This window comes from Micromonospora xinjiangensis (assembly GCF_056150165.1).
The window spans coordinates 690,720-748,390 of record NZ_JAXCFO010000004.1 but is presented as its reverse complement, the minus strand read 5'-3'; the positions used below and the strand labels follow the sequence as shown (position 1 = coordinate 748,390).

The 57,671-nt window shown below is 74.9% G+C and carries 51 protein-coding genes and 1 pseudogene (2 of these 52 cut by a window edge); 27 read left to right on the top strand and 25 right to left on the bottom strand.

All coding sequences use genetic code 11. The features are described 5' to 3' along the window. The 3 genes from SM573_RS18720 to SM573_RS18710 form a co-directional block, all read left to right on the top strand. Positions 1-502, top strand: partial view of a pentapeptide repeat-containing protein gene (locus SM573_RS18720; protein WP_474616697.1) — the 3' portion only. It extends 398 nt beyond the left edge of the window; only the last 502 of its 900 coding nucleotides appear in the window; its start codon lies off the left edge, out of view; it ends in the stop codon at positions 500-502. Positions 503-640: 138 nt separating this feature from the next. Then, the gene (locus tag SM573_RS18715) at positions 641-877 is read left to right on the top strand and encodes a preprotein translocase YidC (RefSeq protein ID WP_474609681.1); all 237 of its coding nucleotides are present in this window, start codon (positions 641-643) and stop codon (positions 875-877) included. 43 nt (positions 878-920) lie between these two features. Beyond that, complete coding sequence (locus tag SM573_RS18710) at positions 921-1,139, top strand: hypothetical protein (RefSeq protein ID WP_474609682.1); 219 nt, start codon at positions 921-923, stop codon at positions 1,137-1,139. A 23-nt stretch (positions 1,140-1,162) separates the two neighbouring features. On the opposite strand, the gene rnhA is transcribed toward SM573_RS18710, so the two are convergent. From rnhA to SM573_RS18695, 3 genes are all read right to left on the bottom strand, one after another. Beyond that, positions 1,163-1,630 (bottom strand): ribonuclease HI, encoded by a 468-nt coding sequence (rnhA, locus tag SM573_RS18705; RefSeq protein ID WP_474609683.1) that lies wholly within the window; start codon positions 1,628-1,630, stop codon positions 1,163-1,165. Between the two features lie 183 nt (positions 1,631-1,813). Next, positions 1,814-3,073, bottom strand: coding sequence for a lycopene cyclase family protein (locus SM573_RS18700; protein WP_474616696.1), 1,260 nt, complete (start codon positions 3,071-3,073; stop codon positions 1,814-1,816). A gap of 45 nt (positions 3,074-3,118) precedes the next feature. Beyond that, positions 3,119-4,402: an MFS transporter gene (locus SM573_RS18695; RefSeq protein WP_474609685.1), complete on the bottom strand. Its 1,284-nt coding sequence runs from the start codon at positions 4,400-4,402 to the stop codon at positions 3,119-3,121. Positions 4,403-4,545: 143 nt separating this feature from the next. On the opposite strand from SM573_RS18695, the gene SM573_RS18690 reads away from it, so the two are divergent. The 7 genes from SM573_RS18690 (at position 4,546) to SM573_RS18660 (ending at position 9,936) form a co-directional block, all read left to right on the top strand. Beyond that, on the top strand, positions 4,546-5,370 hold the full coding sequence (locus SM573_RS18690; protein ID WP_474609686.1) for an ArsR/SmtB family transcription factor: 825 nt from the start codon (positions 4,546-4,548) through the stop codon (positions 5,368-5,370). A gap of 258 nt (positions 5,371-5,628) precedes the next feature. Beyond that, positions 5,629-6,114, top strand: a complete 486-nt coding sequence (locus SM573_RS18685; protein WP_474609687.1) for a hypothetical protein — start codon at positions 5,629-5,631, stop codon at positions 6,112-6,114. A gap of 188 nt (positions 6,115-6,302) precedes the next feature. Beyond that, complete coding sequence (locus tag SM573_RS18680; protein ID WP_474610253.1) at positions 6,303-6,890, top strand: class F sortase; 588 nt, start codon at positions 6,303-6,305, stop codon at positions 6,888-6,890. A gap of 75 nt (positions 6,891-6,965) precedes the next feature. Beyond that, complete coding sequence (locus tag SM573_RS18675; protein ID WP_474616695.1) at positions 6,966-8,084, top strand: magnesium and cobalt transport protein CorA; 1,119 nt, start codon at positions 6,966-6,968, stop codon at positions 8,082-8,084. Positions 8,085-8,172: 88 nt separating this feature from the next. Beyond that, positions 8,173-8,592 (top strand): YchJ family protein, encoded by a 420-nt coding sequence (locus SM573_RS18670; RefSeq protein ID WP_474609689.1) that lies wholly within the window; start codon positions 8,173-8,175, stop codon positions 8,590-8,592. A 211-nt stretch (positions 8,593-8,803) separates the two neighbouring features. Then, a complete protein-coding gene (locus SM573_RS18665) occupies positions 8,804-9,550 on the top strand; it encodes a DUF4287 domain-containing protein (protein WP_474609690.1) in 747 nt (248 codons plus the stop codon). Next, positions 9,547-9,936: a VOC family protein gene (locus tag SM573_RS18660; RefSeq protein ID WP_474609691.1), complete on the top strand. Its 390-nt coding sequence runs from the start codon at positions 9,547-9,549 to the stop codon at positions 9,934-9,936. The genes SM573_RS18665 and SM573_RS18660 overlap by 4 nt, the downstream gene beginning before the upstream one ends. Positions 9,937-9,955: 19 nt before the next feature. Here the strand turns inward: SM573_RS18660 and SM573_RS18655 are convergent, their stop codons facing one another. The 3 genes from SM573_RS18655 to SM573_RS18645 all read right to left on the bottom strand — a co-directional run bounded on the left by SM573_RS18655 (position 9,956) and on the right by SM573_RS18645 (position 13,197). Next, positions 9,956-10,426, bottom strand: a complete 471-nt coding sequence (locus tag SM573_RS18655; protein WP_474616694.1) for a maleylpyruvate isomerase N-terminal domain-containing protein — start codon at positions 10,424-10,426, stop codon at positions 9,956-9,958. A gap of 235 nt (positions 10,427-10,661) precedes the next feature. Continuing rightward, complete coding sequence (locus tag SM573_RS18650) at positions 10,662-12,044, bottom strand: MFS transporter (protein WP_474609693.1); 1,383 nt, start codon at positions 12,042-12,044, stop codon at positions 10,662-10,664. Positions 12,045-12,258: 214 nt separating this feature from the next. Next, entirely contained in the window at positions 12,259-13,197 is a 939-nt protein-coding gene (locus SM573_RS18645; RefSeq protein ID WP_474616693.1) for a membrane protein, read from the bottom strand. Positions 13,198-13,551: 354 nt separating this feature from the next. Between SM573_RS18645 and SM573_RS18640 the strand changes: the two genes are divergently transcribed. The 12 genes from SM573_RS18640 (at position 13,552) to SM573_RS18585 (ending at position 29,032) form a co-directional block, all read left to right on the top strand. After that, entirely contained in the window at positions 13,552-14,244 is a 693-nt protein-coding gene (locus SM573_RS18640) for an RraA family protein (RefSeq protein ID WP_474616692.1), read from the top strand. 117 nt (positions 14,245-14,361) lie between these two features. After that, a complete protein-coding gene (locus tag SM573_RS18635; protein WP_474616691.1) occupies positions 14,362-15,495 on the top strand; it encodes a peptidoglycan recognition protein family protein in 1,134 nt (377 codons plus the stop codon). A gap of 170 nt (positions 15,496-15,665) precedes the next feature. Further along, positions 15,666-16,079, top strand: coding sequence for a VOC family protein (locus SM573_RS18630; RefSeq protein ID WP_474609697.1), 414 nt, complete (start codon positions 15,666-15,668; stop codon positions 16,077-16,079). A 47-nt stretch (positions 16,080-16,126) separates the two neighbouring features. Further along, positions 16,127-17,701, top strand: a complete 1,575-nt coding sequence (locus SM573_RS18625; protein ID WP_474616690.1) for a glutamate synthase-related protein — start codon at positions 16,127-16,129, stop codon at positions 17,699-17,701. Positions 17,702-17,763: 62 nt separating this feature from the next. Next, positions 17,764-18,291, top strand: a complete 528-nt coding sequence (locus SM573_RS18620; RefSeq protein WP_474609699.1) for a GNAT family N-acetyltransferase — start codon at positions 17,764-17,766, stop codon at positions 18,289-18,291. 253 nt (positions 18,292-18,544) lie between these two features. Further along, positions 18,545-19,060 carry a (2Fe-2S)-binding protein gene (locus tag SM573_RS18615; protein WP_474609700.1) on the top strand — a complete coding sequence of 172 codons (516 nt, stop codon included), beginning with the start codon at positions 18,545-18,547 and terminating at the stop codon, positions 19,058-19,060. Then, positions 19,057-20,058, top strand: coding sequence for an FAD binding domain-containing protein (locus tag SM573_RS18610; protein WP_474609701.1), 1,002 nt, complete (start codon positions 19,057-19,059; stop codon positions 20,056-20,058). The genes SM573_RS18615 and SM573_RS18610 overlap by 4 nt, the downstream gene beginning before the upstream one ends. Continuing rightward, positions 20,055-22,265 (top strand): xanthine dehydrogenase family protein molybdopterin-binding subunit, encoded by a 2,211-nt coding sequence (locus SM573_RS18605; RefSeq protein WP_474616689.1) that lies wholly within the window; start codon positions 20,055-20,057, stop codon positions 22,263-22,265. Before SM573_RS18610 ends, SM573_RS18605 begins: the two co-directional genes overlap by 4 nt. A 126-nt stretch (positions 22,266-22,391) precedes the next feature. Continuing rightward, complete coding sequence (gene dinB / locus SM573_RS18600) at positions 22,392-23,579, top strand: DNA polymerase IV (protein WP_474616688.1); 1,188 nt, start codon at positions 22,392-22,394, stop codon at positions 23,577-23,579. Positions 23,580-23,771: 192 nt separating this feature from the next. Then, positions 23,772-25,628 carry a GH39 family glycosyl hydrolase gene (locus tag SM573_RS18595; RefSeq protein ID WP_474616687.1) on the top strand — a complete coding sequence of 619 codons (1,857 nt, stop codon included), beginning with the start codon at positions 23,772-23,774 and terminating at the stop codon, positions 25,626-25,628. Between the two features lie 6 nt (positions 25,629-25,634). Further along, positions 25,635-27,503, top strand: coding sequence for a GH39 family glycosyl hydrolase (locus SM573_RS18590; protein WP_474616686.1), 1,869 nt, complete (start codon positions 25,635-25,637; stop codon positions 27,501-27,503). Then, positions 27,500-29,032: an alpha-amylase family glycosyl hydrolase gene (locus tag SM573_RS18585; protein WP_474616685.1), complete on the top strand. Its 1,533-nt coding sequence runs from the start codon at positions 27,500-27,502 to the stop codon at positions 29,030-29,032. Before SM573_RS18590 ends, SM573_RS18585 begins: the two co-directional genes overlap by 4 nt. 129 nt (positions 29,033-29,161) lie before the next feature. Here the strand turns inward: SM573_RS18585 and SM573_RS18580 are convergent, their stop codons facing one another. The 5 genes from SM573_RS18580 to SM573_RS18560 form a co-directional block, all read right to left on the bottom strand. After that, complete coding sequence (locus SM573_RS18580; protein ID WP_474616684.1) at positions 29,162-31,042, bottom strand: ABC transporter ATP-binding protein; 1,881 nt, start codon at positions 31,040-31,042, stop codon at positions 29,162-29,164. Position 31,043: 1 nt separating this feature from the next. Next, a complete protein-coding gene (locus SM573_RS18575; RefSeq protein ID WP_474609708.1) occupies positions 31,044-31,973 on the bottom strand; it encodes an ABC transporter permease in 930 nt (309 codons plus the stop codon). A gap of 31 nt (positions 31,974-32,004) precedes the next feature. Next, positions 32,005-33,000 carry an ABC transporter permease gene (locus tag SM573_RS18570; RefSeq protein WP_474609709.1) on the bottom strand — a complete coding sequence of 332 codons (996 nt, stop codon included), beginning with the start codon at positions 32,998-33,000 and terminating at the stop codon, positions 32,005-32,007. Between the two features lie 62 nt (positions 33,001-33,062). Continuing rightward, positions 33,063-34,736 (bottom strand): ABC transporter substrate-binding protein, encoded by a 1,674-nt coding sequence (locus SM573_RS18565; RefSeq protein ID WP_474616683.1) that lies wholly within the window; start codon positions 34,734-34,736, stop codon positions 33,063-33,065. Further along, positions 34,733-35,764 (bottom strand): LacI family DNA-binding transcriptional regulator, encoded by a 1,032-nt coding sequence (locus SM573_RS18560; protein WP_474609711.1) that lies wholly within the window; start codon positions 35,762-35,764, stop codon positions 34,733-34,735. Before SM573_RS18560 ends, SM573_RS18565 begins: the two co-directional genes overlap by 4 nt. A gap of 118 nt (positions 35,765-35,882) precedes the next feature. On the opposite strand from SM573_RS18560, the gene SM573_RS18555 reads away from it, so the two are divergent. Next, complete coding sequence (locus tag SM573_RS18555; RefSeq protein WP_474616682.1) at positions 35,883-38,291, top strand: beta-galactosidase; 2,409 nt, start codon at positions 35,883-35,885, stop codon at positions 38,289-38,291. Between the two features lie 58 nt (positions 38,292-38,349). On the opposite strand, the gene SM573_RS18550 is transcribed toward SM573_RS18555, so the two are convergent. After that, positions 38,350-39,123: a nucleotidyltransferase domain-containing protein gene (locus tag SM573_RS18550; RefSeq protein WP_474616681.1), complete on the bottom strand. Its 774-nt coding sequence runs from the start codon at positions 39,121-39,123 to the stop codon at positions 38,350-38,352. A gap of 11 nt (positions 39,124-39,134) precedes the next feature. Beyond that, positions 39,135-39,437: a GNAT family N-acetyltransferase gene (locus SM573_RS18545; RefSeq protein ID WP_474616680.1), complete on the bottom strand. Its 303-nt coding sequence runs from the start codon at positions 39,435-39,437 to the stop codon at positions 39,135-39,137. Between the two features lie 152 nt (positions 39,438-39,589). On the opposite strand from SM573_RS18545, the gene SM573_RS18540 reads away from it, so the two are divergent. Further along, a complete protein-coding gene (locus SM573_RS18540; protein ID WP_474616679.1) occupies positions 39,590-40,918 on the top strand; it encodes a glycosyl hydrolase family 18 protein in 1,329 nt (442 codons plus the stop codon). Here the strand turns inward: SM573_RS18540 and SM573_RS18535 are convergent. After that, on the bottom strand, positions 40,906-41,430 hold the full coding sequence (locus tag SM573_RS18535) for a molybdenum cofactor biosysynthesis protein (RefSeq protein ID WP_474609716.1): 525 nt from the start codon (positions 41,428-41,430) through the stop codon (positions 40,906-40,908). The two genes, SM573_RS18540 and SM573_RS18535, sit on opposite strands and share 13 nt — an antisense overlap. Positions 41,431-41,703: 273 nt before the next feature. Between SM573_RS18535 and SM573_RS18530 the strand changes: the two genes are divergently transcribed. Further along, complete coding sequence (locus tag SM573_RS18530) at positions 41,704-42,408, top strand: carbonic anhydrase (RefSeq protein ID WP_474609717.1); 705 nt, start codon at positions 41,704-41,706, stop codon at positions 42,406-42,408. Between the two features lie 56 nt (positions 42,409-42,464). Here SM573_RS18530 and SM573_RS18525 read toward each other — a convergent pair whose 3' ends face one another. Next, positions 42,465-43,313, bottom strand: coding sequence for a DMT family transporter (locus SM573_RS18525; RefSeq protein ID WP_474609718.1), 849 nt, complete (start codon positions 43,311-43,313; stop codon positions 42,465-42,467). Between the two features lie 349 nt (positions 43,314-43,662). Beyond that, positions 43,663-44,532, bottom strand: a complete 870-nt coding sequence (locus tag SM573_RS18520; RefSeq protein ID WP_474609719.1) for a hypothetical protein — start codon at positions 44,530-44,532, stop codon at positions 43,663-43,665. 101 nt (positions 44,533-44,633) lie between these two features. On the opposite strand from SM573_RS18520, the gene SM573_RS18515 reads away from it, so the two are divergent. Together SM573_RS18515 and SM573_RS18510 are read left to right on the top strand one after the other, a co-directional pair. After that, positions 44,634-47,339, top strand: a complete 2,706-nt coding sequence (locus SM573_RS18515; RefSeq protein ID WP_474609720.1) for a wax ester/triacylglycerol synthase domain-containing protein — start codon at positions 44,634-44,636, stop codon at positions 47,337-47,339. Then, on the top strand, positions 47,330-48,079 hold the full coding sequence (locus SM573_RS18510; protein WP_474609721.1) for an SDR family NAD(P)-dependent oxidoreductase: 750 nt from the start codon (positions 47,330-47,332) through the stop codon (positions 48,077-48,079). The genes SM573_RS18515 and SM573_RS18510 overlap by 10 nt, the downstream gene beginning before the upstream one ends. Before the next feature lie 70 nt (positions 48,080-48,149). On the opposite strand, the gene hpnH is transcribed toward SM573_RS18510, so the two are convergent. The 9 genes and pseudogenes from hpnH to SM573_RS18465 all read right to left on the bottom strand — a co-directional run. Beyond that, on the bottom strand, positions 48,150-49,154 hold the full coding sequence (gene hpnH / locus SM573_RS18505) for an adenosyl-hopene transferase HpnH (protein ID WP_474610254.1): 1,005 nt from the start codon (positions 49,152-49,154) through the stop codon (positions 48,150-48,152). Between the two features lie 2 nt (positions 49,155-49,156). Further along, positions 49,157-50,128, bottom strand: coding sequence for a 4-hydroxy-3-methylbut-2-enyl diphosphate reductase (gene ispH, locus SM573_RS18500; RefSeq protein WP_474610255.1), 972 nt, complete (start codon positions 50,126-50,128; stop codon positions 49,157-49,159). A gap of 54 nt (positions 50,129-50,182) precedes the next feature. Then, a pseudogene (locus SM573_RS18495) lies at positions 50,183-50,668 on the bottom strand (phosphorylase family protein); the annotation flags it as partial. A gap of 47 nt (positions 50,669-50,715) precedes the next feature. Further along, the gene (shc, locus tag SM573_RS18490) at positions 50,716-52,665 is read right to left on the bottom strand and encodes a squalene--hopene cyclase (RefSeq protein ID WP_474616678.1); all 1,950 of its coding nucleotides are present in this window, start codon (positions 52,663-52,665) and stop codon (positions 50,716-50,718) included. Continuing rightward, entirely contained in the window at positions 52,665-53,672 is a 1,008-nt protein-coding gene (locus tag SM573_RS18485; RefSeq protein ID WP_474609723.1) for a polyprenyl synthetase family protein, read from the bottom strand. The genes shc and SM573_RS18485 overlap by 1 nt, the downstream gene beginning before the upstream one ends. Beyond that, entirely contained in the window at positions 53,669-55,045 is a 1,377-nt protein-coding gene (hpnE, locus tag SM573_RS18480; RefSeq protein ID WP_474609724.1) for a hydroxysqualene dehydroxylase HpnE, read from the bottom strand. Before hpnE ends, SM573_RS18485 begins: the two co-directional genes overlap by 4 nt. Further along, positions 55,042-55,914 carry a presqualene diphosphate synthase HpnD gene (gene hpnD, locus SM573_RS18475; RefSeq protein ID WP_474609725.1) on the bottom strand — a complete coding sequence of 291 codons (873 nt, stop codon included), beginning with the start codon at positions 55,912-55,914 and terminating at the stop codon, positions 55,042-55,044. The genes hpnE and hpnD overlap by 4 nt, the downstream gene beginning before the upstream one ends. Beyond that, the gene (hpnC, locus tag SM573_RS18470; protein WP_474609726.1) at positions 55,911-56,768 is read right to left on the bottom strand and encodes a squalene synthase HpnC; all 858 of its coding nucleotides are present in this window, start codon (positions 56,766-56,768) and stop codon (positions 55,911-55,913) included. The genes hpnD and hpnC overlap by 4 nt, the downstream gene beginning before the upstream one ends. 43 nt (positions 56,769-56,811) lie before the next feature. After that, on the bottom strand, positions 56,812-57,671 hold the end of the coding sequence (locus SM573_RS18465) for a 1-deoxy-D-xylulose-5-phosphate synthase (protein ID WP_474609727.1). It continues 958 nt past the right edge of the window; only the last 860 of its 1,818 coding nucleotides appear in the window; its start codon lies off the right edge, out of view; the stop codon is at positions 56,812-56,814.

The window sequence follows — 57,671 nt, the reverse complement described above, 5'->3', positions numbered from 1 at the left end:
CGAGGAGCTGGAGCGGGCCCACGCGGAGATCGCGCGGCGCACCGGCGGCACGGCGCAGGAGTTGCTGGCGCTGGATGTCGACGCCCACCGCGACCGCGTCAACCCGCTGCTGTCCCGGGCCGCCGAGGCCGCGCGCTCACGCGGCGGACGGCCGGGCGCGGACCGGCGCGGCGCCCACCTGTTCGGGGCGGACCTGCGCGGCGCCGACCTGCGCCGCGCCAACCTGCGGGGCGCGCTGCTGATCGGCGCCGACCTGCGCGGGGCGGACCTGCGCCTGGCCGACCTGACCGGCGCCGACCTGCGCGGCGCGGACCTGCGCGGGGCCGACCTCTCGGAGAGCCTCTTCGTGCACCAGTCGCAGCTCGACGCCGCCCGGGGCGACGCCCGCACCCGGCTGCCGGCGGGGCGGCACCGGCCCGCGCACTGGACGTCACTGCCGCTGACCCCCGTGCCCCGCACCGCCGGGCGCCCGGCGCCCGCGCGGCGCGGACGCCGCCGCTGACGCCGGGCGCCCGGCGCCGACCCCCGGCGCCACGGCGCCAGACCGGTCAACGCGAGCAGGCCGGTGGCCTGACGTTTCGCCGGTTTGTCGGCCGGGTAGCCACGGCCGATCCGAGACGGCAGCGACGGGGAGGCGACCGTGGGCTTCAGAACGCGTCAGGGCGAGCAGCCGGTCGATCCGGAGCACGCCGAGGACGAGGCCGGCCAGGCCCGGCTGGTCCAGGTGGAGGCGGACACGGAGGTGCCGGCGCCGGACGACACCGACGTGCGACCGGACGTGGTGACCGAGGACGACGGCTCGGGCGTCGCGGGTGGCTCGTCCGGGGGCAGCGGTGGAGGCTCCGGCATGCCGGGGCACCCGGACGCGGCCCGCTGAGCGCCGGGGGTTTGCCCTGCGCGCGACGGGGCAGGAGTCGGGCATGACCGAGGAGCGCTACGACCGGGCCGACACCGACGAGCCGGACGGCACCACCGCCTTGCAGGCGTCGCTGCGCCGGCCGGGCGAGTCCCTGCCCGACGCCGCCACCGGCGACGACTTCGCCGACCTGCCGGCCGAGGACCGACGGTCGGCGCGGGAGGTCAGCCGCGCCGGGTACGACGTGGACGACGTCTCGGGGGCCGTCGACCCCAACCCGTGACGAGCAAACCCTGACGACGGCGCTCAGCGGGCAGCGACGGCCGCCCGAGCCTCGGTCATGCCCCGGTTCGCCAACGCGTCAGCCCGCTCGTTCTCCGGGTGGCCGTTGTGCCCCTTCACCCACCGCCAGGTGATCTGGTGCCGCGCGCAGGCGGCCTCCAACCGCTGCCACAGGTCGGCGTTCTTGACCGGCTGCTTGGCCGCCGTCTGCCAGCCGTTGCGCTTCCACGACGCCAGCCAGCTGGTGATGCCGTTGCGCACGTACGTGCTGTCGGTGTGCAGTTCGACGGCGACCGGACGGGTGAGGCTCTCCAGCGCCCGGATGGCGGCCATCAGCTCCATTCGGTTGTTGGTGGTCGGGCTCGCCTCGCCGCCGCACAGCTCCCGCTCGTGCCCGCCGTAGCGCAGCACGGCGCCCCAGCCGCCCGGCCCGGGGTTGCCGCTGCACGCGCCGTCGGTCCAGATCTGCACCACTCGTCCGGCCTCCACCATGCCGGCAACCTACCCCGAGCGGCGCCCGCCGGGCCCCGCCGGGGCCCAGGACGGCACCGGGTGTCGCGCCGGGTCACCGGGCGGTCGCGGCGGAGTCGACGGTAGGCACAGCCGGTGCGGGACGCCGTGGGGGCACACCGGGAGCTCGGCTGACCGGTGTGCGGGCCGCGCCGGGTGACCGGGTCACCCGGCGCCGGCGGCCGGGGTGAGCCCGTCGCGCACCGGGGGCGGAACGGGCGGCGCCGGGTGTGGCGCGCGGAGCCGGTCGCGCAGCCGGTGCAGAGCGTCCCCGGTGGTGGCGGCGATCATCGGTCCCGGTCGGGTGGAGCTCATGACGGCCAGCTCCTCGGCGGGCGTGGTGGTGCCGTCGAGGAACCGCAGAACCCGCTCGGGCGGGTTGCGCTCGAAGAGCCGGTCGAAGAAGTCCACGCCGCCGACCGTGCCCCGGTCCAGCGCGCGCAGCGCGACCGCGTCCATCCACCGGTGCCGTCGGGGGTACGCGGGGCGCGGCACCGGGGGCCGGCCGGCGGCGAGGGCGCGGGCGATCTGGTCGGCCTGGCGGCGCATGGCGGAGAACGTGAACCCGGTGGAGGGTCGGGTGGCGCCGCCCGCGGTGCCGAGGCGGACCACCCGGGGCGAGGGACGCGCGACGAACGGCGCGTCGGTCATCGGGATCACGCCGTTCTCCACCTCGCGCACCCGCACGCCGGCCGGGAGGCCGAGCAGGTCCCGGTAGCGGGCCAGCGCGGCGTCGTAGCCGGCGCCGGTGAGCAGGCCGGGTGAGAACTCGGTGTACTCGACCAGCGCGTACCGGTCGCTGACCGGCAGCACGTAGCCGAAGGAGACACCCCGGGCGGGCTGCGGGGTGCGGAAGTCCATGAGCACCGCCCGGGCCGGTTCGAAGGCGGGGGTGTCGGACTCCAGCCACCAGCCGCGGAAGTGCTGCAGCCAGGTCGTACGGCCGGCGCGGGCGGGCGGGCATGGCCGGGAGTCGAGCACCCAGCCGGCCCGCACGGCGGGCCCGTCACCGGCGGTGCGCACCAGCACCCGCTCGCCGTCGTCGTCCACGGCCTCGACCGGGGCGGTCACGCGGGTCACCCCGAGGCGCCGCTCGGCCGCGGCCGCCCGCTCGTAGACCGGCCCGGAGCGGAGCATGGCGTACCGCAGCGGCGCGAGGTCGAGGACGCGGCGCGCGTGGGGCGTCACCACCTCGACCAGCCGCCAGCTCGCGCTGAGCAGCGGGTCGAGGTCGTCGCCCGGGTGGTGCCAGAAGGCCCACGTCCGGTCCTGGCCGCGCCGGTGCACGGGGTCGACGACGGCCACCCGTAGTCCCCGCACGCCGTGACGGTCGAGGGCGGCGAGGAACAGCGAGGCCGCACCGCCGCCCCCGACCAGGGCGAGGTCCACGTCGACCGAGGTGTGCATCCGTCCACGCTGCCACATCGCGGCGGCCGCCGGTCGGGCGGACCCGACGGTGCGCCCCGCCGGTCACGGCACAGGGGTGGCGTGCCCCTCGTCCTCGGCCGGGGCCGGGTCGGCGTACGCGCGGGCCACGGTGGCCCGGTCGAAGACGCGCCAGGTGGCGGCGGAGACCGCGACGGCCACCACGAAACCCACCCAGTACGGCGCGGTCAGCCCGAACCTGGCCGCGACCGCCCCGCCGAGCAGCGCACCGAGGCAGTTCCCTCCGGCGGCCACGAAGAGCGTGGTGCTGGCGACCCGCCCCTGCAGCGGTTCCGGGGTCAGCCGCTGACGCAGCGAGTTGGCCACGATGTTCCACAGTGCGCTGTGCACGCCGAAGCTGAGCAGCGCGAAGCCGATCAGCGTGGCGCTGCGCGAGGCGGCGAGCGCCAGGTGCAGGCCGGCCTCGACCAGCAGCCCGAGCCGGACGGTCCAGGTGGCACCGACCCGGGCGATGAGCCGGTCGCCGACCAGGGCGCCGAGCACCCCGCCGACCGCCATGCAGGTGAAGAGCGCCCCGTAACCGACCGAGCCGAGGCCCAGCCGTTCGGTGGCGAGCAGCACCAGCACCGCGACCGCCGCGGTGAGGGTCACGTTCAGCAGCCCGATGAGGACGGCCATGGTCCGCAGCAGCCGCTGCCCGGCCAGCCAGCGGAACCCCTCGGCGATCTCCGCCCACACCGAGCCGCTGCGCGGAGCACCGGCCGGGCCACTCCGGCCGGCCGCGCGGTAGCTGCCGCCGACGAGCGCGATCAGCACCGCGCTCAGCGCGTACGTGGCGGCGTTGACCAGGAACGGGCTGCTCGCCGCGAGCGCGAACAGGAAGCCGCCGAGTGGGCCGGCCAGCATGCCGTGCATGAGCGTGCTGCCGCCGTTGAGCCATCCGTTGGCGCGTTCCAGCCGGGCCCTCGGCACCACGGCCGGGAGTAGCGCCTGGCTGGCCGCCCGGAAAACGATCTCGCCGGTGTTGACCACGAACAGCACGGCGTAGAGCAGCGCCACGCCGGCCCGACCGGTCATGATCGCGGCGGCGAGCACAGCCAGCGCCGCGACCCGTACCCAGTCGATGACCACCATCAGCCGGCGCCGGTCGACCCGGTCGACGAGCACGCCGCCGGGCAGGGCGAAGACCAGCCAGGGCAGCCACGCCACGGCGGAGGCGGCGGCCACCACGAGCGGGTCGTCGGTGCGCGACGCGACGAAGAGCGGGGCGGCCACGGTGGCCAGGCCGCTGCCGAGCGCCGAGAGGGTGCTCGCCGACCAGAGCTTCGCGAACGTCGGCCCGAGCCGCTCCCCCGTCTGCGCTCCCACGGCGGGTGAACCTACCAGCGACCACGGACACCGGGCCGCCGGATTTCCGCGGGACGGACGCCATGGGCGGCGCCCCTTGACAGGCAACCGTTTGGCTGCCTAACTTGAAATGCAGCCAAACGGTTGCCGATCAGGGGGGTGGCGTGGACGCGGTGTTCCGGGCGCTGGCCGACGTGAGTCGGCGCCGGCTGCTCGACCGCCTCAACGAGCGCAACGGGCAGACCCTTCGTGACCTGTGCGCGGGGCTCGACATGACCCGGCAGTCGGTGAGCAAGCACCTCGCGGTGCTGGAGTCCGCCGGCCTGGTCACCACCGTTCGCCGCGGCCGGGAGAAGCTCCACTACCTCGACGCGGCACCGATCACGGCGATCGCCGACCGGTGGATCAGCCGATACGACCGTCAGCGGGCCGAGGCGCTCGCCGACCTGCGCGCAGCATTGGAGGGTGCGCCCGTGGAGACACCCACGTTCGTCTACACCACCTACATCGACACCACCCCGGAGCGGCTCTGGGCGGCGCTGACCGAGCCCGCCTTCACCCGGCGTTACTGGGGCGGCGTCGCGCTGGAGTCCGACTGGCAGGTCGGCTCACCCGTGCTGTGGCAGGACGCGCCCGACGGGGAGTTCCGCGACCTCGGCCAGCGGGTGCTGGTGTCCGAGCCGCCCCGGCGGCTCTCCTACAGCTGGCACGGCTTCCAACCCGAGCACGCCGCGCACTTCGGGTGGTCCGAGGAGGAGCTGGCGGCCCGCCTCGGCGAGCGCCGCTCCAGGGTCACGTTCGAGATCGAGCCGTACGGTGACGCCGTGCGACTGACCGTCATCCATGACGGCTTCTCGCCCGACAGCGAGATGCACCGGGCGGTCAGCGGGCAGCTCGACGGCAGCGGTGGCTGGCCCGAGCTGCTGGCCAGCCTCAAGACGCTGCTCGAGACGGGCCGTCCGCTGCCCGAGCCCACGGCGGCGAGCTGAGCGTCCCGAGCCGGTCGATACCTCCGCCTCCGGCACGGGTGGCACGACCCGGCCGGAGGTGCGCCGACGGGTCAGGGTGCGCGTTCTCGCAGGTCCCTCGCCTCTCGGGTGGACACGTGACGGCAACGAGGATTTCTCATTTTCACCGGATCGTGGGTCCAACCACCCTAGTGTTGGTCACACCGGTGCTAGTCGCGGAGTTGGCCACCCGAACGACGTCCCACGTGCTCAGCGGACGAAGAGTGAGGGAAGACGCGTATGAAACCGAAGACAGTCCTCGTGTCGGCGGCGGTCGGAGTGGGTCTCGGCGTGCTGCTGGCGCCGAGTGCAGCGCTCGCCGACACCGTCGTGTCGCCGGCCAGCACCCCGGTGGGCGGCACCGTGGTGCTCACCGCGACGACCTGCAACCCGAAGTCAGGTGACGCGATCTTCCGCGTCACCGGCCCCAACCGCGACCAGAACGTCCGCTCCACCACAGCGGCCCCCGGCGGCGGGCTGAGCGCGGAGCTGTTCACCGCCGGGTTCACCCTCGGCACGTACACGGTGACCGCCACCTGCGGCGACGGGAGCGCCGCCGGCACGGCGACGTTCACGGTCACGCCGATCGGTGGCGCCGCGGCCGGATCGGGCGGCCGCGGCGACGGCACCGGCGCCCTCGCCGCGGGCGGCACGCTGCTCGGCGCGGCCGCGGCCGGCACCGTCCTGCTGCTGCGGCGTCGCCGCTCCGCGGCCACCCTCTCCTGACCTGACCGCACCATCCCTGTCGGGGGCGCCCGCACCGGCGAACGCGCCGGGGCGGGCACCCCCATTGAACGGGTACGGAGGTGAGCTACGTGGGGCTCACGGACACGACCGGACCGACGGCCGCCGCCGGGGCGGGCGGCAGGCCCCCGACTCGTGGGGGGTCCGGCCTCGCGACCGCGTGCGTCGTCGTGGTCGTGGCGCTGCTCGGCGCCGCCGGCCTCGCGCTGGTGCACACCGGGCTCACGGCCGACCCACCCCGTCCACCGCGCCCCGACACCGCCGCGCCCGGCGTCACCCGATCCGCGCCACACCTGCCCGCGCTGCCGCACGCCGCGCCGACACTGGTGCGGATCCCCTCGATCGGCGTACGGGCCGAGGTCGTGCCGGTCGGCGCGGACGCCGCCGGGGTCCTGGAGGTGCCGCCCCTGGACCGGCCCGGCCTCGCCGGCTGGTACCGGCACGGGGTGACCCCCGGCGAGGAGGGCAACGCGGTCCTCGTCGGGCACGTCGACTCCCCCACCGGGCCGGCGGTCTTCTTCCACCTGGGCCGGCTCCGGCCCGGCCAGACCGTCCACGTCACCCGCGCCGACTCCCGCGTGGCGACGTTCACCGTGGACAGCGTCCACGCGTACCCGAAGGACGAATTCCCCAGCGACCTGGTCTACGGCCCGTCCACGACCGCCGGCCTGCGCCTCGTCACCTGCGGTGGCCGGTTCGACGCCGACGCCGGCGCGTACGTGGACAACGTCGTCGTCCTCGCCACCCGCACCGGATGACGCCGAGCCGGACGTGTCCCGGGATCGGGTTCCGCGTACGGTAGGCCGGCAGTCCCGGCGGCGCGGAGGTGAACGGTGGATCGGCGACCGGTGCGGATCCCACCCGGTCCGGCGCTGTCGGTGCTCCTGCGCCACCTGCTGCGCCGGCAACCCGCGGAGACCGCGGCGGCCGCGGCGGCCGCACCGCGGTCCAATCCCGACGCGGTGGTCGACTGCGCGGTCTACGTGAACGGCCGCCGGGAGCCGGGCAGCCCGCACTACGCCGACGCGTACGCCCGCAGCCGCCGCCGTCGCGACGCGTTCGTCTGGCTGGGGCTGCACGACCCGGGAGCGGCCGTCATGGCCGCCGTCGGTCGCACCTTCGGCCTCGACGAGCTGACCGTCGCGCAGGCGCTCGCCGACGGGCACCGCCCCACGGTCCAGCGGCACGGCGACGTGACCCTGCTCGTGCTGCGCACCGCCGGTTACGTGGAGCACGACGAGCTGACCGAGGACTCCGAGGTGATCGACACCGGGGACGTGATGGTCTTCCTCGGCGACCGGTTCGTCCTCACCGTCCGCCACGGCGCCTCCGGTGCGCTGACCGCGGTGCGCGCGGAGATCGAACAGCGCCCGACGTTGCTGGCCGAGGGCCCGTGGGCGGTGGCGTACGCGGTCTGCGCCCGCATGGTGGACCTCTACCTGGAGGTGGCCGGGCACGTCGAGCGGGACCTGGAACGCGCCGAGGAGAGCGTCTTCGCCCGCGACCGCGCCGCCGACATCCAACACCTCTACCAGCTCAAACGGGAGGTGGTGGAGTTCAAGAGGGCGGTGCTGCCGTTGCAGGCGCCGCTGCGGACCCTGCTCGACCAGCACCCCGCCAACCCGCCGCGCGCCCTGCACCGCTGGTTCGTCGACGTGGACGGCCGGCTGGCCCGGGCGGTGGACCGGGTCGCCGCGTACGACGATCTGCTCACCTCGATCGTGCAGTCCCGGCTGGCCCAGCTCGCCGTCGAACAGAACAACGACTTGCGCAAGATCGCCGCGTGGGCGGCCATCGCCGCGGTCCAGACCGGCATCGCCGGGATCTACGGCATGAACTTCGCCCACATGCCGGAGCTGGGCTGGCGCTACGGGTACGGGTACGCCCTCGGCCTGATGGCGCTCGCCGCGCTCACCCTGCACCGCCTCTTCCGCCGCTCCGGCTGGCTCTGAGCCGCCCCGGCCGGCGCGAAGCCGCCACCCACCGGTCGGAGCCACCCACCGCCCGCGCCCGCTGCCGGCCGTACGGCAGGATGGGGGCGTGGCGAAGCGTGGCGGCCGCCGGGGCGCGGCGGGTGACCGGCCGGAGCACTGCCCCTGCGGGTCCGGTCGCGGGTACGCGCAGTGCTGCGGCCCCGCGCACCGGGGCGAGGCCGACGCCGCGACCGCCGAGGCGCTGATGCGCTCCCGGTTCAGCGCCTTCGCCCGCGGCGACACCGCCTACCTCCTGCGCAGCTGGCACGAGAGCACCCGGCCGGGTCGGCTTGACCTCGACCCGGGCCACCGGTGGACCCGGTTGGAGATCGTCGACACCGCCGGGGGCGGCCTCTTCGACAGCACCGGGATGGTCGAGTTCCGCGCCCACTACCGCGCCGGCGGGCGGAGCGGAACGCTCGCCGAGCGGAGCCGCTTCGTCCGCGCGGACGGCCGCTGGGTCTATCTCGACGCCGAGCGGGACTGACCCGCGCGTCGCGACGCCGGCCGAACCGGACGCACGCTATGCTGAGCGCGGCGTAGTCCCGCGCCTCACCTCCCTCCCGGTGCTCACGCCACCGGCCTCGCGGAGGCAGAGGGGGCCCCGAGCCCTCGGGACGATGTGCGACATGCCCCACTCCGGCGGGGCCGACGGGAGCGTGAGTCCCTGCGGCCGCGCCGTCGACAGGGAGCATGTGATGACCAGTCAGAAGTCGTTCAAGTCGCGGGTACGTGCCCGCATGGGCAAGACCGGTGAGAGCTACACGACCGCCCGCCGGCAGCTGCTCGCCCGAGCCGCGGACCCCGTCTACGCCCCGGCCCCACCCACCGCCGACCGCGCCGCCGAGCCGACCGTGGCGGCCCCGGCGTCGTCCGTCGCCACGGCGCAGACGGAGCGGATCGCCGACACCCTCCTGCGCGAACGCACCGGCCGCGGTTGGACGGAGTGGTTCGACCTGCTCGACGACTGGGGCGCCGCCGCGCGTACGCACACCGAGATCGCGCGCTGGCTGGTCACCGAGCACGAGGTGCCCGGCTGGTGGGCGCAGGCGGTCACCGTCGGCTACGAGCAGGTCCGCGGGCTGCGGGCACCCGGCCAGCGGCGCGACGGCGGGTTCTCGGCGTCCGCCAGCCGGACGGTCGCCGTACCGGTGGACCAGCTCTTCGCGGCCTTCGCCGAGGCGGAGCGGCGCGCCCGCTGGCTGCCCGACGTCGAGGTACGGGTCCGCACCGCCACGACGCCGAAGACGTTCCGCGCGGACTGGGCCGGTGGCCCGACCCGGATCGTGGTCGGTTTCGCCTCGATCGGCGAGACCCGGTCACGGGTGGCGGTGCAACACGAGAAGCTGATCGGTGCGGAGCAGGCGGCCGAGCTGAAAGGCTGGTGGCGGGAGCGGCTGGCCGTCCTCAAGCAGCTCCTCGAGGCGGACGGAGGCCCGCGGTGAGCATCACGACCTTCATCAACCTGCCGGTACGCGACCTGGGCACGGCCGCCGAGTTCTTCCGGTCCATCGGGTTCACCGGCGAACAACCCTCCCCGAACGGCACCAGCCTCATGCTGACGCTCAACGAGACCACCCAGCTGATGCTGCACGTCGCCTCGGCCTTCGCCGAGTACACCGGGGTCGCGGTCACCGACACGGCCACCAGCCGGGAGGTGATCATCGGGCTCGCCGCCGAGACCCGGGCGCACGTCGACGAGATGGTCGACCGGGCGGTCGCGGCCGGCGGCACGGGTCTCGGCCCCGGCCAGGACGTCGGCCAGCTCTACATGCGCGGCTTCCGGGACCTCGACGGCCACCAGTGGTCGTTCCTGCACCTCGCCGGGTGACCGGCGGGGCTGGCGCGGGTCAGCCGAAACTGACCCGCGCCAGCCAGAACTCCAGCAGGTCCCGGTCCCCGCGCACCCGCACGGTGCCCTCGCCCGGCGCGCGCCGGCCGTAGACCGCTCCCGCCACCAGCCAGGGACCGAGCACCGCCGGGTCCCCCTCGGTGTGCCGGGCCAGGTCCCGCAGCTCGGTGTCGGGCAACGGCCCCGCCGACCGGGTGCGCACCGTCTCCTCCGCCCACCGGTGGCCGGCACCGACGTGCCGCACCAGCTGGACGACCGTCCAGCCCGGACACGACGGTACGGCGCGGCGCGGGTCCGCGCCGACCAGATGGGCGGCCATCAGCTCGGCCTGGGTGACGAGCTGCGCGCACCAGGCGTCGAAGCCCGTGCCGGCCGCACCGCCGCCGGCGCGCCCCGACGCCCCGGCGGGGCACCCCGCCCGGTCGCCGTCGGCGAGGGCACCCGCGCCCGTCCCGGTCACCTTCGTCATGTCGTCGTTCCTCCGTCCGCTCACGGCGGTCCACCCGACCGGGTGCCCGCTCACGGACCGGTCGGAGCCGGCGACGGCGAACCGACACCCCGGGGCCGGAAACCTCCCTCCCGGCCCCCGGGCGGGCGGGGCCGTCGGCGCACCGGGCCGCACCACGACCTGGCGACTCGGGAGCCGCGAACGGCGCTGCGGGCGACGCCTGCCGTCCGTACCCGTCAGCGGCACGCCCGTCCGGCTAGCGTCCCACGGTCGGCGAACCGGTGGCCGAGTCGGCCCGGACCATCCGCTCGGCGACCGGCCGGGGACCGCCACGGCGACGGATACGTCGGGCGCGGGCGGTCACGAGCAGCAGCGCCACCGCCAGGTACGGCACGGCGGCCACGGCGAAGGCGACGCCGTTGCCGGCCGACGTGGCGACCAGGCCGTAGGCGGCGTACACCGCGATGATCGTGACATCGGTGGCCATGCCGGCGAGCGAGGTGACGGTGGCCCGGCTCGGGCCGGAGATCCGTTCCTGTAGCCGGGCGTCGGCCAGCACGGTGGCGAGTTGGCAGGCGCCGAACGCTGCGGCGACGAGCACGAAACCGCCCGGGTGGCCGGTCAGCGCGCCGCCCGCCAGGGCCAGCGCGGCGAGGCCGAGCAGGGCCGCGTACCCGTGGGTGGTGAGCCGCTCCCCGATCGGTGCCAGCAGCCCGCCGACGGTGACCCCGCACCAGGTGAGCAGGAGCAGCAGCGGCACCGTCGACGCCGCCACGCCGGTCTCCCGGGCCAGCAGCGGCGTGTACTCGTCGAGGGCGCCCCACACCGCGGCCACCGCGGCCACCAGCAGCACCGCGGCGCGGACCGGGGGCACGGCGCGAGCCTCCGCCAGCCCGGCGCGCAGGCTCGCCACCCAGCCGAGATCGTCCCCCGGCGACCCCGCCTCGGGCCGGTCACTCCCTCCGTCACCCGCACCGGCCGGCGCCCGCCGCCGGTCACCCGGCTCCGGTGTGTCGGCGGCGGTGCTCGACGCGAGCGTCCGGGCCGCCGGGCGTCGGTGCTCCGGGAAGCGGGTGGCCACGGCGGCGGCGAGCAGGCAGGCGAGGATACTGGCCGCGCCGACCGCCGGGTAGTCGCCGGCGGCGAGCACCGGGCCGGCGAGCAGGCTGGAGACGAGGGCGCCGAGCACCCCGGCGGTCTTCGACCGGCCCATCATCCGGGCGTACCGGCCGGCCGCGCCCCGCCGGTCGAGTTCGGTGAATACCAGCGCCTCCAGCGCGCCGGAGGCGAGCGCCGCACCGGCTCCCCACAGCAGGAAGCCGAGCGCGAACGCCGGGTACGACGGCAGTGTCACCCACAGCGCGTAGCCCACGGCGGTGACCAGCGGGGCGAGGCAGAGCAGCAGGCGCCGCGAGAACGCGTCGGCCCAGGCGCCCGAGGGCACCTCCAGCACGATGGCGCTGGCCGACCAGAGGACGAAGAGCGAGGAGATCTGCCCGACCGACAGCCCGGTGTCGGCGAAGAGCAACGCGTAGAGCGGGTAGAGCAGGACGAGGTCGCTGAGGAACGCGTACCCGTAGAGGGTCGCCGCCAGACGGCGGACGGCGGGGTCGGGCACGCGCGTGGAGGTGACGGTCATGAGGCCTTCCCGTGGGATCGGAACGGACGCCGGAGGTGCGGCGTCCGTGGCGGCCCACGGCTGCGGCCGTCAGCGGTGCATCAATGTCGCCACGTCATGCCGGCGATGGTAGTCGCCGGGCGACGGGGCCCGCCAGCGTTCACGGGAGCCGATCGTGCCGGGCGGACGGCGTCGGGGTGGGACCGGACGTCCCGCCCCGACGGCTCGACGACGGTCAGCGCCCGTCCGCGCCCCGCTCCACGGGTGGGATGACCATGGTGGCCTCGCTGTCGTCCGCGCCACGCTGACCGGGCGCCGGCGGGTGGGCCGCGCCGGGCCGGGACACCACCTGGGTGGCGTCCGGGTCGTCCGGCCGCGCGACGACCTGGGTCGCCTCCGGGTCCGCGGGCGTGGTCACCTGGGTCGCGTCCGGGTCGTCCGGGGCCGGCCGGGCCAGCTTCGCCTCGGCGGCGCGGCGGTCGGCCTGGTAGGCGCGGGCGTGCGTGGCGATCAGCCGCGACTCGTGCTCGGCCCGGGCCAGCCACGTCTCCCAGCGGCTCTGCATCGGGCGGACGAGACCCCCGCCCACACCGACGACGAGGATGCCCCCGGCCGTCGCCAGCACGGCGATCAGCACCGGCGTGGTGACGGCGGTGGCGACACCGATCTGGTCGAGCGCGGCGATGACACCCAGACCGAGAAGGAAGACGTAGGCGACGGTGGCCAGCGCCCGCCCGTACGACAGACCGCCGAGGGCGCCACCGACGATGTCCTTGACGGCGTTCGCGATCGCCGCGGCGACCACCACGATGACGATCGCCACGAACGCGCGGGGCAGCCAGGCGACGACGCCCGCGATCAGATCCGAGATCGGGTTCGGACCCCAGATGCCGAACGCGAGCTGGAGGGTGACCAGCAGCAGACCGTAGTGGACGAGCTTGGCGACGACGTCGCTGGCGTCGTACCGGGAGCGGCTCAGCGCCCGGCGGATGCCGCCGCGCTCGACGGCACGGTCGAAGCCCACCCGCTCCAGGATCCGGCCGACGACCTTCAGCGCGGCCTTGGCGACCAGCCACCCGACCACCAGGATCGCCACGAAGGCGAGGGCCTTGGGCACGAAGAGCATCACCGACCGGAGGGCGTCGCCCACCGCGTCGCCGACGTTGTCTCTCATTCGAGGTCCTCCACGAGGGTTGGGGCGAAGTGTCCACTCCCCTACCCGACGCCCGCCGGACCCCAAACGCACGCCACCCGCGACCGAACCGGACCTCGGTGCACTCCCGGTGTGGGTGGGAGGCCGGTTGCGGAGTGAACGGGAGTCGGTCGCCTACGAGCGGGCGCGCACGCTGTGGCTGCGCCGGCGTCCAGGGTGGCCCGCTCCTGCGCTGGCGGCGGAACCCTCCGGGTGCGGTCGCGACGGTCGGACCGCTCCGAGCCCTCGGGCCAGCGCCGGGCGATTGGATCTGGCCGCCCACCGGGCCGCCGTCCGTACGATTGCCGCCCGATCGTAGCGACGCTGGAGGACCCCATGCTGGAGCGCTTCGCCGACCTGTCCACGCCGCTGCTGGCCGACGCCTGTGTGCGCCTGGGCCTGCCGGTGCGGGTCGCGCCGCCCGGCGTCCGGCCGGTGGTGGCGGGCCAGCGGGTCGCGGGCCGCGTGTTGCCGGCCCGGCACTACGGCAGCGTGGACGTCTTCCTGGAGGCGTACGGCCACGCGGCGGCGGGCGACGTGCTGGTGGTCGACAACGGCGGCCGGTCGGACGAGGCCTGCGTCGGCGACCTGGCGGTGCTGGAGGCCGCCGCGGCGGGCGTGGCGGGCCTCGTGGTGTGGGGGCTGCACCGGGACACGGCCGAGTTGGTCGAGATCGTAGTGCCGGTCTTCAGCTACGGCAGCCTGCCGGCCGGACCGCTGCGGGTCGACGAGCGGGAGGCGGAGGCGCTGACCGTGGCGCGGGTCGGCGGGCACGAGGTGGGCCGGGAGGACGTGGTCTTCGGCGACGACGACGGGGTGCTCTTCGTGGCCGGTGACCGCGTCGAGGCGGTGCTGGCCACGGCGGCGGGGATCCGTGAGGTCGAGCGGGAGCAGGCGGAGCGGATCCGGGCGGGCGAGACGCTGCGCCGGCAGACCGCGTTCGACGACTACCTGGCGCGCCGGGCGGCGGATCCGGCGTACACGTTCCGCCGACACCTGCGCGGCGTCGGCGGCGCCATCGAGGAATGACCGCACCGGCCGGGATCGACCCCTAGCGCGGCGGCGAGCACTGGCAATATCCTCCACATCACGCGCGGCCTCTGGAGCTACTTTTCACAACCCCCGCCCGGCCGCAGAGGAGATGTCATGCACCTCGACCATTCCGAACTGGACCGCCGCACCCTGCTGCGGGCCGGCCTCGGCGCCGCCACGGTCGCGGTCGTCGGGAGCGAGCTCGCGTTCCCGGCCGCCGCGCAGGCGGCGCCGGGCGCGGACCTGGACTGGATCATCAGCTGCGACGAGTGGGGCGCGCGCCCGCCGGCCGACCCGCTGTCGGTCAGCGCCACCGCCACCAACAAGATCATCGTGCACCACATGGCGTTCCCGAACGTCACCGACTACTCCGAGGCGCAGGCGATCAAGCTGGCCCGGGACTGCCAGGACCTGCACATGGACGGCAACGGCTGGTCCGACACCGGCCAGCACTTCACGGTGAGCCGGGGCGGCTACGTGCTGGAGGGCCGGCGGGGCAGCCTGGAGCGCCTGGTCGCCGGTGACCGGCAGATGATCGCGGCGCACTGCCCGGGCGAGAACGGGCGGGCCATCGGCATCGAGAACGAGGGCACGTACGTCACCGAGACCCCGCCGGAGGCCCTGCTCGACTCGCTCGTCGAGCTCTGCGTGGCGATCTGCCGGCAGTACGGCCTGCACGCCCACGACATCTTCGGCCACTGGGACTTCCGCAACACGCAGTGCCCGGGCGCCGCGTTCTACCGGCAGTTCCCCGCCCTGCGCCGCCGGGTGTTCAGGAAGCTCGGCACCCGGCTCGGTGACGTGCCGGCCCGCCGCTGGCCGGACCTGTGGCGGTTCGTCAGCTCCCCGGCCGTGCAGGTGGCGCAGTACCTGCTCGCCCACCGCGGCTACACCGTCCCGGTGACCAGCGTCTTCGACGCGGCGACCGTCGCGGCGGTGCAGGACTGGCAGTACCGCAACGGCATCCCGGTGGACGTCGACGCCACCCTCACCCCGCAGACGTGGGAGACCCTCGTCCCCGAGCTGGACCAGCACGCGAGCGGGCTGCCGGTCAGCGCCGTGCAGTTCATCCTGAACCTCAAGGGGTACGCCGAGGTCACCGTCACCGGCGAGTACGACCACGCGACCCGCAAGGCGGTGCGGGACCTCCAGGCCGTGCACGGACTGCCGCGCAACGGCAAGGTCAACGTCAGCACCTGGTGCGCGATCGTCGGCGGCGTCGTCCGCCAGTCCTTCACGCACCGCTGATGCCGGCGCGGGCGGTGGAGGGCGGACGACCGTCCCGGCCGCTCCCCCACCGCCCCGCCGCGGCCGACCCTCCGACCTTCGGTCACCGTGCGTCGACACGCGGTCGCGCGTCGTTGTCCGCGCCACCCTCGCCTGCGACGATGACGCGGGTCACGACCAAGGAGGGTGCTGTGGCATCTCGACTCAACCCGTACCTCAACTTCCCCGGCGACGCCCGCGCGGCCATGGAGTTCTACCGCCAGGTGTTCGGCGGTTCCCTGCGGATGAACACCTTCGGCGAGTTCGGCGGCGCGGATCCGGGCACGGCCGACCAGATCATGCACGCCATGCTGGAGACCGACAGCGGCTTCACGCTGATGGCCTCCGACCTCCCGCCGGGCATGGAACACAAGCCGGGCAACAACATCAGCATCAGCGTGAGCGGCGACGACGCCGACGAGCTGCGCGGCTACTGGGAGCGGCTCAGCGAGGGCGGCGTCGTCACGATGCCGCTGGAGAAGCAGATGTGGGGCGACGAGTTCGGCATGTGCGTCGACCGCTTCGGCGTCCAGTGGATGGTGGACATCACCTCGCCGCAGGGCTGATCCACCGCCCGGGTTTGCCGGCTGGTCATCCCGGAAAGAGTGCCGCCATGACCTGGGCACGCCGAGTCGTACCCGCCGCGGCGGCCGCCGTCGCGGCGCTCGCCGCGCGGGACCTGATCCAGCGCGACCACGCGCTGCTGCGCAACTTCCCGTTGCTGGGGCGGGCCCGCTACCTGCTCGAGGCGATCGGGCCGGAGCTGCGCCAGTACATCGTGGCCGGCAACAACGAGGAGCGGCCGTTCACCCGGGACCAGCGCCGGTGGGTGTACGCCTCGGCGAAGCAGCAGAACAACTACTTCGGCTTCGGCACGGACAACGACATCGAGTTCACCCCCGGCTATCCGATCATCAAACACCGCACGTTCGGCCGGGCCGTCCCGCCCTCGGCCCCGGGGGCGGGCCAGGACGTCCGGTTGCCCTGCGCCAAGGTGCTCGGGGCGGCCCGCGGCCGGGCGCTGGCCTTCCGGCCGGAGTCGGTGGTCAACATCTCCGGGATGAGCTTCGGTTCGCTCTCCGGCAACGCCGTCGAGGCGTTGAACCGGGGCGCGGCGCTGGCAGGCTGCCTGCAGAACACCGGCGAGGGTGGACTGTCGCCGTACCACCGCAACGGCGGTGACCTGGTCTTCCAGATCGGCACCGCGTACTTCGGCTGCCGGGACGAGCGGGGGCGCTTCAGCCTGGCCCGGCTCAAGGAGCTGGTCTCGGGCGCGCCCGTCCGGGCGCTGGAGATCAAGCTGAGCCAGGGCGCCAAGCCCAGCCTCGGCGGGCTGCTGCCGGCGCCCAAGGTCTCCGCCGAGATCGCCGCGACGCGGGGTGTCCCGGAGGGGCGCGACTGCGTGAGCCCGTCCCGGCACGCCGAGTTCTCCGACTGCGACAGTCTGCTGGACTGGGTCGAGCTGCTGGCGGCCGAGACCGGGCTGCCCGTGGGCATCAAGTCCGCGGTCGGCGACCTGGGCTTCTGGCGGGAGCTGACCGACCTCATGCGCGACACCGGCCGTGGGGTCGACTTCGTGACCGTCGACGGCGGCGAGGGCGGCACGGGCGCCGCTCCCCTGATCTTCACCGACTCCGTGTCGCTACCGTTCCAGCAGGGCTTCTCCCGCGTCTACCGGCTCTTCGCCGAGCGGGACCTACACGAGCGGGTGGTGTTCGTCGGCGGTGGCAAGCTCGGCCTGCCCGACAACGCCGTGGTCGCGTTCGCACTCGGCTGCGACATGGTGAACGTCGGCCGCGAGGCGATGCTGGCGATCGGCTGCATCCAGGCGCAGAAGTGCCACACCGACACCTGCCCGACGGGCGTCGCGACGCAGAACGCCTGGCTGGCCCGGGGCCTGGACCCGGCCCGCAAGTCGGTGCGGGCGGCCAACTACATCCGGACGTTGCGCCGCGACCTGATGAAGGTGGCCGAGGCGTGCGGGGTCGAGCATCCCGCGCTCGTCGACACCGACGCCGTGGAGATCCTGGACGGGCGGACCGGCTCCACGCCGCTGCACGAGGTGTACGGCTACCGGCCCGAGTGGGGACTGCCGTCCGTCGAGGACCGGGCCCAGATCGTCCGGCTGATGGCGGGCGAGGCGCCGCAGGGCGGCAGCGCCCCACCATCACCGACCGCGGTGAGCTGACACCCGGCCGTGCCGGGCGGAAATCGACGGCGGCCCGCCCCCGCTGTCCGTATCGTGGCCCGATGCTGATCAGACGTGAGACCCCCGCCGATGTCGACGCGGTCCGCGCGGTGCACACCGCCGCCTTCGCCAAGCCGGACGCGCCGGACGTCGTACCGGTCGAGGCGACCCTGGTCGACGCGCTGCGCGCCGACGAGGCGTGGCTACCACCCCTGTCGCTCGTGGCGACCGACCCGCAGGGGCGGGTGGTGGGGCACGTGGTGTGCACCCGCGGGTGGGTCGCCGGGCGGCCGGTGGCGCTGGGGCTCGGGCCGCTCGGGGTGCTGCCACGGTGGCAGCGCCGCGGGGTGGGGTCGGCGCTGATGCACGCGGTGCTCGGAGCGGCCGACGCGCGCGACGAGGCGCTGGTGGTGCTCCTCGGCCACCCGGGCTACTACCCGCGCTTCGGCTTCGGGCCCGCCGTCGAGCACGGTGTGACCCCGCCGGTGCCCGAGTGGGGTCCGCGCTACTTCATGGCGCGCCCGCTCAGCGGCTGGGACCCGGCGATCCGGGGCGAGTTCGCGTACGCGAAGCCGTTCCACGACCTCTGACCCTGTCACCGCGGTCCGGGAAGGGTCCCGACCGCCGCCGACCGCCGCCCCCCGTGCCGGCGCCGCGGGTCGCCTGACCGTGGCCGGCACGACCGGACCCGCACCCGGCGGGTCGTACCACGCCGCCGCACGGTGGCGCCGGTCGTACGGCGGCTGCCGCAACGGAGTTGGTGGATCTCTCCCCAGCCACGCCCGAGACCGGGAGAAAATACCTGAAACAGGACGACGGCGGAGACCCGGGAGCGGAGGGCACATGAGCCAGGACCCTCGGAACGACCAGCCCGGCGCGGCCGGCGCCACCACCGTCCGGCTGGCCCTCACGGTGAACGGCGCGGAGCGGGAACTGCAGCTCGACAGCCGCGTGACCCTGCTCGACGCCCTGCGCGACGAACTCGGGCTGACCGGCACCAAGAAGGGGTGCGACCAGGGCGCCTGCGGCGCGTGCACGGTGCTCGTCGACGGGCGGCGGGTGCTGTCGTGCCTGACGCTCGCCGCGCAGTGCGAGGGTCGGCAGGTGGCCACCGTCGAGGGACTGGCGGAGGACGGGCGACCGCACCCGCTCCAGGAGGCGTTCGTGCGCCACGACGCCTTCCAGTGCGGCTACTGCACACCGGGGCAGATCATGTCGGCCGTCGCCCTGCTCCGCGAGGGTCGGGCGGGCTCCGACGACGAGATCCGCGAGTTCATGAGCGGCAACATCTGCCGCTGCGGGGCGTACCCGAACATCATCGCCGCGATCCGCGAGGTCGCCGCAGAGGGGGTGCGGTGACCGTGCGGGCGTTCGAGTACCTGCGGGCCGACGACGTCGGCGCGGCCGTGGCGATGGTGAGCGCTGACCCGGCCGCCCAGTACCTGGCGGGCGGCACCACCCAGGTGGACCTGATGCTCAAGGACGGCATCATCGAGCCCGAGCGGGTCGTCGACATCACGCGTCTGCCGCTGCGGGGCGTCCGCGCCGACGACCGGAGCCTCCGGGTCGGCGCGTTGACCACCATGGAAGAGCTGGCCGCCGACCCCACCGTGGCCGAACGGCTGCCGTTCGTCCGGGCCGCGCTGCTGGCCGGGGCGTCGACCCAGCTGCGCAACATGGCCACCATCGGCGGGAACCTGTTGCAGCGCACCCGGTGCCGGTACTTCCGGGACCCGACCGTGCCGGACTGCAACAAGCGCACGCCGTCGTCCGGCTGCGCCGCCATCACGGGCGCGGGCGCGCGGATGCACGCCATCCTCGGGGCCGGTGAGACCTGCATCGCGCTGCACGCCTCCGACCTGTGCGTGCCGCTGGTGGCGCTCGACGCCGTGGTGCACGTGCGCGGGACCGACGGGGAACGCGCCATACCGCTGACCGAGTTCTACGTCCTCCCCGGAGACCGGCCGGACATCGAGACCGTGTTGCGGCACGGCGACCTCGTCACCGCCGTCGAGATCCCGTTGCCGCCGGCGGCGACCCGCTCCGGCTACCTGAAGGTACGCGACCGGGCCTCCTACGAGTTCGCCCTGGTGTCGGTCGCCGCCGCGCTGGTTGTCGAGAACGGGACCATCACCGAGGCCCGGGTCGGCCTGGGCGGGGTCGGCACCGTGCCCTGGCGGGCGTGGGCCGCCGAGCGGGTCCTGACGGGCGCCCCGGCGACCGTCGAGACCTACCGGGCGGCGGCCGAGGCGGAGCTCCGCGACCCCTTCACCGTGCCGGGGACGGCGTTCAAACCGGAGCTCGCGCGACGGACCATCGTGCGTGCTCTCGAAGACCTGACCGGGGGCGAGGCATGACCACGATGACCCGACCGGGCGTCGTCGGCGCCGGCGTGGACCGCGTCGACGGGCCCCTGAAGGTGGCGGGCGCCGCCCCGTACTCCTCGGACATCAGCCTCCCCGGCATGGTGCACGTCGCCCTGGTGCGCAGCACGGTCGCCGCCGGGCGCATCACCCGCCTCGACACCGGCGAGGCCGAGCGGATGGCCGGGGTGCTGGCCGTCCTCTCCCACCTCAACGCGCCCCGCCTGGCCGCCGGACCGATGACCAACCTGGGCCCGACGCCGCCCCCACCGTTCCAGGACGACCTCGTCCGGCACCACGGCCAGTACGTGGCGGCGGTGGTCGCCGAGAAGGCGTACCAGGCGGCCGCCGCGGCTCGCGCCGTCACCGTCGGGTACGAGCGCGCCGAGCCCGTCCTGAAGATCGAGGACTCCGCCGGTGAGCTGCGCACCGACCCGTTCGGCATGGACTCGGCACGCGGTGACGCCGCGGGCGCGATGGCCGGGGCCGACGTCGTGCACGAGGCCACGTACGTCACCGGGGAGAACACCAACAACCCGCTGGGCCTGTTCGCGACGGTGGCGGAGTGGACCGGCGACCGCCTCACCGTGTACGACGCCACCCAGTGGACCTCGAACACCTGCCAGACCCTCGCGCAGATGTTCGGTGTGCCCGAGTCCGCGGTGCGCGTGCAGGCGAAGTACGTGGGTGGGGCCTTCGGTTCCGGGCTCCGGGTGTGGCCGCACGTGGTCCTCGCGGTCATGGCCGCGCGCACGGTCGGGCGGCCCGTGAAGCTGGTGCTGTCCCGTCCGGAGATGTTCACCGGGGTCGGGCACCGGCCCAACACGGTGCAGACGATCCGGATCGGCGCCTCCCGTGACGGCGGATTCGTGGCGATCGAGCACGAGGCGCTCCAGACGGTCGCCATGAACGACGAGAACATGGAGCCGGTCGCGTCGGCGAGCGCCAACGCGTACGCCTGCCCGAACGTGACCACCCGCGACCGGCAGCGGCGGCTGCACATCCCCTGCCCCGGCTCGATGCGCGCTCCGGGCGAGGCGCAGGCCAACTTCGCGCTGGAGTCGGCGATCGACGAGCTGTCCTACCTGCTCGACATGGACCCGCTCGAGCTGCGGCTGCGCAACTACGCGCAGACGCAGCCCCAGTTCGGCCTGCCGTGGTCGAGCAAGGCCCTGCGGGAGTGCTACGAGGTGGGCGCGGAGCGCTTCGGCTGGTCCCGCCGCGACCGACGCATCGGCGCGATGCGCGACGGCCGGTGGCTCGTGGGCTACGGCATGGCCGGGGTGAGCTACCTGTGGTGGCAGGTGCACTGCGAGGCGCGCGCCACGGTCGGCCGGGACGGCACCGGGTACGTCCGCAGCGCCGCCACGGACATCGGCACCGGCACCTACACCGTGATGCGGCAGCTCTCGGCCGACCTGCTCGGGCTGGAGCTGGACCAGGTCCGCTTCGACCTCGGCGACTCGGACATGCCCTGGTCGCCCCAGGCCGGCGGGTCGGGGCTGACCGGGGCGTTGGGCAACGCCGTGCACGCCGCCTGCCGGGAACTGATCAAGACGTTCCTGCGGACCGTCGCGAACGACTCGGCGTCACCACTGCGCGGCTGCACCATCGACGACGTCGCCGTCAGCGGCGGCCGGATCCACCACCGGGCCGACGAGCGGCTGGGCGAGAGCTTCGTGGCCATCCTCACCCGGCACGGCCTGGAGGAGTTGACCGCCGACGGGGCCAGCGAGCCGCCCGACCCCCAGGAGGTCGGCATGGCGCCGGCCGGGGCGTTCGCGGCGAAGTTCGTCGAGGTGCACGTCGATCCGGACCTCGGTCTGCTGCGGGTGCCGCGGATCGTCTCCGTCGTCGACGGGGGCCGGATCCTCAACGAGAAGCTGGCCCGCAGCCAGATCATCGGGGCGACGGTCGGCGGCATCGGCCACGCGATGCTGGAGGAGACCGTCACGGACCCCCGGACGGGCCGGATCGCGAACGCGAACCTCGGTGACTACCTGGTGCCGGTCAACGCCGACATCGGCGAGATCGACGTCACCTTCGTGGGCGAACCCGACCGGTTCACTCCGGTCGGCACCAAGGGGGTCGGCGAGGTCGGCCTGCCGGGCACGGCCGCGGCGATCGCGAACGCCGTCTACCACGCGACCGGCAAGCGGATCCGGTCCCTGCCCATCACCATCGACGAGCTGATGGACTAGCGCCGGTGGGCCGCGCCGCCGCCGGCGGCGGACGATCGAGCCCGCCGGGGCGGGCTCCCGCGACGGCGGCGGGCGCGTTCCCGCAGGTCAGTGACGCAGGCGGGGCGCCCATGCGAACATATGTTCGTGTCGAACGAGGCCAGCATCCTGCACGCCGACCTGGACGCGTTCTACGCGTCGGTCGAGCAGCGCGACGACCCGCGGTTGCGGGGCCGGCCGGTGATCGTCGGGGGCGGCGTGGTGTTGGCCGCCAGCTACGAGGCGAAGGCGCGCGGCGTCCGCAGCGCGATGGGCGGTCGCCAGGCCCGCCGGCTCTGCCCCGACGCGATCGTCGTGCCGCCGCGCATGTCGGCCTACACGGCGGCCAGCCGGGCGGTGTTCGACATCTTCCGGCAGACCACGCCCCTGGTCGAGGGGCTGTCGGTCGACGAGGCGTTCCTGGACGTGGGCGGCCTGCGCCGGCTGGCCGGGCCCCCACCCGCGATCGCGGCCCGGCTGCGCCGCGAGGTCCGGGAGCGGGTCGGCCTGCCCATCACGGTGGGCGTGGCGAGGACGAAGTTCCTCGCGAAGGTCGCCAGCGGAGTGGCCAAACCGGACGGCCTGCTTGTCGTTCCGCCGGACGGGGAGCTGGCGTTCCTGCATCCCCTCCCGGTGGAGCGGCTGTGGGGGGTCGGGCCGGTCACCGCGGCGAAGCTGCGCGAGCGGCGGATCCGCACCGTCGGCGAGGTGGCCCGCCTCGGCGAGGCGGCGCTGGTGTCGCTGCTCGGCGCGGGCGCGGGCCGCCACCTGCACGCGCTGGCACACCTCCGCGACCCGCGGCCGGTGCAGGTCGGCCGGCGGCGCGGCTCGATGGGGGCCCAGCACGCGCTCGGGCGCGGCGCCCACGCACCGGACGACCTGGACGCCGTCCTCGCCGGGCTGGTCGACCGGGTGACCCGACGGTTGCGGGCGGCGGGGCGCAGCGGCCGGACGATCGTGCTGCGGCTGCGCTTCGCCGACTACACCCGTGCCACCCGGTCCCACACCCTGCCGAAGGCCACCGACGACACCCGGGTCGTGCGCGACGTGGCACGGGCCCTGCTGCGGGCCGCACTGCCCGAGATCGCGCGTCGCGGTGTCACGCTGGTCGGCGTGGCGGTCGGCAACCTGGACGACAGCCCCGTGCAGTTGGCGCTGCCGTTGCACCGCGACCCCGGCGCCGACCTGGACGCCGCCGTCGACGCGGTACGCGACCGGTTCGGGGCGGGTGCACTCACGCGGGCCGTGCTGCTCGGGCGCGACCCGGGGCCGGAGATGCCGCGTCTGCCGGACTGACTTCGCCACCCACGACGTCACCCCGGCCGGAATCGATCAAGGCGGCGCGGCCGTGCCCGCCCGCCCGTCGCGCCTCGTGACCGAACGGGATCAGAGCGGCGGAAAAAGTGCCGGACGAGGGGGCGCGACCATCACAGAAACCGGTTACAGTGCTCGGACCGGAATACCCGAGAGACACCAGGAGGTGCCCCGGTGACGAGCACCAGCGACCACCCGCCGGCCGACGCCCGATCCGACTGGGAGGCGCGGATCGCCCTGCGCAGCGACGAGGACGGCACGACCGACGGCACACCCGTCCTCGCCTCGCCGGAGGGGCTGACCGCGCTCGCCGGCGTCGGGCACGTCCGGCTCTCCTGGTCGCCGGTGCCCGGCGCGGTCGGCTATCTCGTGCACCGGGCCCCGGTGCGCGACGGCGCCGTGGACGGCGAGCTGACCCCGGTCGACCACCTCGGTGGCGACGTGCTGTCCGTGCCGGACACCTGGTACGTGGACACCACCGGCGAGCCGGGTCAGGCCTACGCGTACGCGGTGGCCGCCGTCCCCGAGGTCACCGTGACCGGTCCGCTCGGCACTCCGGTGACCTGTGCGTCGCTGCCCGCGACGGGCGCCGTCCCGGCGGTCGACCTGGCCGTCGACGCGACCGCGGCTGGCACGCCGCTGCCCCGCCCGTGGCAGCCGATGATCGGCAGCGAGCGGCTGTCCCAGCTGCTCTGCACCGACACGTCCGGCGGACGGGAGATCGGTTCCGAGCTGCTGGCCGCGCTGCGCCGCGTGCGCGACGAGATCGGCGTCGAGACCGTGCGGGCGCACTCGATCCTCCACGACGACCTGGGCGTCTACCGGGAGGTCGACGGCGAGCCGGTGATCGACTTCACCGGCGTGGACCGGGTCTACGACCTGCTGCTCTCCACCGGGCTGCGGCCGGTCGTCGAGATCGGCTTCATGCCCCGCGACCTCGCCAGCGACCCGGAGCGGACGGTCTTCCAGTACCGCGGCGTCATCTCCCCGCCCAAGGACTGGGACCGCTGGGCCGCGCTCGTGCGCGCGCTGGTCGCGCACCTGCTCGACCGGTACGGCGAGGAGGTGCTGGGCTGGGACTTCGAGGTGTGGAACGAGGCCAACCTGGAGGTGTTCTGGTCGGGCACCCGCGACGAGTGGATGCGGCTGTACGACGTGACCGCCCGCGCGGTCAAGGACGTCGACCCCCGCATCCCGGTCGGCGGCCCCTCCTCCGCGGCCGCCGGATGGGTCGACGCGCTGCTCTCCCACGCCCGCCGCTCCGGCGCGCCGGTCGACTTCGTCTCCACCCACACCTACGGCAGCCCGCCGCTGGACCTGCGCCCCACGCTGGCCCGCCTCGGCTTCCGCGAGGCGCGGATCCTGTGGACCGAGTGGGGCGTCACGCCGACCCACTTCCACCCGGTCAACGACGGCACCTCGGCGGCGACCTTCCTGCTCACCGGGATGCGGTCGGCCGCCGGCCGGGTCGACGCGCTGTCGTACTGGGTGGCGAGCGACCACTTCGAGGAGCTGGGCCGCCCGCCCCGACTGCTACACGGCGGCTTCGGCCTGATCACCGTGGGCGGCATCGCGAAGCCCCGCTACCACGCGCTGCGGATGCTCAGCCAGCTCGGCGAGACCGAGCTGCCGGTGCGGGCGTCCGGCGACGGTGCCGACGGACTCGTGCAGACCTGGGCCAGCCGGCGGAACGACGGCAGCCTCGCCATCCTCGTGTGGGCCGCCACCCTCGACCAGTCCAAGCGCGACGGTGACCCGGCGCTGGCCCGGCGGATCCGCCTCGCCGTCGACGGCGCGGCGGGCCGCAGCGTCACCGTGACCCGTCTCGACCGCGAACACGGCGACATCACCACCCTCGCCGAGCGGCTCGGCGTCACCGAGTGGCCGGACGACGACCAGTGGGACGCGCTGCGCGCCGCGGACGCGCTGGTCGCGGAGAAGGTGGAGGCCGTGGCCGAGGGCGCCGTCGCCGTGCTCGACCTGCACCTGCCGCAGCCGGGCGCCGTCCTCGTCGAGGTCGCCGGGGGCTGAGCGGTGGTGAGCACCCCCCGGCCGCCCGTGGCGGCCAGCGGCCCGGCCGATCCCGACCGGCACGGCCCGGACGTCCCGGACGTGCGGGGAGCCGCCCCGGACGCCGGCGGGCCGGCGGGCCGCGGCGGCGTCCGGGTGCGGGCCGGTCGCGGGCAGGTCGACGTCGACTGGGATCCCGTGCCCGGCGCGGCCGGCTACCTCGTGCACCGCGCCGACGGCGACGGCCCCTATCGGGTCGTCGACCACCGGGGCGGTGACCTGCTCGCCGTGCCCGGCCCGCCGTACGCCGACACGACAGTCGAACCGGGACGGACCGTGCGGTACGCCGTCCGCCCGGTGCACGACCCGGACCGGCCCGACGACGCCCCGTTGGGGCCGGCGTCGGGTCCGGTCGCGGCGCGGCCCGGCGGCGACGCCCGGGTCGACGTCGAGGTGGACGCGGCCCGGCCCGCCGGGCCGGTGCACCGGCCGTGGCGGGACATGGTCGGGTCGGAGCACCTGAGCCTGCTGCTCAGCAGCGACCGGGTGGGCGGCGAGGAGATGGGCGCCGGGCTGGCCGCCGCGCTCGGGCGGGTGCACCGGGAGCTGGGTGTGCGGCGGGTGCGCGCGCACGGGCTCCTCGGCGACGACCTGGGCGTCTACCGGGAGGTCGACGGGCGGCCGGTGCACGACTTCCGCGGCATCGACGCGGTGCTCGACGCGCTCGCGCCGACCGGGCTGCGACCGGTGCTGGAGCTGTCGTTCGTGCCCCGGGCGCTGGCCCGCGACCCGTCCCGCGTGGTCACCGCGGCCGGGGTGTCCAGCCCGCCGAAGGACTGGGACCGCTGGGCGGCACTGGTCGGTGACCTGATCCGGCACCTGCGGACTCGCGTCGGCGACGCCGAGCTGCGCCGGTGGGCGGTCGAGGTGTGGAACGAGCCGGACCTCGACTGCTTCTGGACCGGCACGCGCGAGGACTACCTGCGGATGTACGACGTGACCGCCCGGGCCGTCCGCGAGGCGTGCCCGGGGCTGCCCGTCGGCGGCCCGGCGACGGCCGCCACGAAGTGGGTGGAGCCGTTCCTCGACCACGTCGACGCCTCCGGCGCGCCGCTGGACTTCCTCTCCACGCACGTCTACGGCAGCCCGCCGCTCGACCTGCGCCCGGCGCTGGCCCGGCACGGGCGGGCCGGCACGCCGCTGCTGTGGACCGAGTGGGGCCCCTCCCCCACGCACTTCGCCCCGGTCAACGACTCGGTGCTGTCGGCCGCGTTCGTGGCGACCGGGATGCGGGCGGCCGCCGGCCGGGTGGCGGCGCTGGCCTGCTGGGTGGCCAGCGACCACTTCGAGGAGCTGGGCCGCCCGCCCGCGCTGCTGCACGGCGGCTTCGGGCTGCTGTCGGTCGGCACCCTGGCCAAGCCCCGGTACTGGGCGCTGTTCATGCTGGAGCAGCTCGGGCCGGTGCAGCTCACCGCCCGGCTCGGCGGGGACGGCGCCGGCACCCTCGTGCGGGCCTGGCCGTCCATCGACCCGGAGACCGGACGGGTGGCGGTCGTGGTGTGGAACGGCACCCTGGACCAGTCCGTGGCGGACCGGCCGGAGCAGCGCGCCCGGCTGGGCCGGGACGTGCGGCTGCGGCTGGGCGGCCTGACCGCCGGGGCGTACGTGCTGCGGCACCGGCGGCTGGACGACGAGACGTCGAACCTGGCGGCCACCGCCCGCCGCCTCGGCGTCGAGGGCTGGCCCACCGACGAGCAGTGGAGCGCGCTGCGCGCCGCCGACACGCTCGCCGACGCCGCCCCACCGGTGACCGTCGAGCCGGACGACGGCCGGCTCACGCTGCCGCTCACCCTGCCCATGCCGTCGCTGTCCCTGGTGGAGTTGACCCCGCGATGACCGGACCGTGGTGGCGCGAGGCCGTCACCTACGAGGTGTACGTCCGCTCGTTCACCGACAGCGACGGCGACGGCCTCGGCGACGTGCCGGGCGTACGCTCGCGCCTGCCGTACCTGGCCGCGCTCGGCGTGGACGCCGTGTGGGTGACGCCGTTCTATCCCAGCCCGGACCACGACGCCGGGTACGACGTGAGCGACCACCGCGACGTCGACCCCCGGCTCGGCACCCTCGCCGACGTCGAGGGCCTGATCGCCGACGCGCACCGGCTCGACCTGCGCGTGGTCGTGGACCTGGTGCTCAACCACGTGTCGAGCGCGCATCCGTGGTTCGTCGCGGCCCGCGCCGCCGGCCCCGGCTCGCCGGAGCGCGCCCGTTTCCACGTACGGCCCGGGCGGGGGCCGGGCGGCGCACAACCGCCCACGAACTGGCCGTCGATTTTCGGGGGCCCGGCGTGGACGCCGTTCGGGGACGGCGAGTGGTATCTGCACCTGTTCGACACGGAGCAGCCCGACCTTCGTCACGAGCACCCGGAGGTGGCCGCCGACGCGCTGGCCACGCTCCGGTTCTGGCTGGACCGTGGGGTGGACGGGGTGCGGTTCGACGCCGCCGGCTCGCTCGCGAAGGACCCCGCCTATCCCGACCTCCCCGAGGGCTGGCGCCCCGGCGACCCCGCCCCGTACAGCGACCTCGACGAGGTGCACGACATCTACCGCCGCTGGGCGCGGGTGCTGGCGTCGTACCCGGGAGACCGGCTCGGGGTGGCGGAGACCTGGGGCGGGCCCGAGGTGCTCGCGCCCTACCTGCGACCGGACGAGCTGGGGCAGGCGTTCGCCATGGACCCGCTCTACTGGCCGACGCGACCGCAGCCGTGGCGCGACGGCGTCGAGGCGCTGCTCGCCGCGACCGGACGGTACGACAGGTTGCCGACGTGGGTGCACGGCAGCCACGACGTGCGGCGGGCCGCGGACCGGTGGGGCCCGGACGGCGCCCGCGCGGTACTGCTGCTGATGCTGGCGCTGCCCGGCGCGGTCTACCTGTACGCCGGGGACGAGTTGGGTCTGCCCGAGGTGCCGCTCGCCGACGACGCGATCCGTGACCCGGTGTTCCACCGCTCCGGCGGTGCCGACCGGGGACGCGACGGCGCGCGGGTGCCGCTGCCGTGGAACGGGGGCGAGCCGCCGTACGGCTTCGGCCCGGCCGGGTCGGCCCCGTGGCTGCCGCAGCCGGCCGGTTGGGGCGGCCTGTCGGTGGTCCGCCAACGCGACGACCGCTCCTCGACGCTGGCGCTGACCCGGGCCGCGCTGGCGTTGCGCGGCGCGTGGTGGCGGGGCCGGCCGGTGGAGCTGACCTGGCGGGACGCCCCGGCGGAGTGCCTGGCCTTCCGCCGCGGGCAGCACGGCCCGACCTGCCTGGTCAACTTCGGGGACGCGCCGGTCGACTGGCGCCCGTACGGCAGGCGGCTGCTGCTGGCCAGCGCCCCGGCGGCGGAGGACAAGCTGCCGGCCCGGTCGACGGCCTGGCTGGCCTGAGTCCACGGCCCGGTTGGCCGGAGTGGACCGGCCCACCCCGGTCTCGTCGGGGTGGGCCGGTCCCGCGCCGGTTCCTCGCCGGCGCCCGTCGGCTCGGCGTCGGCCCCCGCCCGCCTGGTCTGCCGCCGCTCAGGCCTTCGGGAGGCCGGTGGCCCCGGCGAACGGGTTCGGAATGGAGTCGAGCAGCAGCCGGGTGTACTCGTCCCGGGCGGCGCCGATCACCTCCCGCGTCGGGCCGCGCTCGACCAGCGCCCCCTGGTTGAGCACCAGCACCTCGTCGGCGAGCAGCCGGGCGCTCAGCAGGTCGTGGGTGATGTAGAGCATCGCCAGCCGGCGGTCGCGGACCAGGTCGCCGAGCAGTTCCAGGATCTCGGCGCGGATCGACACGTCCAGCATGGAGATCGGCTCGTCGGCGATCAGCACCTGCGGGTCGGGGGCGAGGGCCCGGGCGGTCACCACCCGCTGCCGCTGCCCGCCCGAGAGCTGGTGCGGCAGCTTGTCGAGGAACTGCGCGGCCGGCGACAGGCCGACGCTCTCCAGCAGGGCGGCCGCGCGTTCGCGGGCCGCCTCCCCGCGCAGGCCGGCGAAGTTCGCCAGCGGGCGGGACAGGGCGTACGCGACGGTGCGGGTCGGGTTGAGCGCGCTGAACGGGTCCTGGAAGACCATCTGCACGTGGCGGCGGTAGCCGCGCAGGGCCCGGCCGCGGAGCCGGTCCACCCGGAGGTCGGCGCCGGAGGCGCCGGTGAAGCGGACCTCACCGGCGCTCGGGCGCTCCACCCCGGTGACGATCCGCGCGAGGGTGGACTTCCCGCTGCCGCTCTGCCCCACCAGGGCGGTGACCGTGCCGGGTCGCAGCGCGAAGGAGACGTCGCGGACCGCGTCGACGGTGCTGGTCCGCAGGCCACGTCGGGTCGTGTAGCGCTTGCTCACCTCCGTCACGGTGAGCACGGGCGCGGCGTCCGCCGCGTCGGCGGGGCGGTCGAGGCTCCCGGCGGCCGGGAAGTGGCTGCCCAGGGTCGCGGCGGCCTCGGCGGAGCCGAGGGTCACGGCCGGCAGCCGGCCCTCCTGGGCCACGAGACAGCGGACCAGACCGTCGCGGTCGGCGAGCAGCTCCGGGTGGGTGATGCGGCAGGCGTCCTCGGCGTGCGGGCAGCGGGGCGTGAACAGGCAGCCGGTGTGCGGGCGGGAGAGGTCCGGCGGCCGGCCCGGGATGTAGCTGACCCGTACGTCGGGCAGGCGCGGGTCGGCGTACGAGCCGAGCAGGCCCCGGGTGTACGGGTGGCGGGGCTCGCGGAGCATGGCGGCGGCGGGGCGGTCCTCGACGATCTCGCCGCCGTACATCACCATGACGCGGTCGGCCATCTCCAGCACGGTGCCGAGGTCGTGGCTGATGAACAGCACGGCGAACCCCAGTTCGCGGCGCAGCTCGGCCAGGCGGGTGAGGATGCCGCGCTGCACCACCACGTCGAGGCCGGTGGTCGGCTCGTCGAGCAGCACCAGCCTGGGGCGCAGGGCGAGGGCGAGCGCGAGCGCCACCCGTTGTTTCATGCCGCCGGACAGCTCGTGCGGGTACGCCCGCAGCACCCGCCGGTCGAGGGCGACCAGGTCGAGCAGCTCGGTGGCGCGCTCGGTGACGTCGCCGGGCACCTTGTGCGCGGCGAAGGTGTCGGCGAACTGGGCGTGCACCCGGATCACCGGGTTGAGCGAGTTCATGCTGCTCTGGAACACGGTGGACAGGTCCACCCAGCGCAGCTCGCGCAGTGTCTCCTCGTCGGCGGCGGTGAGGTCGACGCCGTCGAAGGTGACCCGGCCGCCGGTGATCCGCGCCGGTGGTGAGAGCAGGCGGAGCACGGCGTTGCCGAGCGTCGACTTGCCGCAGCCGGACTCGCCGAGCAGACCCACGAACTCGCCCTCGTCGATGCGGAAGGAGACGTCGTGCACGGCCCGGTTCGCCGGCTGGTCGCGGGGCGTGTAGGTGACGGAGAGGTTGTCCACCTCGAGCAGAGCCATGTCAGTCCTCCCGCAGGTGGGGGTTGCTCAGCGCGTCGATGCCGAAGTTGATCAGCGTGAAGGAGGTGATCAGCAGCGACAGCGCGAGGCCGGGCGCGATGAGCCAGGCCCACTGCCCGGTGAGCATGGCGCCACCGAGGCTGGCCTGGTTGAGCATGGTGCCCCAGCTGACGGTCAGCGGGTCGCCGAGGCCGAGGAACGCCAGGCCCGCCTCGCCGCCGATGGCGCCGAGCGCCGCGCCCATGAAGCCGACGACGATCAGCGAGGTCATGTTCGGCACGATCTCCCGGGCGATGATCCGGGCGGTGCCGTCACCGGCGAACCGGGCGGCGGTGATGTAGTCGCGGGTCCGCAGCGTGATGATCTGGGATCGCTTGATCCGGGCGCCGTACGCCCAGCCGGTCACGCTGATCACGATGATGATCAGCCACAGCCCGCGGACCGGTGCGTACGCCGCGAGGGTCACCATGAGCGGCAGCGCCGGCACGACGAGCCCCAGGTTGATGAGGAACGACAGCGCCTCGTCGACCCAGCCGCCCACGAAGCCGGCGGTGAGGCCGATGACCAGGCCGATCACGGTGGAGAGCAGGCCGGCGGCGAGGCCGACGACCAGCGAGGTGCGGGCGCCGACGACCAGTTGGGAGAAGACGTCCTCGCCCTGGGCCGTGGTGCCCAGCCAGTGGCCGCCGGTGGGGCCGAGGGACGTGGGGAACGCGTCGTCGCGCGGGTCGTACGGGGCGATCAGCGGGGCGAAGACCGCGACCAGGATGAACGCGGCGAGCATCAGCAGGCCGACGCGGCACTTGCGGTTGCGCCAGAGGATGACGAACCAGCCCGGCAGCCGGGTGGTCCGTGCCGCCAGGGTGGCGGTGGCCTGGACGGCCTCGGTGTCCGCGCCCGGCGCGGGTACGGCGGGGGCGGGGGTGCTCACGGGCGCTCACCCCGCTCGTCATGGCGGCCTCTCATACCGACTCCACCTTTCGCACGCGGGGGTCGAGGAACCCGTAGAGCAGGTCGGCCAGGAAGTTCGCCACGAGCACGCCGATCGTGGTGAACAGGAAGATGGCCTGCATCAGCGGGTAGTCCCGGCTGGACACCGACTCCAGCAGCAGCCGGCCCATGCCGGGGTAGTTGAAGACCGTCTCCACCAGCACCGTGCCGCCGAGGATGCCGCCGAGCGCGATGGCGAAGCCCGTGACGTTGGGCAGGATCGCGATGCGCGCCCCGTACGTGATGGCGACCCGACGGCGGGGCAGCCCCCGGGCCACGGCGAGCCGGGTGTGGTCCTCGCCGAGGCTCTGCACCATGTTGTTGCGCATGCCGATGATCCAGCCGATCGGGCCGGTGATCAGCAGCGCCACCGCGGGCAGCACGCTGTGCTGGAAGGCGTCGGAGATGAACAGCCAGCTCCAGCCCGGCGAGCTGCCGCCGCCGTAGCCGCCCCGTTCGGGGAACCAGCGCAGGGTGATGGCGAAGACGTAGACCAGCAGCAGGGCGAGCCAGAAGAACGGCAGGGTGCCGAGGAACGTCGAGCCGAGGGTGATGACCGAGTCGACCCGGCTGTTGCGGCGGTACGCCGCCCAGGTGCCGAGCAGCGTGCCGACGACGAACGAGATGATCTGGGTGACCCCGACCAGGATCACCGTCCACGGCAACGCCTGGCCGATCATGTGGGTCACGCTGTACGGGAAGTAGGTGTAGGAGATGCCGAAGTCGCCGTGCAGCACCGCGCCCAGGTACTGCACGTACTGGTCGAACAGGTTGCCGTCGGGCGTGCCCAGCATGACGCGGATGGCCTGCACCTGGGCCGGGTCGATGCTCTCGCTCTGCCCGGCCAGGCGGGACACGATGGCCTCGGCCGGGTCGCCGGGCTGCAGCCGGGGGATCAGGAAGTTCAGCGTGACGGCCGCCCACAGCGTGCCGACGAAGAAGACGAAGCGTCTGACGAAGTAGGCCACGGTAGCCGTCCCTTCTCGCCACGGGCCGGCCGGCGCCGGAGGGGGCGCCGGCCGGCCGTCGGCTACTTGGCGTCGGCCCCGGCGGGCTTCAGGCTGGTGATGATGAGCAGGTTGTCGCTCGGCGCCGCGTACGGGTTGTCCTCGCTGGGCCAGCCGACCGCCTTCGCGGTGCGGTACTGGAACCACTTGGCGCCGTACCAGAGCGGGATCATCGGCACCTGCTCCATCATGACCTTGGTCAGGTCCGCGACCGCGGCCTTCTGGGCGCCCTCGTCGGTGGCCGTGCGCAGCGTGTCGATCAGCTGGTCGGTGCGGCTGTCGTTCCAGCGGACGAAGTTGCTGACCGCCTTCTTGCCGACCGGCGCGGACTGGTCACTCGCCAGCGGCTCCTGGAAGTTGCGGAACATGTTGCAGCTGCCGCCGTGGACGCCCAGCAGCATGTCGTAGTTGCCGATCGCCCGGTCGTTCTCGTACGCCTCGGGGGTGGGCGTCTCGGCCCGGACGGTGAAGCCGAGGGCGTTGAGGTTCGCCACGATGATCCGCTGGGCCTGCACCCAGTCCGTCCAGGAGCCGGGCACCCGGAAGCTGAACTGGATCGGCTTGCCGTCCTTGCCGACCCGCTTGCCGTCCGCGTTCTTCGGGTAGCCGGCGGCGGTGAGGTCGGCGTCGGCCTTCGCCGCGTCGTACGCGATGACGCCCTGGTTCGGGATGTCGTCGGGCAGCCAGTCGGCCTGCCCCGGCACGACGAGACCGGTCTGGCTCGCCGGCTTGACGTAGCCGAGCTGCGCCTTGTCGACGATCTCCTGCCGGTCGAACGCGGGCAGCAGCGCCTTGCGGAACGCGGTGTCGTTGAACGGCGCCTTGGTGAGGTTCATGTAGACGCTGATCGAGCCGCCGGAGGGGTACCAGTACTTGTTGTGCTCCGGGTCCCGGTCGACGTACGCCTTCTTGATGTCCGGCACGAACATGGCGTTGGTGTCGTACTCGCCGCGGCTGAGCTTGAGCTGGTCGATCTGCCCGCCGCCGTCGGCCTTGTGGAAGCGCAGCTCGTTCACCATGACCTTGTCGGCCTGCCAGTAGTCGGCGTTGCGGCCGAGCGTCAGCTGCTGGGGGTTGAACGCCTTGACGGTGAACGGCCCGGTGCCCACGGGCTTGTCGGCGTTGGGGAAGGTCACCGGGTCACCGACGGTGGACCAGACGTGCTTCGGCACGATCTTGATCTCGCTGAACAGGGTGAACGCGGCCGCGCCGGGCTGGGTGAACCGCATCGTCACGGTCTGCGGGTCGGTCGCCTCGACGGCGCTGAGGTAGCGCCAGATGCCCTTCGTGTCGAGGGCCTTGTGCTGCTTGAGCATGTCGAACGTGAAGGCCACGTCGTCGGCGCCGAACGGCTTGCCGTCGTTCCACTTCACGCCCTCGCGCAGCTTCCACACGAGGGTCCGCGGGTCGCTCCAGCTCCACTCGGTGGCCAGCCACGGCTTGGCCTGGCACCCGTAGTTGTCGTACGCGATCAGTTGCTCGAAGACGTACTCGGTGGCGCCGAGGCGGCTGGCGTCGAGGTAGGGGTTGTAGTTGGCCTGCGGATTGCTGCCGCCGCCGAAGTCGCCGTAGTCGAGGTATGCGATGCGGCCGTCGGTGCCGGGGCCGGACTGCTGCTCGGTGCCGGTGCAGCCGCTGACGGCCAGGGTGGCGGCCGCCGCGACCGCCGCGATCCGGGCGAGTCGTGATCGTTTCACTTGCGGGTACCTCCAGTGGGGGATTCCGCCGGGCAGCCGCAGCTGCGGCGCACGACGAACTCGGTGGGGAGGACGATGCTGTCGGGCGCCGCCGCGCCGGGGGCGTCGACGGCGTCGAGGATCAGCCGGGCGGCCTCGGCGGCCAGTTCCCGGACGGGCTGCCGCACCGTGGTGAGCGGCGGCGAGACGAGCGCGGCCATCGGGGCGTCATCGAAGCCGGTGATGACGAGGTCCTCCGGCACGCGCAGGCCCCGGCCGAGGGCCTCCACGAGCACGCCGAGGGCCAGTTCGTCGTTGGCGCAGACCACCGCCTGCGGGGCGGCGCCGCCACCGAGCAGGCGCTCGGCGGCCAGCACCCCGTCGGGTTGCTGCATGGCGACCCGGACCGGTTCGGTGGGCGGGGTGAGATCGAACTCCCGGTACGCGTCCCGGAAGCCGGTCCACCGCTCGCTGATGTCCGGCGACCCGTCCGGGTTGCCGACGAAGGCGAGGTCCCGCAGGCCGTGGTCGACCAGGAGGTGCCGGGTCAACCGGGCCATGGCGGGGGCGTTGTCGACGCTGACCGAGGGCACCGCCTGGGGGCCGCGGCCGGCGAGCACGACGACCGGCACCATCTCGGCGAGCCGCAGCAGCGCCGGGTCGGAGATGGTGCCGCCGATGACCGCGATGCCGTCCACCCGACGGGCCATCTCCAGCACCTGGTCGTCGGAGTCCTCGCGCAGGTGCGTGCAGAGGATGTGGACGCTGGCCCGGGCCGGCACGGCCTCCGACTCGAAGCCCTGGATCAGCTCGGTGAAGTAGGGGCCGGACAGACCGGGGAAGACCAGGCCGAGCGCCCCGTGCCGGCGGGCGGCGAGCGCGCGGCCGAGGTGGTCCGGCCGGTAGCCGTACCTCTCGATCGCGTCGAGGACGCGTCGACGCATCTCCTCCGACACCTGACCAGTGCCGTTGGAGACCCGGGACACCGTGGCGACGGAGACTCCGGCCAGCCGGGCGATCTCCCGAACCGTGACCCGACTATTGCCCATGGCCCCCTCGATCCGTAACGTGCGGTTAACAGAAACCGGTTTCAGGCACCATAAGCAGGCGCCCGCCGGAGCACAAGAGGGCCGCCTGAAGATCCGTCGAGAGGAAGAGTCAGACCGCATGCCGCGAGTTCTTCTCCACGACCGCAGGATCGTCATCGACGGTCGCCCCCGCCTGCTCCTGGCCGGGGAGGTCCACTACTTCCGGTTACCGAGGGCGGTGTGGGCCGACCGGCTCGACCGGCTCCGTGAGTGCGGTGGCGACACCGTGGCGACGTACGTGCCCTGGCTCTGGCACGAGCTGCCCGACGGCGGCGTCGACCTCACGGGGCGTACGCACGAGCAGCGGGACCTGGCCGGCTTCCTCGACCTGGCCCACGAGCGCGGCCTGTACGCGGTGGTCCGCCCCGGGCCGTTCATCATGGCCGAGATCAAGAACGAGGGCATCCCCTACCGGGTGTACGACGAGCACCCGCACCTGCTGCCGACCACCTGGGACGGCCGGGCCGTGCCCACCCGCACCATCGACTACCTGGCCCCGGAGTTCCTGGCCGCCGCCGACGGGTGGTACGCCGAGGTGATGCCGGTGATCGCCGAGCGGCTGGCCGACCGGGGCGGCCCGGTCGTCGCCGTCCAGCTCGACAACGAGATCGGGATGCTCTCCTGGGTGACCAACTCCCCCGACCTCACCGACGTCGTCTGCGAGGACCTCCGGCGCTGGGCCGTCGACCGCTACGGCAAGGACGGCGCGGCCGAGCGGGTCGGCGCCGACCCCGGCGACCCGGTCGCCTGGGCGGCGGCGGTGCGGACCCCGGCGGAGCAGCGGTCGCTCACGCTCCACGACGACCTGGGCCGCTACATGCGCGACCGGTACCGGCGCTACGTCGTCACCCTGCGCGAGTCCGCCGAGCGGCACGGCGTCACCGGCGTGCCGTTCCTGATCAACGTGCACGGCACCGGGGGCGGGCGCGGTCGCACCTTCCCCATCGGGATCAGCCAGCTCTTCGAGGCCTACCGGGGGCAGCCGCAGCTCACCTCCGGCTCCGACTACTACCTCGGCGACCTGACGGTCACCAACGTCGCCGACCTGTACGTCGGCAACGCCTTCCTGGCCGCCGCGCACGACGCCCACCAGCCGCCGACGTCGCTGGAGTTCGAGGCCGGTAACGGCGACTACGGCCAGGACCTCTCCACCCTCTACCCCCCGGAGGCGATCGAGCTGAAGGCCCGGCTCTGCGTGGCGCAGGGCAACCGGCTGCTCAACCTCTACCTCTTCGCCGGTGGCTACAACCCTCCGCTGGCGCGACCGGTGGGCGACGGCAACGACCGGATCGCGTTCACCGGGGAGCGGCACGGGTTCGCGGCGCCGGTCGACCCGGAGGGACGGCTCAACCCGACGTTCGCCGCGGCCCGGCGCGCGCTGCACGCGGTACGCGGGGTCGCCGACCTGCTCGCCGACTCCGACGAGGAGAACGACGGCCTGGCGCTCGGCTTCGTGCCCGACCACTACCTGACCGAGTACCACCACCCGGCGTCCGCGTCGCGCGCCGCGCAGGTCGCCGACCTGGAACGCTTCCGTGGCATGGGCCCGCGCGACGTGCTGGCCCGGGCGCTGCTGCTCGCCGGCTACTCGTTCCCCGCCGTGGACCTCCAGTCTCCCCTGCCGGCGGGTACGCCGCCGGTCATCGCGCTCGCCAGCCCCGCCACCCTCGGCCGTACGGTGCAGCAGCGCCTCGTGGACCACCTGCGCGGCGGCGGCCGGCTGCTGCTGCACGGCGTGCTCCCGGAGCGCGACCACGACGGCAGCCCGTGCACGATCCTCGCCGACGCGCTGGGGTTGACCGTCACGGGCCGCGTCGACGACGGCCCGCAGTGCTTCCCGTCGGTGGTCGGCCACGGCTGGGCGGCGGGCCCCGCGGAGGCCCGGGTCGGGTACGCGCAGCGGCTCGCCGGCGCGACGGCCGAGACCGTGCTCACCGAGGTCGCCTCGGGCGAACCCTGCGCCGTGGAGGTGGCCGTCGGCGCCGGGCGAGCCCTGGTGGTCGCCGCCGACGTCCCCTGCGACCTGGCGTTCTGGCGGGCGGCGGCGGAGCGGCTCGGTGCCCGGCCGCGGCTCTCCCCCGACGCCGACGGGCCCGGCCTGGTGCTCACCTCCACCGTGGACCGGGCCGGGCAGCGGCTGCTGCACCTGGTCAACGTGGCGCCCTCGACGGTCACCGTCGCGCTGGGGTGGCACGGCGCGCCGCTGCTGGACGGCCGTCGCCTGCGGGTGCCCGCGCGCACCGGGATGATCCTGCCGTACGGGGTCCGCGTCGGCGACGCGACGCTCGTCGAGACGACCTGCGAGCTGGTCGGCCGCGACGGGGACACGGTGCTGCTGCGCCCCACCCAGGGCGACGACGAGGTGGTGCTGGCCACCGACCGGCCGGTCACCACGAGCCACGGCACGGTGCACGCGGCCGACGGCCGAGTCAGCGTGCGACTGCCCGGCGCACCGGCCGACGACCCGGTCCGAATCACCGTGGGCTGACCGGGGGCGGCGGCGCGAGCGGGGCCCGGCACCCCACCAGGGGTCCGCGCCGGCGTTCTCAGCCGGTGCGGATCTCGTCGAGGACCCGCCGCTGGAAGGCACGCGCCTGCGGGCCGCTCGGCGGCGGGCCACCCCGACGCGCGGCGATGGCCCGCTCGATCACCGGCGCCGCCGCGTCGCCGTCGTCGAGCAGTCGCTGCCCAGCCGCGGTCTTGGCCAGCCACCGGCCGTGTCGGAACCGGGCCAGCGAGCGGCAGGCGCCGAGCACCGCGTCCTCGGCGCCGGCCGCCGGCTCGTCGCCGGCCGGGGTCGGCAGGGTGAGCCACCAGCCGAGCGCGTCGATCAGCAGGCGGCGCAGGTCGTCCGGGCTGACGTCGGCGAACACCTGCGGTGCCGGCGGGCCGAGCAGCGCCCGCCCGCCCTGGTGCAGGATGCTGCGGTCCAGCGCGTACCAGAAGTGCCCGTCCGCGACCGGCCGGTCCGCGGGCGCGTAGGTGGCGCGAAAGGGCATCCGCGCGCCGGTGTTCAGCTCCACCTCGAAGCCGGGCTCCGCCGTGCCGGAGGCGGCGACGGCGCGACGGTACGCGACCAGCTCCAGCCCACGGGCCGGGCAGGGCAGCGCCTCGTGCCGCAGGCCCGCGACCAGGGCCCGCTTGGCCTCCTCCGGCAGCGGGTCGACGCAGACCAGCGCCACGTCGACGTCGCTGCGCCCGGGCTGGTAGGCGTCGAGCCCGACCGAGCCGGCGGCGTACGCGCCGACCAGGTTGTCGCCGAGCACCGCGCGGGCGATGGCCACCAGGTCGGCGAGATAGCGTCGAACGTCCGCGTCCATGCCGGCCGGCACTACTTCACGCGACGGGTGGAGCGCACCACGATGTCCTCGTACTCGCGGTGCTTGCCCAGCCACTCGGCGAGGAACGGGCAGATCGGCACCACCGTGCGCCCCTTCGCCCGCGCGTCGTCCATCACGGCGCGCGCCAGCGTCGAGCCGACCCCATGCCCCTCGAAGGCCGGATCGACCTCGGTGTGGGTGTACGCGATGATGGCGCCGGTCAGCTGGTAGGTCACGATGCCGGCGAGGGCGCCGGTCTCGTCCCGCGCCTCGAAGCGCTCCCGCTCGGGCACGTCGTTCACGGTGAACTGCATGCCGAGAGTGTCGCAGGCCCTCGGCGCCGGCGGTCCAAGTGGGCGGGCGAGGGGGTCCTCCCCCACATCCGGTCGGGCACCGCCCCGCCGACCGATTTACACTTAACAAAGTTAACTGATAGCCTCCCGTCAATTCGACGAGGAGGCATGTCATGCGACCGTCACGCAGGACGTACGCGCTGCTGGCCGGCGCGGTGCTGGTCGCCGCGCTCGCGGCGGCACCCGCCACCAACGGCTTCGCCACCACCACGACCGCCGCGGCGGCCTGCACGGCCCCGCAGTGGGCGGAGGGCGTCAGCTACCCGGCGGGCAGCCGGGTCACCTGGACGAGCCGGACGTACCAGGCCCTCGTGACCCACACGCCACCGCCGGGAGCCGGCTGGAACCCGGCCGTCACCCCGGCGCTCTGGACCGATCTCGGCCCGTGCGACGGGTCACCGCCCCCGACCGCCACGCCCACCCCGACGCCGACCCCCACGCCCACCCCGACCCCCACGCCGACGCCGACCGTGCCGCCGGGCTCGACCACCTGCCCGGTCAAGTCGAAGCCCACCGGGAAGGTGCTCCAGGGCTACTGGGAGAACTGGGACGGCGCGTCGAACGGCGTCCACCCGCCGTTGGGCTGGATCCCGATCACGGACGCGCGCATCCCCGCCCACGGCTACAACGTGGTCAACGCGGCGTTCCCGGTGATCCGTGCCGACGGCACGGTGCTCTGGGAGGACGGCATGGACGCGACCGTGAAGGTCGCGACGCCGGCCGAGATGTGTCAGGCCAAGGCCGCCGGGCTGACCATCCTGATGTCGATCGGCGGCGCGACCGCCGGCATCGACCTCAGCTCCACCGCCGTCGCCGACCGGTTCGTCGCCACGATCGTGCCGATCCTCAAGCGCTACAACTTCGACGGCATCGACATCGACATCGAGACCGGCCTCACCGGCAGCGGGAACATCAACCAGCTCTCCACCTCGCAGGCGAACCTGATCCGCATCATCGACGGGGTGCTCGCCCAGATGCCCGCGAACTTCGGCCTCACCATGGCGCCGGAGACCGCGTACGTGACCGGAGGCAGCGTCGTCTACGGGTCGATCTGGGGAGCCTACCTGCCGATCATCAAGCGGTACGTGGACAACGGCCGGCTCTGGTGGCTGAACATGCAGTACTACAACGGCAGCATGTACGGCTGCGCGGGTGACTCCTACCCGGCCGGGACCGTGCAGGGCTTCACCAAGCAGACCGACTGCCTCAACGCCGGGCTCGTCGTGCAGGGCACCACCATCCGTGTCCCGTACGACAAGCAGGTCCCCGGCCTGCCGGCCCAGCCCGGCGCGGGCGGCGGTCACCTGCCGCCGGCCTCGGTGGCCCAGGCCTGGAACACCTACAACGGCGGGCTGAAAGGGCTCATGACCTGGTCGCTGAACTGGGACGGCAGCAAGGGCTGGACGTTCGGCGACAACGTCCGGGCGCTTCAGGGCCGTTGATCCGGCGGCCGTTCGACAGTCACGTCGGCCGGACCGACCCGCAGGACGCCGTCGGTGAGCGGCGTGCACCGCACGCCGCCCCGACGGCGCAGCGCCTTCCACGCGCCGGGGCCGATCGCCACGTCCATCCACGCGCAGGGGTTCGCGGGCCGGTTGACCCGCAGCCGCACCGGGCCCGCGCCGGTGTCGAGCACCAGCACCGCGCCGACCAGCTCGTCCACGGCGATGCCGGCGGTGAGCACGTTGCGGCGCACCTGCCGCAGGTCGGCGCCGGCCGGCAGGGACTCCTGCGCGATGAGGGTGACGCTCGCCTCCCGGTGGGCGGGCCGGCCGAAGTACCGGTCCCCCACGATGCCCAGCCCGGCCCGGAGCCGGATCTCCTCGACCAGCTCGCCCTCGGGCGCGGGCGCGGGGCCGTCGGCCGGCCGGCCCACGTAGCGGTGCACGGGCGAGGCCAGCAGCTGCACGATCCGCGGCGCGGGCCGACCCGCCGGCCCGACAGCGCCCGTCACGACGCCCGCCCCCGGCGGACGGTCCCCGTGTCGCGCGGCTCCCGCACCGGCGGAACCCCGCGCCGCCGGCTCGACCGCTCCCCGTCCGGCTCCGATCGGTGGACGAGCGCCACCGGTCGCTCGTGGACCTCTCGCATCCGCCCCATCCGCCGACGGTAGCGGGCCGGCGGACGGCCCGCGTCGGAACCACGACAGGCGCCGGCCGTCACCACGGCCGACCACAGTGGACGGCGCGGTGGTAGGAATGGGCGAACCTCACCACGGGAGATCATCATGACACGTCCACCCCTGTCCCGCCGGTCGCTGCTGGCCGCCGGCGGCGCCGCCGTCGCACTCGGTGCGGTCACCGGCGCCGCCCCGGCCACCGCCGCGCCCACCGAACCCGCCCCGGCCTCACCCGCCGAGGCCCTGCGCCGCCTGCTGCGCGGCAACCACCGGTTCGTCACCGGCCACGCGCGGCATCCCCACCAGGGCCTCGCGGACCTGCACCGCCTGGCGGCCGGCCAGCACCCCTTCGCCGTCACGATCGGCTGCGCCGACTCCCGGGTGGCCCCGGAGGTGCTCTTCGACCAGGGCCTGGGCGACCTGTTCGACAACCGGGTGGCCGGGAACATCGTCGACGACCTGCTGCTGGGCAGCGTCGAGTTCGCGGTGGAGGAGTTCGGCAGCCCGCTGATCGTCGTGCTCGGCCACGAACGGTGCGGCGCGATCACCGCCACCATCGACGCGATCCGCACCGGCGGGTCCGCGCCGGGCCACATCGGCACGATCGTCGACAGCCTCCGGCCCGTGGTCGAGCCCGTCCTCGACGAGCCCGGCGACCCGGTGGAGAACGCCGTCCGGGCCAACGTCCGGGCGCAGGTCCGGGGCCTGCTCGACCGCAGCGAGATCGTGGCCGAGAAGGTCCACGCCGGGGCCGTGAAGGTGGTCGGCGCCCGGTACGACCTCGACAACGGCCGGGTCGACCTGGTGGCCTGATCCCGGCGACCGGAGCCGGAGGCCGCCGGACGGTCTCCGGCCCGGTGCCCGGCCCGCTACCCGCCCTTCACGTGCGGCGCGCGCCGGGCCAGCATGACGACCGCCAGGATCACCACCACGAGCGAGAGCGCCTCGCCCAGCGCCGGCAGCGGCCCACCCCGGATCGACTCGTCCAGCCAGATCAGGCCGACCAGCACCGCCACCAGCGGGTCGGTGACCGTGATCGCGGCCAGCGCCGGCGCGCCCAGCGGCCCGGCCTGGTACGCGTTCTGGCTGAGCAGCACCCCGAACGGGCCGAGCACCGCGACCGCGTACGCCTGCCACTGCGTGAAGATCTCCCACGGGCTCTCCTGGAGGTGGAACGCCAGGCTGCTGATGAGGCCGGCGGTCACCCCGTAACAGACCCCCGCCGCGAGGGCCAGCGGGATCGGGCGCCAGCGCCGGTCGAGCCGCAGCGCCGCGAGCAGGCAGAGCCCTATCGCGACCACCACGGAGACACCGAGCAGGACGGCCGACCAGACCGACTCCAGCCCTCGCCCCTCCCCCCGGCCCGGCTGGGCGATCACGAGGAAGGCGGCGAGGCCGAAGAGGCACAGGGTCGACTCGAGCAGGATCGTGCGGTCGGGGCGGTCGTGCATGAACGCCGCGAAGAGCAGCACGTACCACACCAGCCCGGTCACCAGCAGCGGTTGCACCAGGATGAGCGGGATCAGGCTGAGCGCCGCCACCTGGAGCGCGAACGCCAGCACCGCGAGCACCACCGACCAACGCCAACTGGGGATGCCCACCAGGTGGACCAGGAGCGTGGGCCGGCCGGCCGGCTCCTCCGGCACCTGCTTCCCGGCGCGGAACTGCAACACGCCCGAGGCGCCGAACGCCGCGGCGGCGGCCAGGGCGATGGGCACGCCCGCCACCATCTCTGTCGTCCCGTTCACCGCACGCCAACCGGCCCGGTCAAGTGTTTCTCCCTACCGTGGTCGTCCGCGTCCCGACACCGCCGCCGGAGTTCCCGGTCCCGCCGGCAACCCACCCTCGGCGTCCGCCGTCGCGCCTGGCAGCGCCGCGCGGGTTCCCGGCCCGACCGGCGATAAACGAGCACCAGGGGCGGCCGTCCCCCGGCCCCGACGCCGCTGCCATTCCGGGCAGTCCGGCAATCACCGTAAGAGTATGCAAATGGTGATTAAGCTGATGATTGTTCCGAAGGGGCGGCTGTCGGCGCCCCTCCGCCGCGTACCGCCAGGGAGCACCGCCATGTCAGCGACCGCCTGGCTCCGGCCCGCAGTCCTCCGGCCGGGCCCCCGGCCGGGCCTCCGGCTGGGCGTGCCGGGCGAGCGCGACCGCGCCGCTGACGGCGAGCAGGAAGCCCAGGATCGCCACCGGCGTGAAGCCGGGGCGCACCCGGTCGCCGAGCAGCAGCCAGCCGGTCGCCGCCGGGGCCAGCGTCTGCCCGACGATGGACGACGCGGAGGCGACCGTCACCGAGCCGCGCTGCAGCGCGGTGGCGTAGAGCAGCACACCGGTGAGGCCGGCCAGCAACACGGCGTACGTCGCCGGGTTGCCCACCACGTCGCCGACGCTCTCCACGCGGCCGAGCAGCCGCGCGCCGAGCGCGGCGGAGCCGAACGACAGGCCCGCGAGCAGACCCGGCACGGCCGGGCCGCACATGGCCGGACTGCCGAAGTACGCCCCGACGGCCACCGCGGCCACCGCGCCGAGCAGATACCAGCCGACGCTGTCGGACATCTTCTCCGGTGGCCCGGCCACCGCGGACAGCACCAGGAGCACCAGACCGGCGATGACCCCGACGATCGCCGTCCAGTCGCGCGCGCTCAGCCGGATCTTGAGCACGACCATGGCGATGATCGCCACCATGCCGAGGTTCGCCGCACCCACCGCCTGCACCGCGAAGAGCGGCAGCGTCCGCAGGGCGGTGAAGGTGAGCAGGGAGGACGCCCCGTCGAGCACCAGGCCGGTCGCGTACGGGCCGTTGCGCACGAGCCGCAACAGCAGTCGTGGATCGACGTGCGGGGTGGCCGACAGCCGGCGGGCCCCGATCGACTGCACGATCGCGGCGGTGGCACTGCACAGCGCGGCGCCGATCGCCAGCACGAAGCCCAAAAGCATGTCCCGATCCCGGTGTCGACGGCGCCGGACCCGGCCGGCGAAGGCACCTGCGCATACCCGTCTTCGGGCAGGTATCGCACGCCGGACGGGACGGGTGAGCGATGAGCGCGCCCGGCGGACCGGAGGCGGCCGAGCCGGTGGCCCGGCGGGTCCTCGTGGTCTCGGCCGACATCGGCGGCGGGCACGACGCCACCGGGCGGGCGCTGGAGGAGCGCGTCCACGCGCTGTGGCCGGGCAGCCGGGTGGGCTGGGTGGACACGCTCGAGGTCATGGGCCCCGGGGTGGGCCGTGGCTTCCGGCGCACCTACGTGACGAATGTCGGGATGACACCCTGGCTGTACGAGTTCTTCTGGGCCGCGCTGTGGCGGCACCGGTGGTTCGCCTCCACCGCCAAGTGGTTCACCGGCTCGTGGGCGGGACGCCGGCTCGCCCCGGTCATCGAGGCGTTCGACCCGGACCTGATCGTCTCCACCTACCCCCTGGGCAGCGCCGGCCTGGCGTGGCTGCGACGGCACCGCGGGCTCGGCGTGCCGGTCGGCGCGTGGGTATCGGACTTCGCGCCGCACCCGTTCTGGGTCTATCCCGACCTGGACCTCAACGTGGTGGTGCACCCGGCCGCCCTGCCGGTGGCGGCCGTCGCCGCGCCGGGCGTGCCGCTGGGCGTGTGCGCCCCGCCGGTGCTCGACTCGTTCCGGCCGGGCGACCGGAGGGAGGCCGCCCGGCGCTGCGACCTCGACCCGGACCGGGCGGCGGTCGTGGTGGCGTGCGGCTCGTACGGCTTCGGCGCGGTCGAGGAGGCGATCCAGGCGCTGGTCGGCATCGGCGACCCGATCCAGGTGGTGGCCGTGTGCGGGCGCAACGAGCGGCTGGCGGCCCGGCTGGCGGCCCTCGACGTCCCACCGGGGCGGCTGCTCGTGCGGGGCTGGGTCGACGACATGCCCACCCTGCTGCAAGCGGCCCGGCTGCTGGTCACCAACGCGGGCGGGGCCACGGCGCTGGAGGCGCTGGCCACCGGCACGCCGATCGTCATGTACCGGCCCATCGCCGCGCACGGCGCGGCCAACGCGGCGCTCATGGCGGCGGCCGGCCTCGCCGAGACGGCCCACACCCCGCAGACACTCGTCGCGGGAGTCCGCACGCGGCTCCACCTGCCGGCCGAGCCGGTCGAGGTCCCGCCCGACGGGCAGCTGCCGGGCCTCGGTCTGCCGGCCGTCGCCGCGGCCCGGTCCCGGGACGCCGCCGGGCGGGACACCAGCGGGCGCGGGCGGCGGCCCAGCTGGCCGCTCCGGCCGCAGGACGCCTTCTTCCGTCATGTGCAGACACCCACGGAGGCCCAGCAGATCGGCACCGTCATGGAGCTCGGTCCGCACCCGGACGGCCGTCCGCTGACCCGGGCGGAGCTGGCCGCGCTGCTCGCCCGGCGTCTCCCGGCGATCACCACGCTCCGCCGCCGCCTGGTGGACCGGGGCCCGTGGCGGCGTCCCGGCTGGGTGATCGACCGGACCGTGGACCCGGCCGCCCACCTCGACGAGGTCCAGGTGGGCCCCGGCGACGACGGTGGCGCCGCGGTCGACCGGTTCTGGTCCGAGCCGCTGCCCACGGACCGGCCGCTCTGGCGGATGCTGCTGGTCGGCGGCCTGCCCGGGGGCCGGACGCGGGTGGCGGTGAAGCTGCACCACAGCCTCGGCGACGGGATCTCCGCGATCGCCGTCGTGCGCCGCCTGCTCGACGCGCCGGCGGACGACCCGTCGACCCGGTCCGGGCGGGGGGACCCGCCCGGACCGCCGCGGTCAGGGCCGGCCCGGCCGGAGCCGGCCCCCGTCACCGGGATGCGCGACGCGGCGCGCCGGGTCGGCCGGACCGTGCGGGGTCTGGCCCGCCTGGCCACGCAGGGGACCGCGCCCCGCACCGCACTCAACCAGCGGATCGACTCGCCGCGGCGGCGGCTCGTCACCGCGAGCCTGCCGGCGTCCGACGTCCTGCGCGCGGCCCGCGCCTGCCAGGCACACCCGAGCGAGCTCATGCTGGCGTTGACCGCCGGCGCCCTGGGCGCCGCGCACCCGGCCCCGGTGCCGCCCCGGCTGCGGGTGATGTTCGCGGTCTCCCGCGACGCCCGGCGACGCGCCCCCACCCAGGGCAACTGGACCGGAGCCGTGACGCTCGACCTCCCCCTGGGTCCCCTGCCGCCCCGGGAGCGGGTCGCCGAGGTACGCCGCGCGCTGCGCGCGGCGCTGCGCAGCGGCGAGGCCGAGGCGGCAAACCTCGTGATGCGCGCGATGGGCAGCCTGCCGGCGCCGGTGCACGCGGCGCTGGCCCGGCGCTTCTACACCAGCCGCCGGCTCAACGTGGTCGTCTCCTACATGCCGGCGACCTTCCCGCCCCGGCTGCTCGTCGGCGCGCCGATGCGGGCCGCGGCACCGGTCGTCGCCCTCGCCGACGGTGTGCACCTCGGCGTCGCGGTCCTGCGCCGGGGCCCCAGCTTCGAGATCGGGGTGATCCTCAACGCGGCGCTGGCCGACATCGGTGCGGCCACGGTCACGGCGTTGCGGATCGGCCTGGCCGACCTCCTCGCCGAGGCGGACGGCCCCCCAGGTGACAGCGGCGCGGAAGGTCGGGTGACGGTCGACGCCGTGACCGCGCCCGCCGGTGCGGACGGAAGTGGGTCCGAGCAGGTCGGTGACGCGACGACCGAGGCCCTGCACCGTGACACCGGCCCGGGACACGCCGCGGCCGGCACGGTGGCGGTCGACGAGCCCGACCGGACGGTGCCGGGCGCGATCCCGCCCGGGGTGCCGCGGTGCGCCTGACCGGCGCGGTGGTGCTGGTGACCGGCGCGTCGTCGGGGATCGGCGCGGCGGTGGTACGGCGGTTGGCGAGCGCCGGCAGTCAGGTCGTCGCGGCCGGCCGCGACCCGGCGCGGCTGGAGCGCCTCGCCGCGGAGACCGGCGCCACCACGCTCGTGACCGACCTGAGCCGGCCGCACGCCGGGCGGGAACTCGCCGAGCGGGCCCTGGCCCGCCACACGCGGGTGGACGTGCTGGTCAACAACGCCGGCGTGGGCTGGGCCGGCCCGTTTCCCGGGATGGCGGACTCTCTCGCCGACGAACTGCTCGCGGTGAACCTGCGCGCGCCCATCGAGCTGACCCGGGCGCTGCTGCCCGGGATGTGTCACCGGGGTGGCCACCTGGTCTTCGTGGGCTCGATCGCCGGGCGGCTGGGCGTGAACGGGGAGGCCGTGTACGCGGCCACCAAGGCCGGTCTGGACACGTTCGCGCAGAGCCTGCGCCTGGAGCTGGCGTCGCGGAGGGTCGCGGTGAGCACCCTGGTGCCCGGGGTCGTGGACACCCCGTTCTTCAGCCGCCGGGGCCAGCCGTACCGGCGGCGCCGGCCCCGACCGGTGCCGCCGGACCGGGTCGCCGACGCCCTGGCCGACGCGATCGTCCGGGACCGGGCCGAGGTCTACGTGCCCGGCTGGCTACGCCTCCCGGTGGCGGTACGCGGGCTGCTGCCGGCGGTGTACCGCCGGCTCGCGGGCCGCTTCGGTTGAGTCGCCGAGCGGCCGGGCCGTCCACGGCGCGCTCACGCGGACGGCCCCGTGGGCGCGGGCGGTCGGCGGCTCAGACCGCCGAGGAGCGCATGGCGCGCAACGACTCGCGCAGCGAGGACATGGTGGCCAGCACGGCGGTCGGCTCGTAGCCGCAGTGCGCCATGCAGTTGGCGCAGCGCGCGTCGCGGCCCCGGCCGTAGCTGTCCCAGTCGGTCGTCTCCACCAGTTCCCGGTAGGTCTGCGTGTAGCCGTCGTTCATCAGGTAGCAGGGCCGCTGCCAGCCCAGCAGGGAGTACGACGGGATGGCCCACGCCGTGCACCCGAAGTCGACCTTGCCCTCCAGGAAGTCCAGGAACAGCGGGGAGTGGTTGAGCCGCCAGCGGGCCCGACGGCCGCCGGAGAACGCCTTGCGGAACAGCTCCCGGGTCTCCGTGACGCCGAGGAAGTGCTCCTGGTCGGGCGCCTTCTCGTAGGCGTACGCCGGGGAGAGCATCATCTCGTCGACCTTCAGGTCGTCGTTGAGGTAGTCGAGCACCTCGATGACGGTCTGCGGGGTGTCGGTGTTGAAGAACGTGGTGTTGGTGGTGACCCGGAAGCCTCGCCGCTTCGCCTCGCGTACGGCCTCCACCGCGGCGTCGAACACGCCCTCCTTGCACACCGCCGCGTCGTGCCGCTCCCGCAACCCGTCGATGTGGACGGTGAAGGCGAAGTACGGCGACGGCGTGAACTTGTCGATCTTCTTGGGCAGCAGCAGGGCGTTGGTGCAGAGGAAGACGAACTTCTTGCGCCGCACCAGCTCGGCGACCAGCTTGTCGATCTCCGGGTGCATGAGCGGCTCCCCGCCCGCGATGGAGATCATCGGCGCGCCGCACTCCTCCACCGCGGCGAGCGCCTGCTCCACCGGCATCCGGCGCTTCAACAGGCTCGCCGGCTGCTGGATCTTGCCGCAGCCCGCGCACTTCAGGTTGCAGGCGAACAGCGGCTCCAGCTCCAGCAGGAGCGGGAAATGCTTGCGCCGGCGTATCTTCTGTCCGGCCAGGTATCGCGCGATACGTAGGCTCTGACGCAACGGCATACTCACGGCTGGCGTACCTCCTTCGGCAGGGTGAAAACCACGTCCTCCACGGCTGCGGTGTGCTCGCTCACCTCCCTCGCGCCGAGCGCGGTGAGCGCCGCGACGACCTCGTCCACCAGCCCGGGCGGCGCCGAGGCGCCGGCGGTGATGCCGACCGTCCGCGCGCCGGCGAGCCAGCGCAGGTCGACGCCGCTCACGTCGTCCACCAGGTGGGCGCGGGCCCCGGCGCGCTCGGCCACCTCCACCAGCCGACGGGAGTTCGACGAGTTGGGCGAGCCGACGACCAGGACCAGGTCGGCCCGGGCCGCGACGGCCGTGATGGCCCGCTGCCGGTTGGTGGTGGCGTAGCAGATGTCGTCGGAGCCGGGGCCGACGAGCGCCGGGAAGCGGCGGCGCAGCGTGTCGAGGATCCCCGCCGCCTCGTCCACCGCGAGCGTGGTCTGGACCAGGTAGGACACCCGCTGCGGGTCGTCGACCTGCACCGTCTCCGCGGTGGCCGGGTCGGGCACCAGGCGGATCCGGTCCGGCGCCTCCCCCAGCGTGCCGTCGGTCTCCTCGTGGCCGTGGTGCCCGATCAGCAGCACCGTGTCGCCGCGGCCGGCGAACCGGCGCGCCTCGGCGTGCACCTTCGTCACCAGCGGACAGGTGGCGTCGATGACGGGCAGCCGCCGGTCGGCGGCCTCCTGGCGTACGGCGGGCGACACCCCGTGCGCCGAGAAGACGGTGAGCGCCCCCTCGGGCACCTCGTCGAGTTCGTCGACGAAGACCGCGCCCTGGGCACGCAGGTCGGCCACGACCCGGGCGTTGTGCACGATCTGCTTGCGGACGTAGACGGGTGGCCCGTGCCGGCGCAGCGCCTGCTCCACCACGGCGATCGCCCGCTCCACCCCGGCACAGAACGACCGGGGCGAGGCCAGCAGCAGGTGGTGCACGCTGCCGGCCGCGGCGGCCCACTCAGTGAGTCCGGTGGCCACCTCGGGCAACACCCGCAGCGCGGCGCGCACCTGGCGCAGGACGGCCGGGCGGTAGAGCGGGCCGGCCGCGGTGTCGGCGACCACCCGCACACAGGCCGTCGGGCGCCCGGCACAGCCGGCCAGCAGCCACGCCGACTCCAGGTCCGCCACGAGCGCGCCGGTCGCGGCGAGCCGATCCCGGGCCGCCCCGTCGACGAGCCGGTCGGTGCTGACCACCGGGCCGACGTGCACCCGCAGCCCACGCCGGCGCAGGGCGGCGGCGAGCAGGTCGGCGTCGGGCATCCGGACCTCGCCCGCCGGGGCGTCCGGGGCCAGTGGGTCGGCGCGTACGACGCTGGCGACCACCACGTCGCCGGTGGCCAGGTCGGGCGCGAGCCCGCCGCCGATGCCCGCGACCGCGACCGGGGCCGTGCCGTCCGGGCGGCGGGCGGCGACGGAGCGGGCGCGGCGCGGCCCGATGCCGGTGCGGCAGAGCGTGAGCCGCGCGAGCGGGTCGGCGGCCCCCAGCCCGCGCCGCAGCGCGGACAGCTCCGGGCGCATGGGCGCGTAGAGCGTCCACGCCGGAGCGTCCGGGGTGCCGGGGCGGATCACCGGGTCACCGTGGCCTCGGTGTCGCCCGCTCGCGCGCCCAGGACGCGGCCGAGCGCGCTGATCGGGAAGACCAACCGGTACAGCCCGTAGTTGATGTAGAAGTCGCCGGGGAAACCGGTCCCGGTGAACTGCGGCTCGTCCCACCCGCCGTCCGGGCGCTGCGTGTCGACCAGCCACCGCACCGCCCGCAGGGCCGGCTCGTCGGTGCCGTGGCCGGCGGCGTGCAGGGCCAGGAGCGCCCAGGCCGTCTGCGAGGCGGTGGACTCGCCGCGCCCCACCCAGGACGGGTCGCGGTACGAGCGCAGGTCCTCGCCCCAGCCGCCGTCGGCGTTCTGGTGCGCGAGCAGCCAGCCCACGGCTCGGCGGATCGCCGGGTGGCGCCGTGGCACACCGGCGGCCACGAGGGCCGGCACGACGGCGCCGGTGCCGTACACGTGGTTGGCGCCCCACCGGCCGAACCACGACCCGTCCGGCTCCTGGGCGCGCAGCAGCCAGTGCACGCCGCGGCGCACCGGCATCGTGCCCGCGAAGTTCTCGGCCGCCAGGGCCTCGACCACGTGCGCCGTCACGTCCGCGCTGGGCGGGTCGATGACCTCGCCGAAGTCGCAGAACGGCAGCTCGCCGATGAGGGCGCGGGTGTTGTCGGCGTCGAACGCGGCCCAGCCGCCGTCGCGGGACTGCATGCCCAGCAGCCAGCGGGTGGCCCGCAGCACCGGCGCCTCGACGGGCAGGTTGGTGCGCCGCAGCGCCATGACGACCTCGGCGGTGTCGTCGGTGTCGGCGTACCCGTCGTTGTCGAACTCGAAGGCCCAGCCGCCGGGCGGGGTGTGCGGGCGGCGCACCGCCCAGTCGCCGCGGACGCGGACCTCCTCGTCGAGCAGCCAGCGGCCGGCCCGCTCGACGGCGGGGTGCGTGGCCGGGAGCCCGGCGTCGGCGAGCGCGGTGACCGCGAGCGCGGTGTCCCAGACCGGCGACTGGCACGCCTCCAGCCAGCGCACCGGGCCGTCCGGGGTCTCCTCCCGGATGGTGAACCGCTCCAGGCCCGCCAGCCCGGCGCGCAGCACGGGGTGGTCCAGCGGGTACCCCAACAGGTGCAGGGCCATGATCGAGTAGACCCACGGGGGCTGGATGCCGCCCCACGAGCCGTCCGCCTCCTGCCGGGCCACGATCCACTCGGCGGCGCGGCGCAGCGCGTTGCGGCGGACCGGGCCGAGGGCGACCCGCTCGTAGCCGGCGGCGAGGCGGTCCAGCCGGTGCAACATGCCGGGGCGGGTGGTCAGCCGCGGCGGCGGCGGTGGCGGCGCGGCGGTGCGCAGCTCGTCGACGCCGAAGCCGAGCGACCGCACCGGCCGCAGCGCGCGGACGATCGAGAGCGGGACGATGGTCTGCCGCGCCCAGCAGGCGAAGTCGTAGACGTTGAACGGCATCCAGGACGGCAGCAGCACCAGCTCGGGCGGGATGGCCGGCAGCCGCGACCAGGGCCAGTGCCCGAACAGGGCGAGCCAGATGCGGGTGAAGACGCGGCTGGCGGCCAGGCCGCCGTGCGCCCGGACGAAGGCCGCGGCGGCCGACATGTGCGGCTCCTCGACCGTGTCGCCGGCCAGGCGGAGCGCGACGTACGCCTCGATGGTGGTGGAGAGGTCGCCGGGCCCGCCGTGGAACGTCGCCCAGGCGCCGTCGGGCCGCTGCTGCGAGCGGATCCAGCGGGCCGTCTCCTCGGTCTGCTCGGCCGTGCGGATGCCGAGGAACTGCCGCAGCATCAGGTCCTCGGCATCCATGGTCACGTTGGTGGCGAGGTCGCCCTTCCACCAGCCGGCGTCGTCCTGCAACCCGAGCAGGTGCTCGCGGGCGCGGTGCAGCGCCTCGCGGGCCCCGTCCAGCGGGTCCGGACCGGCCGGTCGCGCGGCCGTGGCGGTGGTGGTCTCCGGTGACAGCAGCTCGGTCATCAGTGGTCCCGTCCCGTGATGAAGTCGGCCACGTCGGTGAGTTCGGCCCGTACGTCCTCCGGCAGGTCGAGCGCCTCCAGCTCGGCGCGGGCGGCCTCGGTCTCCTGCCACGCCCGCTGCCGGGTCCAGTCGCGGGCGCCGGTCGCCTCGATCAGCTCGGTGGCGCGGGCGACGTCGTCGTCGGTGAGGGGCTGGGGTGAGCGGTAGAGGTCGGCGAGGGCCAGCCCCGCGGGGTCCCCGCCGGAGAGCGCCTGCACGACGGGGATGCTGCGTTTGCGGGCCCGCAGGTCCGAGCCGACCGGTTTGCCGGTGCGCCCGGGGTCGCCCCAGATGCCGAGCACGTCGTCGACGAGCTGGAAGGCGAGCCCCAGGTGGAAACCGAACCGGGACAGGCCGTCCACCAGTCCGGACGGCCCGCCGCAGAGCAGCGCGCCGAGCGCGCACGAGCCCGACAGAAGGGCGGCGGTCTTGTTGCCGACCATCGTGAGGCACTCGTCGAGCGTCACGTCGTCGCGCCGCTCGAAGGTCAGGTCGGCCATCTGGCCGGCCATCAGCGCCCGCACGTCCTGGGCGAGGCGGCGCGTCGCCGGTTCGCCCCCGGGCACCTCGATGAGCGCCTCGTACGCGAGGCCGATCAGCGCGTCCCCGGCGAGGATGGCCGGTCCGACGCCGAAGACGGTCCACGCGGTCGGCCGGTGGCGGCGCTCGGTGTCGCCGTCCATGACGTCGTCGTGCAGCAGCGAGAAGTTGTGCGCCAGCTCGACCGCCGCGGCCGCCGGGGCGCCCGCCTCGGGCGGGGCGCCGGCCGCCCGGGCGGAGAGCAGCGCCAGCGCCGGACGCAGCCCCTTGCCCTGGCTGGCGGCCGGGGACCCGTCGGCGTCCCAGTAGCCGAGCTGGTAGCCCGCGACCAGCCGGTTGCCCGGGTCGAGGCGGTCCAGCAGCGCGCGGATGGCCGGCTCGACGTACGTCTGTATCTGGTCGGTGCTGCGGCTGCGTACAACGGTCATCGTGCGGCCTCCGTGTGGTGTCGGGGCCGGGACACGAGCTGGTGGGCGAGGATGTCGGCGGCCACCTGGCCGCTGCGCACCGCGCCCTCCATCGTGTCCGGCCATCCGGTGTCGGTCCATGCGCCGGCCAGTACCAGCCCGGGCAGGTGGGTGCTCGCCGCCGGCCGGTACGCCCGGCTGCCGGGGCTCTGCCGGAAGGTGGCCCGCGGCTCCCGGGTGACGAACGCGTCGCGTACCGGGGTGTGCCGCGCGGCGGGGAAGAGCTGGGCGAGCGCCTCGCGCTGGGTGGCGACCAGTTCGGAGGCGGGACGGTCGATCTCGGCGTCGGCGGCTGAGAGGGACACCACGAGGTGCTGTTCGTCGCCGGCGTCCGAACCGGACCGGTCGAAGATCCACTGGGCCGGGGACTCCACCGCGGCGGCCATGGTCAGCCGGGTGACCCGGCGGGTGTAACGCAGGTGCACGTTGACGATCGGCGCGGCGCCGAGCCGGGCCCACTCGCCGGCGCCCGGCGCGGCGGCCGGCGGCACCAGGGCGGCCGCCGCCGGGTGCGGCACCGCCAGCACGACGGCGTCGGCGGCGATCTCCCCGCCGTCCACGCCGACGCGGAAGCCCGTCGGCTCGGGGTGGATCCACCGCACCCGGGTCCGCAGTCGCACCTGGGCGCCGAGCCGGTCCAGCACCCGCCGGGCGGCGACCGCGTGCAGCTCCACGAGCGGCACCAGCGGGCGGCCGATGTCACCGGCGTCGGCGGACTCCAGCAGCCCGGTGCGGAACACCCGGGCGGCCAGCGCCAGGGACGCCTGCGTGCTCGGCACGTTGAGCGCGGCCACCGTGATCAGGTCCCAGAGCCGCCGCGTCGACCGTGGGGTCTGCCCGTGCGCGGCGAGCCAGTCGCCGAAGCTCTCCCGGTCGGTGGCGGGCGAGTCCGGGTCGACCCGGCGCAGCGCGGCGCAGGCCCGGACGGCGGCGAGCCGCTCCACGGGGGTGAGCAGCCGGTAGCCGGCCAGCGCGGGCAGCAGGTGGGCCGGCGCGGGCAGCCGGCGGCGGCTCAGCAGGTGCGGCGGGTGGCCCGGCAACAGCACCGGCACCTCGAAGCGGGGCTGCACCTGCGTGCCGGCGGTGGTGCCGAGCCGGTCCAGGAGGCCACGGTACGCGTCGTAGCAGCGCAGGAAGACGTGCTGGCCGGTGTCGACGGTCCAGCCGTCGCGTCGGAAGGAGTAGGTGGCGCCGCCGAGTTCGGCGCGGCTCTCCAGCAGCGTCACGGGGAGGCCGAGGTCGGCGAGGCGGATCGCCGCCGCGATCCCGGCCAGCCCGCCGCCGACGACACACACCCCGCCGCTGCCCCGCGGCGTCCGACCCGGCCCGGTCATGCCGTACGTCCGACGAGAGCGCGGGCCGCCACCCAGGCCTTCTCCCGCCCGGGCAGCGACACCCGGGTCCGGGTGACCGCGAGCGGGTCGGCGGCGATCCGGGCGAGCAGCCGGCGGTAGATGCCGGCCATCGCGGCCGTGCAGGCGGCGCTGCGCCGGTCCAGCATGGGCAGCAGCCGCAGCCCGGTGTCGTACCAGCGGGCCGCTCGGGCCGCCTGGAAGCGCACCAGCTCGACCAACCTCTCGGGCGGGTCGGTGAACCCGGTCCCGCGCAGCTCCAGCGTGCAGCCGAACCGCTCCAGGTCCTCGGCGGGCAGGTAGACCCGCCCGTTGGCGCGGTCCTCGACGAGGTCGCGCAGGATGTTGGTCAGTTGCAGCGCCACCCCGAGGGCGTCGGCCAGGGGGGCCGCCCGGTCCGGGCCGGCGGTGCCGAAGACGCCGAGCGAGAGCCGACCGATCGAGCCGGCCACGCACTGGCAGTACCAGACCAGGTCGTGGAAGGTGCCGTAGCGGCGGCCGGTGACGTCGGCGGCGCAGCCGTCGATCAGCTCGTCGAACGCGGCCAGCGGAACGGGCATCCGGGTGGCCGCGTGCCCGAGGGCGGTGAGCACCGGATCGCCGCCGCTGTCGGCGGGGAGCCGGTGCAGGGCCGCGCGGGTCCGCTCCAGCCGGTCGAGCTTCTCGTCCGGCGGCAGGTCGCCGTCGCCGATGTCGTCGATGCGCCGGGCGGTGGCGTAGATGGCGGACAGCGCGCGGCGCTTTGCCGGGGGCAGCAGCCGGATGCCGTACGCGAAGTTGGCGGCCTGACTGCGGGTGATGTCCTCGCAGCGGCGGTACGCGGCCTCGACGCCGACGATCGTCGCGGTCATCCGGCGCTCCGCACGGTGGCGCCCAGCCAGCGACGCAGCACCCGCCGCCGGTGGGGTCGGACGTCGTGGCGCAGCGGGTCGTGGTCGGCCCGGGCCAGCGCGTCGAGCGTCGCCCGGCCGCCGGCCAGGTAGCCGCCGACCGCGAGTCGGGCCCAGCCGTGCAGCGCCGAGACGAGCGGGGCGCCGGCGTCGAGCCAGGCGCGGGCGCGTTCGGCCTCGAAGGCGACGAGTTCCCGCAGCTGCCGCGTCGCCGCCGGTCGGGCCAGGTCGTCCTCGGTGACCCCGAACCGGTCCATGTCCTCCGCCGGCAGGTAGACCCGCCCGCGCCCGTGGTCCTCCGCGACGTCCTGGAGGTGCTCGACGATCTGCAGGGCGGTGCAGACGCGGTCCGACAGCTCCCGGCGGGCCGGCCCGGCCTGCCCGAACACGTGCAGCACCAGCTCACCCACCGGGTTGGCGGAGAGCGTGCAGTACTCGACGAGCTGCGCGAAGGTGCCGTACCGGGTGACATGCTGGTCGACCCGGTTCGCCTCGACGAGCCGGAGGAGGGCGTCGAGGGGCAGCCGGCACTCGGTCACCGTGGGCGCGAGGGCGCGTACCACCGGGTGGTTCACCGCCCGGCCGGTGTGCAGCGCCCGCAGGTCCGCCTCGATCCGGTCCAGTTCGGCGACCCGGTCCACGCCGGGCGCCTGCGGCTCGTCGCCGAGGTCGTCGACGTGTCGGGCGTACGCGTAGACGGCGACGAGGTGGCGGCGGTACCGCCGGGGCAGCACCCGCAGAGCGACCGGGAAGTTCTCCTGCGCCCGGGCCTGGGCGAGCCGGTGCACGGCGGGAACCACGGCCTGCTGGCTCATCCCTGGTCTCCTTCCTCTCGGGCGTGGGGTCGGCGGTCGTGGCTCATCCGGGCAGCGGCGTCAGCGGGGTCTGCGCCCGGTCCCGCAGCCGTTGGTGCAGGTCGGCGGGGAGGGTGGAGACCTGGTGCAGGACCGCGGCGCAGATGCCGGGCGGGTCCAGCCCGTGCTCGGCCAGCAGGCCGGCGCGTTCGCCGTGCGGGATGAACCAGGTCGGCAGGCCGAGGGCCCGTACGGGGGCGCCCACGGCCGCGTCGGCGAGCGCCAGCGCGACGGCGCTGCCGATGCCGCCGTCGCGGATGCCGTCCTCGACGGTGACGACCAGGGTGTGGTCGGCGGCGAGGGCGGTCAGCGCGGGGTTGACCGGGCGGACCCAGCGGGGGTCCACGACGGTGCACTCGACGCCGGCCTCGGCGAGCAGGTCGGCGGCGCGCAGCGCCGGTGCGGCCATCGCGCCGACGGCCACCAGCAGGACGGGGGCCGCGGCGGCGGTACGCAGCACGTCGACCCCGCCGGTGCGGTAGAGCGCGGGGATCTCGTCGCCGACCCGGGCCTTCGGGAAGCGCAGCACGGTGGGGCCGCCCTCGTCGGCGACCGCCTCCCGCAGCTCCTCGCGCAGGGTCGCCTCGTCCCGGGGCGCGGCGACCCGCACCCCCGGCACCGCGCCGAGCAGCGCGAGGTCCCACATGCCGTGGTGGCTGGGCCCGTCCGGGCCGGTGATCCCCGCCCGGTCGAGCACGAGGGTGACCGGCAGGCGGTGCAGGGCCACGTCGAGCAGCACCTGGTCGACGGCGCGGTTGAGGAAGGTGGCGTACACGGCCACCACCGGGTGCTTCCCGCCGAAGGCGAGGCCGGCGGCCGAGGTGACGGCGTGCTGCTCGGCGATGCCGACGTCGACGGTCCGTT

What these genes read in the sequence shown, in the direction of transcription:
- SM573_RS18710 (WP_474609682.1), top strand. Translation starts at nt 921, where the DNA reads ATGACCGAGGAGCGCTACGACCGGGCCGACACCGACGAGCCGGACGGC.
- rnhA (WP_474609683.1), bottom strand. Translation starts at nt 1,630, where the DNA reads ATGGTGGAGGCCGGACGAGTGGTGCAGATCTGGACCGACGGCGCGTGC.
- SM573_RS18700 (WP_474616696.1), bottom strand. Translation starts at nt 3,073, where the DNA reads ATGTGGCAGCGTGGACGGATGCACACCTCGGTCGACGTGGACCTCGCC.
- SM573_RS18685 (WP_474609687.1), top strand. Translation starts at nt 5,629, where the DNA reads ATGAAACCGAAGACAGTCCTCGTGTCGGCGGCGGTCGGAGTGGGTCTC.
- SM573_RS18665 (WP_474609690.1), top strand. Translation starts at nt 8,804, where the DNA reads ATGACCAGTCAGAAGTCGTTCAAGTCGCGGGTACGTGCCCGCATGGGC.
- SM573_RS18655 (WP_474616694.1), bottom strand. Translation starts at nt 10,426, where the DNA reads ATGACGAAGGTGACCGGGACGGGCGCGGGTGCCCTCGCCGACGGCGAC.
- SM573_RS18650 (WP_474609693.1), bottom strand. Translation starts at nt 12,044, where the DNA reads ATGACCGTCACCTCCACGCGCGTGCCCGACCCCGCCGTCCGCCGTCTG.
- SM573_RS18645 (WP_474616693.1), bottom strand. Translation starts at nt 13,197, where the DNA reads ATGAGAGACAACGTCGGCGACGCGGTGGGCGACGCCCTCCGGTCGGTG.
- SM573_RS18640 (WP_474616692.1), top strand. Translation starts at nt 13,552, where the DNA reads ATGCTGGAGCGCTTCGCCGACCTGTCCACGCCGCTGCTGGCCGACGCC.
- SM573_RS18635 (WP_474616691.1), top strand. Translation starts at nt 14,362, where the DNA reads ATGCACCTCGACCATTCCGAACTGGACCGCCGCACCCTGCTGCGGGCC.
- SM573_RS18625 (WP_474616690.1), top strand. Translation starts at nt 16,127, where the DNA reads ATGACCTGGGCACGCCGAGTCGTACCCGCCGCGGCGGCCGCCGTCGCG.
- SM573_RS18620 (WP_474609699.1), top strand. Translation starts at nt 17,764, where the DNA reads ATGCTGATCAGACGTGAGACCCCCGCCGATGTCGACGCGGTCCGCGCG.
- SM573_RS18615 (WP_474609700.1), top strand. Translation starts at nt 18,545, where the DNA reads ATGAGCCAGGACCCTCGGAACGACCAGCCCGGCGCGGCCGGCGCCACC.
- SM573_RS18605 (WP_474616689.1), top strand. Translation starts at nt 20,055, where the DNA reads ATGACCACGATGACCCGACCGGGCGTCGTCGGCGCCGGCGTGGACCGC.
- SM573_RS18585 (WP_474616685.1), top strand. Translation starts at nt 27,500, where the DNA reads ATGACCGGACCGTGGTGGCGCGAGGCCGTCACCTACGAGGTGTACGTC.
- SM573_RS18580 (WP_474616684.1), bottom strand. Translation starts at nt 31,042, where the DNA reads ATGGCTCTGCTCGAGGTGGACAACCTCTCCGTCACCTACACGCCCCGC.
- SM573_RS18560 (WP_474609711.1), bottom strand. Translation starts at nt 35,764, where the DNA reads ATGGGCAATAGTCGGGTCACGGTTCGGGAGATCGCCCGGCTGGCCGGA.
- SM573_RS18555 (WP_474616682.1), top strand. Translation starts at nt 35,883, where the DNA reads ATGCCGCGAGTTCTTCTCCACGACCGCAGGATCGTCATCGACGGTCGC.
- SM573_RS18550 (WP_474616681.1), bottom strand. Translation starts at nt 39,123, where the DNA reads ATGGACGCGGACGTTCGACGCTATCTCGCCGACCTGGTGGCCATCGCC.
- SM573_RS18545 (WP_474616680.1), bottom strand. Translation starts at nt 39,437, where the DNA reads ATGCAGTTCACCGTGAACGACGTGCCCGAGCGGGAGCGCTTCGAGGCG.
- SM573_RS18540 (WP_474616679.1), top strand. Translation starts at nt 39,590, where the DNA reads ATGCGACCGTCACGCAGGACGTACGCGCTGCTGGCCGGCGCGGTGCTG.
- SM573_RS18530 (WP_474609717.1), top strand. Translation starts at nt 41,704, where the DNA reads ATGACACGTCCACCCCTGTCCCGCCGGTCGCTGCTGGCCGCCGGCGGC.
- SM573_RS18520 (WP_474609719.1), bottom strand. Translation starts at nt 44,532, where the DNA reads ATGCTTTTGGGCTTCGTGCTGGCGATCGGCGCCGCGCTGTGCAGTGCC.
- SM573_RS18515 (WP_474609720.1), top strand. Translation starts at nt 44,634, where the DNA reads ATGAGCGCGCCCGGCGGACCGGAGGCGGCCGAGCCGGTGGCCCGGCGG.
- hpnH (WP_474610254.1), bottom strand. Translation starts at nt 49,154, where the DNA reads ATGCCGTTGCGTCAGAGCCTACGTATCGCGCGATACCTGGCCGGACAG.
- shc (WP_474616678.1), bottom strand. Translation starts at nt 52,665, where the DNA reads ATGACCGAGCTGCTGTCACCGGAGACCACCACCGCCACGGCCGCGCGA.
- SM573_RS18485 (WP_474609723.1), bottom strand. Translation starts at nt 53,672, where the DNA reads ATGACCGTTGTACGCAGCCGCAGCACCGACCAGATACAGACGTACGTC.
- hpnE (WP_474609724.1), bottom strand. Translation starts at nt 55,045, where the DNA reads ATGACCGGGCCGGGTCGGACGCCGCGGGGCAGCGGCGGGGTGTGTGTC.
- hpnD (WP_474609725.1), bottom strand. Translation starts at nt 55,914, where the DNA reads ATGACCGCGACGATCGTCGGCGTCGAGGCCGCGTACCGCCGCTGCGAG.
- hpnC (WP_474609726.1), bottom strand. Translation starts at nt 56,768, where the DNA reads ATGAGCCAGCAGGCCGTGGTTCCCGCCGTGCACCGGCTCGCCCAGGCC.